We start from the raw sequence: 57,671 nt of genomic DNA, 5'->3' as shown, positions 1-57,671 counted from the left end.
TTTATTAAATAGCGGGGCTTTTTAATGAATGTTAGTTATTAATCAACACTCATTGTTTTAGTCATTGCAGAGCTTGCACGACCAGCAGGTTTGATTGAACCTGCACGTAAACCACTGTCTGGAACTAGTTCACGTTTATCGTGAGCCATTGCTACAGACGTATGTTTCACTTCGCTATCAGCTACAGGAGTCGGTTGTGCCATTGGCGCACTTGCTGACCCTTGAGTAACCGCTGTTTTAACATGCGGTGCTGATTTTTCAGTTTTCACTTTTGCTTCAACTTTAGCAGGCTCTTCAGTTACTACTGATGTTTCAGCTTTAGCAGACTCTTCAGTGGCTACTGGCGTTTCAACTTTAGCAGGCTCTTCAGTGGCTACTGGCGTTTCAACTTTAGCAGGCTCTTCAGTGGCTACTGGTGTTTCAGCTTTAGCAGGCTCTTCAGTTGCTACTGGTGTTTCAACTTTAGCAGGCTCTTCAGTTGCTACTGGCGTTTCAACTTTAGCAGGCTCTTCAGTTGCTACTGGTGTTTCAACTTTAGCTGGCTCTTCAGTGGCTGCTGGCGTTTCAACTTTAGCAGGCTCTTCAGTTGCTACTGGTGTTTCAACTTTAACTGGCTCTTCAGTGGCTACTGGCGTTTCAGCTTTAGCCGGTTCTTTAGCTTTTACTGGCTCTTCTACAGCTTCAACTTTTGCTAAGTCTTCAACCGCAACGGCTTGCTCAACTTGTTGCGACGCATCTACCGATGTTTCTTCTGATTTAGCTTTAAGTTCTGCTTCGTATTCTGCAGCAGCTTGATCAGCAACTGGAATAAATGCAGGGGCTTCATCAGATTTAACTTCTGCTTCACCTTCAGGGCGACGACGACGTTGACCAGATGCACGAAGATGACGAGGAGAACGACGTGAACGTGTACGTGTTTGCTCTTGTTCGTCTTCAGTAGTTGCTGTTTCATCGTTAGAATCAACAACATCAACTTTCTCTTCTTTAATGTGAGCTGTTTTTTCTGCCGGAGTTTGCTTTTGCTTTTCTACAGCAGGAGCTTGCTCTTGAACTTGTGGAGTTTCAGTTACAGCCGTTTGCTCAGGTGCTTGCTCTGTTGAGTTAGCTTGCTCAGCTTTTTCATCTTGCAGACGTACTTTTTTACGTATGTTACGACGTTGACGGCGAACTTTAGGCTTCTGTTCTTTAGGCTCTGCAGCTTGTGCTGGCTTACAATCAGTTTCTACTTCCGCCTTTGCAGGGGCTTCAGTTTTAACTTGATCTTTTTCTTGGTTTTTATGTTCTGGGCGCTTACGAGAGTTAGGATTACGACGGCGCTTGTTGCGGTTCTCGCTTCTCTCTTGAGTCTCGGTGCTTGCTGCTGAGTCAGTTTTAGCTTCCTCTTCAGCGGCTGGACGCTCATTGCGCGGTTTGTTAGTGCGTGGGTTATTATTACGACGGCGTTGATTGTTATTACGACGACGATTATCGTTACCACGACGCGCATTATTGCGCGTTTCTTGCTGCTCTTTTTCTACAGCTTCTTTTTTCTCTTCTTCAGATTCACTTGCAAATAACGACTTAAACCAATTACCAATAGCAGCTAGTAAGCCACCTTCAGTTTTAGTTTGTGCTACCGCAGCAGGCTCTACGGCTTTAGCTGGCGCTGCTTGTGGAGCAGGAGTAGAAGGCATTACCACGCCTTTTAGCATCGGCTCTTCACGGACTGGCGTACTTGGAGATTTTGACATCTCGAATACTTCAGGCTCCGGTGCAACAACTTGTCCGTAACTTACAGTTTCAAGTGTTTCGTCTTTACGTAAGCGCATAACTTCATAATGTGGTGTTTCCATATGTTGATTTGGAATGATCACTACGTCACATTTATGATGTTTTTCAATGCGATGAACACTACGACGTTGCTCATTTAATAAATAAGCGGCAACAGCAACAGGCACTTGTGCATTTACTTGTGCTGTATTGTCTTTAATTGCTTCTTCTTCAATTAAGCGAAGAATTGAAAGTGCTATTGATTCGTTTGAACGAATAGTACCTTGGCCACTACAACGTGGACATGGGCCTTGGCTTGCTTCACCTAATGAAGGACGCAAACGCTGGCGCGACATTTCAAGTAAACCAAAGCGTGAGATTTTACCAATTTGAACGCGAGCACGGTCTGGGCGCGCTGCATCTTTTAAACGATTCTCTACTTCACGTTGATGGCGTGGAGGAGTCATATCGATAAAGTCGATTACAATTAAACCACCTAGGTCACGAAGACGTAATTGACGTGCAATTTCATCGGCCGCTTCTAAGTTTGTATTAAGTGCTGTCTCTTCAATATCGCCGCCTTTAGTTGCCTTAGATGAGTTGATATCAATAGATGTCAGTGCTTCAGTAGGGTCAATTACAATTGAACCACCAGAAGGAAGACGTACTTCACGCTGGAATGCAGACTCAATTTGGCTTTCAATTTGGTAATGTGTAAATAAAGGCGTGTCACCTTGATAAAGCTTAACACGGCTCATAAAGTCAGGACGAAAACGCTCAATGTGCGCTTTAGCTTCTTCAAAAACACGTGGTTTATCAATTAAAATTTCGCCAATGTCGCGACGTAAATAGTCGCGTATTGCGCGGAAAATCACGTTGCTTTCTTGGTGAATCAAAAACGGTGCTTTAGCACTATCGGCTGCTTGTTTAATTGCATCCCAATGTACTAAGAGTGCTTTTAAATCGTAGTTAAGTTCTTCAAATGACTTGCCAACACCCGCTGTACGAACAATTAAGCCCATACCTTTAGGTAGTTCTAAACGGCCTAAAGCTTCTTTAAGTTCAGTACGCTCATCACCTTCAATACGACGAGAAATACCGCCAGCACGAGGGTTATTAGGCATAAGAACTAAATAGCTACCAGCAACGCTGATAAAAGTAGTTAACGCTGCGCCTTTTTGGCCGCGTTCTTCTTTATCAACTTGTACTATTACTTCTTGACCTTCTTTTATTACGTCGCGAATGTTAGGGCGACCATGAAAAGTGTAACCTGCAGGGAAGTAAGTACGTGCAATTTCTTTTAAAGGAAGGAAACCATGGCGGTCAGCACCGTAATCAACAAATGCTGCTTCAAGAGATGGTTCAATGCGAGTGATTTTGCCTTTATAAATATTGGCTTTTTTCTGTTCGTGACCTGGGCTTTCGATATCTAAATCATAAAGGCGCTGGCCATCAACCAGTGCTACGCGCATTTCTTCTTGCTGCGTTGCATTGATTAGCATACGTTTCATATTGTTACTCTACTTATTTATGTCGCTGACATGACGATGTTTTTCTCGCCTGTTCAGTTGTCCCTATTTTTAGAATGTGCAGCCTCACGACTGGGTCTTTAACGGAACGGCTCTGTATCTCGTATGCAGTATTTTAAATGCTGGCAAACAATAGCGATTATTACCGCTATTAAATTCTTAATGGTGCTAAAACTGTCGGCTTTTCAGCTACGTTTACAAGTTTTACCCAGAAGTCGGCCTGTCATATTAATCTTACTAAATATCATTCATATTAGGCGCGTAGGGCTCATTAAGTTGGTGAGCAATACATACTGATGTATCGCTAATATCCGTTTTAAGAGCAAAAATCGCTGCCGATGTTAATGAACGCTTATTTATTAGATTTTTTTAATTCTAAATAAGCTGCTGTACGGTACTACAATAATTGAGCTAGTGCTGAACGACGTTTTTTACGTCGTCACTATCAGACAAATTATCTGTTCATTGCTTTCTCTAGCACATTAAAAATCGCTTCATGTTCAAACTTAACCAGCAATATATTACGCGCATTGCCGTTAATTGATCGCACGTGTTAACTGAGGAGGCATAAAAGCTTTGGAAAACTTAACTCGGATCTGTATGATCGGCTACCCAGAATGTGCATCACGAATGTTTTAATGTGTTAAAAAGCACCGTTGTTATTTGCAAATACTAAATATTTGCGCTGCTGATTATCCCACTATTATTACAGTGTTAGCAACTAAATTATTTTACTTAAATTAGTGATTAGGCAATGTCAGAAAAAAACGACTTACAAGTAACTTATGTCACGATCAATGAAGACCATTTAGGTCAGCGTATTGATAACTTTCTTATTACCCATTTAAAAGGGGTGCCTAAAAGCGCTATTTATAAACTTTTGCGCAAAGGTGAGGTACGCGTTAATAAAAAGCGTATTAAGCCTGTATATAAACTACAGCTTGACGATGTACTGCGTATTGCACCTATCAGAGTTGCTGAGCGTGAAGAGTTTGTACCATCAAAGTTAGACAAAGTAACTCGCCTAGAAAACGATATTTTATTTGAAGATAAATACCTTATCGTCATAAATAAACCTTCAGGTATGGCTGTTCATGGTGGCAGTGGTTTAAGTTATGGTTTAATTGAAGCGCTGCGCGCGCTTCGCCCAGAAGAGCGCAATCTTGAGCTAGTTCACAGGCTTGACCGTGATACATCGGGCTGTTTACTTATTGCAAAGCGCCGTTCGGTGTTAACAGCATTGCATGAACAGCTTCGTGAAAAAACCATGGAAAAAAATTACTGGGCACTTGTAGAAGGGCAGTGGGACTCTAAAACTAAAAACGTTACCGAAGGGCTGCGTAAAAATACACTTAAATCGGGTGAACGCGTAGTACGTGTAGATAACACTGAGGGCAAGCCTTCGCATACGCGTTTTAAAGTACTTGAACGTTTTAACGATTGCTCACTTGTACAAGCATCACCTGTTACAGGTCGTACGCACCAAATTCGTGTACATACGCAATGTAAAGGTCATCCTATCGCGTGCGATGATAAATACGGTGACCAGGGGTTTGATGAATCTATGCGTAAAGTTGGGTTAAACCGTTTATTCTTACATGCACACGATTTAAGTTTTTATCATCCTAAAAACGAAACAACGATGCGTATTGAAGCGCCCCTTGATAAAACGCTTAAAAATACATTACTAAAATTACGAGACGCAAAACAGTGATTGCAGTGACGCCGATTAAAAAATATAAGCTCGTCATTTTTGATTGGGATGGCACCGTTATGGATTCAGTCACTAAAATAGTTAACTGTATTCGTAGTAGTGCTGAGTCACTTAATTTAGTGGCGCCAAGTGATTTGGCAATTAAAAATATCATTGGTATGTCGCTTGAAAAAGCAATTGATGTTTTATTTCCCGATAATGTCGCGCAGCATCAAGCGCTAATTAAAGGGTATAAACACCAATATAGTGTTGATACCACGCCAACTCCTGTATTTGATAATGTTGTCAGCGTTTTAACTGCTTTAAATAAGCAAGGCATTGTTTTAGCGGTTGCAACAGGTAAAGGTCGAGATGGATTAGAGCGTTTGCTTGATCAAAGCCAACTTAGATCTTTCTTTAGTGCAACACGTACAAGCGACGAAGCGCAATCAAAGCCCTCTCCAGATATGCTGTATCAATTACTTGAAGAACTTGGCATAAGCGCTCAAGACGCTGTAATGATTGGTGACACTCAAATAGACATGACAATGGCAAAAGCTGCAGGCATGGATAGAATTGGCGTAACAATGGGTGTACATAACGCACAGCAGCTAAATAAGCTTAGCCCTGTTGCAACAGTAGATAATTATCTGCAATTGCAACAGGTTTTGCTTGGCTAATTTATTTAACTAGAGCTTGTTTTGAGCGGTAAGCACATCAATACCAAACTCAGCCAGTAATTGGCTGAGTTTAATTAATGGTAATCCAATTAAGCTATTAGGATCGTCTCCGCTTAGTTTTTCAAATAAACAGATACCCAACCCTTCACTTTTAAAGCTGCCAGCACAGTTATAAGGCTGCTCTGCGTCGCAATAAGCACTAATTTGTGCATCACTTAGGGTTTTAAACGTCACATTAAAAGGTTCTACGCAGGTTTTTTTTGTTCCAGTTACAATATCGTAAACACAAAGCCCAGTTAAAAATGTTACAGTATTACCGCTAAATAAATTTAGTTGTTTTAGAGAATTTTGTTTATTGTGCGGTTTACCTAAAATTTGATTGTTAAACACAGCGACTTGGTCTGATCCAATTGCTAACCCTTTTTTAAAGTGTTTATTAGCTGCTGAGGCTTTTAACTCACTTAAACGCTTAACCAGTTCAGTAGGTGTTTCGCATTCAAGTGCTGATTCGTCAACGTCGGGTGAAAACGTATCAAAGGGTAAATTAAATTTTTGTAATAAAGACTGCCTAAAAGGCGAGCTTGACGCTAAAATGAGTGGAAGCTTCATGGACTGTTTTCCTACGATAATTCAGATTGAGTTAGGATAAATCAGATCCGAGAGTAAAACACGTTAAAAACCAAGTAAAAATGGTTTTTTACTTTGACTAACAAACTAACTATCTATATGATGCAGCCCCTATGCAAAAGGTGAAAATTCCCATCACTCTTCATCCAGGCAAAGCAGCGCAGCACCGTTTAAAGTATGACGGAATTGTACCGCTTGAAAAACTTACTCGTTTAGAGAAAGTTGTGCAGGAAGAAGTAGGTGAAATAGCGGTAAAAATACATTGCAAAAACGATGATCAAGGTTTCGCTGTGATTAGAGGCAATTTGTCCACACATGTTACTGTCATTTGTCAACGTTGTAATGGTGATTTAGGGTTGGATTTGGTTCAAGACTTTGCATATTCACCAGTAGGTGAAGATACAGAGTTAGATATTTTTCCTGAAGACTACGACGAAGTAGCACTTGATGAAAATGGTGAAGTTAACGTTTTTGATTTAATTGAAGACGAACTAATTTTAGCAATTCCATTAGTGGCTACCCACAACGAAGCTTCATGCAGTTATTCAGCAAAGCCTGCCAGCTTTGGTGTATTAAAGGCGGAAGATGATAAACCTAATCCATTTGATATTTTGAAACAACTTAAGAAAGATTCTTAGGAGAAGACTATGGCTGTACAAAAAAGCAAAAAGTCTCGTGCAAGACGCGGCATGCGCCGTTCACACGATGCGATCAGTGGTCCAACTTTAACTGTAGATCAAACATCTGGTGAGACTCATCGTCGTCACCATGTGACTGCAGATGGTTACTACAAAGGCGTTCAAGTAATTTCTAAATAAGAGATTACTTATATGCTGAAAGATCTAACCATAGCGTTAGATATGATGGGGGGCGATTACGGCCCCCGTTCATCTATTCCTGCTGCCGTTCATGCGGTAAACGCTCATGCCAATTTAAGTCTCATTTTATGTGGCAATGAAGACGTTATATCTAAAGAACTCGAATCCCTCGATTCTTTATCTCATCCAAGACTCATAATTCGTCACTGTAGTGAAATAGTCACTAACGCCTGCGAACCTGCAATTGCTGTACGTTCAAAAAAAGATTCATCTATGCGTGTTGCCCTTGATTTAGTTAAATCGGGCGAAGCTCAAGCGTGTGTTAGCTCAGGTAATACCGGCGCTTTATTTTTTATGGCTCACTACGTATTAAAAATGCTGCCAGGTGTTAAACGTGCCGCACTCATTTCATCTGTTCCTACAGAAAGCCAAAACCCAGTATATTTACTCGACTTAGGTGCTAATGTGCACTGCGATGCGCAAATGCTCTATCAGTTTGGCATTATGGGCTCTGTAGTTGCTGGTCAAGCACTTGGCTGCGATAACCCTCGCGTTAGCTTATTAAATATTGGCGCTGAGGACATTAAAGGCCACGACGACATTAAACAAGCTGCACAATTGATGCAGCAAAGCCCACATATTAATTACATTGGTTATAGCGAAGGAAGTGATATTTTTTCTGGCAAAGCTGATGTTATTGTATGCGAAGGGTTTGTGGGTAACGTGGCGCTCAAAACATGCGAAGGCATTGCCAAGCTTATTATGAATAAGTTTACAGCTGCGCTCGAAAAGCACCTTTTGTATAAATGTATGGCGTTTATATTGCGTCCAATAATAAAAAAACTCTATAAAAGGGTGAACCCCGACCAGTATAACGGTGCTTCTCTGGTAGGATTGCGCGGTATTGTCGTTAAAAGTCATGGAAATGCGTCAGCTAAAGCATTTCAAGCAGCAATTGATGAAGCGGTAAAAGAGGTTGAACGTCAACTTCCTGATAAAATAGCCGCTATTTTCGAAAAAACACATTCTAAAGACACGGCGGTTAATCAATAATTGATGTGCCGTGTATTTCATTATTTATTTGTTTAATTAAAAAGAGCAAAGTATGGCACAAAAAATTGCACTTCTATTCCCAGGTCAAGGCTCGCAAAGCGTTGGTATGTTACAAGAGCTACTAGAGAGTTCTGACATTGTTAAAGCAACATTTGCAGAAGCATCAGATGCACTGGGTTACGACTTAGCAGAGCTAGTTCTTAATGGCCCAGAAGAAAAATTAAATCAAACTCATCGTACACAACCTGCATTATTAACTGCAAGTGTTGCTATTTACCGTGATTGGCTTGCAGCAAACCCAGATGCAGACGTTGTTATGGCCGGTCACAGCTTAGGTGAATATTCAGCACTAGTATGTAGCGACGTACTAAGCTTGAGCGAAGCTGTTAAGCTTGTTGAAAACCGTGGTTTATACATGCAAGAAGCTGTACCTGCAGGCGTAGGTTCAATGGCTGCGATTATTGGCTTAGGCGATGAAGAAATAAAAGCGGCATGTGCTGCCTCAGCGCAAGGTGAGGTTGTATCTCCAGTTAACTACAATTCTCCTGGTCAAGTTGTTATTGCAGGGCATAAAGCGGCAGTAGATAGAGCATCACAATCATGTAAAGATGCTGGTGCTAAACGCGCATTACCACTTTCGGTTAGCGTACCTTCACATTGTGAACTAATGAAGCCAGCAGCTGATAAGCTAGCGGTAGACTTAGCCTCTTTAACATTTAATACACCTAAGTGTGATGTAATTAATAATGTTGATGTAAAAGCTGAATCGACCGCTGATGCAATTAAAGATGCACTAGTACGTCAACTATACAGCCCAGTTCGCTGGACAGAAACAGTACAAGCCTTGGTTGCACAAGATGTAACGCAAAGCTACGAATTTGGTCCTGGTAAAGTATTAACAGGGCTTGCGAAAAGAATTGATAAAGCAATGGTTTGTGGCTCAGTAAACGATGCCACTTCAATCGCTGCAGCTAAATAAGAGTATATAAAATGTCTAATTTATTTTCTTTAGAGGGCAAAATTGTCCTAATTACTGGCGCTAGCCGTGGTATTGGTAAAGCAATTGCAACAACATTAGTTGCGCAAGGTGCAAAAGTTGCAGGCACTGCTACAAGCGAGTCAGGCGCTGCTAAAATCAGCGAGTACTTAGGTGACAATGGTAAAGGTTATGCATTAAACGTAACGGATCCTGCATCTATTGAAGCGACACTTGCCGCAATAAAAGCTGATTTTGGCGATATTGACGTACTTGTTAATAACGCAGGTATCACACGTGATAACCTATTAATGCGTATGAAAGAGACTGAGTGGGACGATATAATCGACACTAACTTAAGCTCGATTTTCCGTTTATCTAAAGCGGTACTTCGTCCAATGATGAAGAAAAAGAAAGGTCGTATTATCAATATTGGCTCAGTAGTGGGCACTATGGGTAATGCAGGGCAAGCAAATTATGCAGCGGCTAAAGCAGGCGTCATTGGTTTTTCTAAGTCACTTGCACGCGAAGTGGCATCACGTGGTATTACAGTAAACGTAGTAGCACCTGGTTTTATTCAAACTGATATGACTGATGATTTAACTGACGAGCAAAAAGCAGCAACACTTGCAAATGTTCCAGCAGGGCGTTTAGGTCAACCAGACGAAATTGCAGCTGCGGTATGTTATTTAGCATCTGACGCGGCTGCGTACGTATCAGGTGAAACTTTGCATGTAAATGGCGCGATGTACATGGTTTAATAACCATTGTACCCACATTGTTACCTAATAAAGTTAAGTAAGTTACCTCAAAAACATTGAATTATTTGTGAACTTGCTTTAAACATACTTGAAATCGCTGCGAAAATAAGCGATAAAAGACAAAACACACACTCAGAGGTTTGACCAGACAATTATTTATGGTCAAATCATTGAATCAGAGAATTATGCCGCGTAAACTACGCGGCAATCTGAAAATAACGCATCGGCGTTTTTAATAAAGGAAAGAAGAATGAGCGATATCCAAGAACGCGTAAAGAAAATTATCATTGAACAACTAGGTGTTAAAGAAGAAGAAGTTAAAAATGAATCTTCTTTCGTAGATGACCTAGGTGCAGATTCTCTTGATACTGTTGAACTAGTAATGGCTCTTGAAGAAGAGTTTGATACTGAGATCCCAGATGAAGAAGCTGAGAAGATCACTACAGTACAAACTGCTATCGATTACGTAACAGCACACGCTGAGTAATTAATCGCACGTTAAAGGCAGCATCCGCTGCCTTTAATTTTTTATATCCAAACCACCTCAAAGTTCGTGATTCAAAACTTAAGCCTCAATGCTCAATTTTAGCTAAAAATTAATTTTGATTGTGTTATGCGTTTTTAATCTATTTTGGGACTAGCACTTTGAGGTAGCTTGGGTATGATCATCCCCTTGTAAATATCCCTTATTGGAGGCAAACCGTGGCTAAACGTCGAGTCGTCGTAACTGGCTTAGGAATGTTGACGCCGCTAGGTAATGATGTTCAATCAACCTGGCAAGGCTTATTAGATGGCAAAAGTGGCATTCAAACAATAACCCACTTTGATACATCAAAATTTGGTACTAAATTCGCTGGTTTAATAAATGACTTTGATGCAACTGCATACATGTCAGCGAAAGATACTAAAAAAATGGACTTGTTTATTCAGTACGGCATTGCAGCGGGTGTTCAAGCCTTTAAAGATTCAGGCCTTGAAATTACTGAGCAAAACGCAACACGTATAGGTGTAGCTGTGGGCTCTGGTATTGGTGGCTTAACGCTTATCGAAGAAAACCACATTAAGTTATTAAATAGTGGTCCGCGCAAGTTATCGCCATTTTATGTGCCGTCTACCATTATTAATATGATCTCAGGTCACTTATCAATGATGCATGGACTTCGTGGTCCAAATATTTCAATTGTAACTGCCTGTACTACTGGTTTGCATAATATTGGCCATGCCGCGCGCATGATTGCCTACGGTGATGCAGATGCAATGGTTGCTGGCGGTGCAGAAAAAGCCTGTACCCCAATTGGTATGGGTGGCTTTAATGCTGCACGTGCACTTTCAACCCGCAATGACGACCCACAAGCGGCTTCTCGCCCTTGGGATAAAGACCGCGATGGCTTTGTGCTTTCTGACGGTGCAGGTGTTGTTGTAGTTGAAGAGTACGAACATGCAAAAGCGCGTGGCGCTAAAATTTATGCTGAGCTTGTAGGCTTTGGTATGAGCGGCGATGCGTACCACATGACGTCACCACCAGAAGATGGAGCCGGTGCTGCCCTTGCAATGCAAAACGCACTAAATGATGCGCAAGTAAACGCAGAGCAAATTGGTTACATTAACGCACACGGTACATCTACAAATGCAGGAGATAAAGCAGAAACTGCCGCTGTTAAGTCTATTTTTGGTAATGCAGCCAAAGATGTAATGGTAGGCTCGTCTAAATCGATGATGGGTCACTTGTTAGGTGCTGCCGGTTCGGTTGAATCGATTATTTCGATTTTATCGCTGACTGATCAAAAAGTGTCGCCAACTATCAACCTTGATAATCCAGACGAAGGGTGTGACTTAGATTATATTGCTCACACTGCACGTGATGCAAAGTTAGACTTTGCACTGTGTAACTCGTTCGGTTTTGGTGGTACTAATGGCTCGTTGCTATTTAAAAAGGTATAATCTTTTTTAACAACGAATCAAATTATAAGAGCTCAGTTGTTTAACTGGGCTTTTTTTATATGCCAAATAAAATGCAAACAATAATAGCAGTAGATCAAAACAGTACTTTAAGCACTCGTGACAGAGGCTTAAATTACGGTGACGGCTTTTTTACAACGGCTAAAGTTGTTGATGGGCAAGTACAGCATTGGGCTCATCATAAAGCACGTTTGATTGAATGCGCACAGCGTTTGGGGTTTCCTGAGCTAGACTTTAATAGCCTTGAAAATCAAATTGCTTTGCATATAAAAACTGCACCACTAAACGTGCTTAAAATACTTGTAACGCGAGGCGAAGGCGGCCGTGGTTATGGGTTGCCAAGTGAGTGCAATGTTACTATTTTATTGAGTGTATTAGATTACCCTAGTAATTACGAAGCGCTTGCTAAAAAGGGTGTAACTCTCGAAATAAGCCCGATTAAATTAGCGGCGCAGCCATATTTAGCGGGTCTTAAAACATTAAACCGACTTGAACAAGTGCTAGTTAAAAAAGCGATGCAAACGCAAGTCTGCGACGATGTGTTAGTGCTTGATTACAATAACAATGTAATTGAAGCTTCAGCAGCTAATATTTTTGCGATTAAAAATAAGTGTGTGTTTACGCCATTGCTTGATGAGTGCGGAATAAAGGGCGTTTATCTACAATCGTTATGTGATAAATTGCCTGTTGAATTTAAACGCGTAAAAGTAGAAGATTTAACCCAAGCAGACGCCGTATTTGTGTGTAATAGCTTAATGGGAGCAGTACCTGTTAAAAGTATTGAGCAACAGGTATTTAATACAGATGACAGCCACGCATTATTAACTAAATTATTAGCCAAGGAGGCTGAGTGTTAAAAGTTATTTTATCGGTACTTTTTTTAGCTGTTATAACCACTGCTATTGGTTACCAGCAATTACAAGCAACAATAAATAGCCCGCTAAAAGTAGCTAAAAACACACAATTTGAAGTTAAGCATGGCACTGGCTTTAATAAGTTATGTCAGCAATGGCAAGCTAAAAACTGGGTAGAAAGTTGCTGGCGTTATCAAATCATTGCCAAATTAGATCCCACACTTACCGACTTAAAAGCGGGGCTTTACGAGCTAACAGCCGATAGCGTTATTAATAACGTAAAAAAAATTAACCAAGGCCAGCAAATTAGTTTTAGTTTTACCATTATTGAAGGGCAAAACTTACGTGAAGTACTAAGTGCTGTTAATAAAGCCGATAATTTACAAGACGATTTAAAAACTGATGAACTAAGTATACAAATACTGGGTAATAATACGCACCTAGAGGGCTGGTTATTCCCCGACACTTACCATTATCATAATAACGATACTGCGAGCAGTTTATTAAAACGTGCAGCGCAAAAAATGCAGCAAACGTTAGACGACGCTTGGCAGCAGCGCGCTGTTAATTTGCCCTACAAAACAGCATACGAAGCACTTATAATGGCTTCAATCATTGAAAAAGAAACAGGCCTTGCCAGCGAGCGTCCGTTAATTGCATCAGCATTTGTTAATCGATTAAACACCAATATGCGTCTGCAAACCGATCCAACCGTAATATACGGGCTAGGCGCTGATTTTGATGGTGATATTAAACGTAAAGATTTGCGCGATTATACGCCTTACAATACGTATCGTATTAATGGTTTACCGCCAACACCGATTGCAATGCCATCAAAAGCAGCTATTTTAGCTGCAGTTAATCCGCCGCAAAGTGAATATGTTTACTTTGTATCAAAAGGCGATGGTAGCCACCAATTTTCAACCACGTTAAAACAGCATAACGCAGCAGTTAAAACGTATATATTAAATAAAAAGAATTAATAGTTTATGAAACCAAAATTTATAGTAATAGAAGGGCTAGAAGGCGCGGGTAAATCAACCGCTATTTCGTTATGCCAAGATTTTTTAAACAAACAAAAAATAGACTTTATTAATGTCCGCGAACCTGGTGGCACGCCATTGGCTGAATCGCTTCGTACGCTTGTAAAAGCAGAGCATGAAGAAGAGATTGCCTTTGAAACCGAGTTGCTTATTATGTACGCAGCTCGCTCGCAGCTAATGCACAATGTTATTACCCCAGCGCTTGATAAAGGCCAATGGGTACTTGCCGATCGTCATGATTTATCGTCTCAGGCGTATCAAGGTGGCGGGCGTGGTATTAGCTCAAATACATTAGCTTCACTTTCGTCAATGGTGTTAAAAGGCTTAAAGCCTGATTTAACTATTTACCTTGATATTGACCCAGTGATAGGCCTTGAGCGCGCAAAAGGGCGTGGTGAGCTTGACCGTATTGAACAAGAAGCCATTGAGTTTTTTCAGCGTACACGTATGCGTTATGTTGAACTTGCTAATGACGACAACACAATTAAAACCGTTGATGCAAACCAAAGTATTGATAAAGTACATCGCGATATTACCAATGTACTGCATTCATTTTTTGAAGGCCTAAAATAATATGCCATTGCCTTGGCTACATGATACTCAAGCACGTTTAGCGAAAAGTTATCGCGCAGAGCGTTTTCATCATGCGCAATTATTTTGTGGGCCTGTTGGCGTAGGTAAGTTTGAGCTAAGTGATGAGCTTGGGAATGCTTTGTTATGCCAAAATATAGCTAAGCAGGTAGCTGTGCAAAACAGTATGCTAAAACCTTGCGGACAGTGTAAAAGCTGTTTACTTAACCTGGCTGGCACTCACCCCGACAAACGATTAACGCAAGTCGATGGGCAAAGTATTGGTGTAGATGATATTCGTGGTATTAGTGATTTTATGAATCACTCTGCAGCGCAAAATGGCAATAAAGTCGCGATAATCGAAAATTGCGAAAAAATGACCACAGCAGCAGCTAACGCATTATTAAAAACACTTGAAGAGCCAACTAATAGCCGCTTTTTAATATTAACCACAAGCCAACCAGAGCAGCTCCCTGCAACTATTTTAAGTCGATGCGCTAAAAGTGATGTAAAAATAACTAATACAGCACTTGCTCAGCAATGGCTAGAGACATTGGACATTCCTAACTATAGTTGGTTAGCACTTTTTTATAACCAACCGCTGCAAGTAAAGCATTGGCAACAGCAAGACCAGCTAAAAAATATTGATACACTGTATAAGTTTGCAACTGAGTTTAAACAAAGCCATAATTTCAAAGCGTTAGTCGATATAATAAATAAACAGCCTGAACTTGTTCGTATATTTACTTTGTTTTTAAGCGTGCAACTAAAGCAGCAATTACTGCAAGGCATGAGTTTTGACGCTTATCAAAGTGCGCAAAATGCATTAGGCGAGTTTTTACAAAATAACACACAAATACTTGGCCTTAATTTACCGCTTGCTGTATCACGGTTAGCATACACATTGCGAAATTCTTAAAAGGATTAATCATGCAAGAACTACTAGTAGACATAGACGATTTAGACGAGTTATACCGTTGTTATATGCCTTACTTAAAAAAAGGTGGCTTATTTGTACGTACTAATATGCGTTACGAAACAGGGCATTCATTAGCGCTTAGAGTTACTTTGCCTGATGCCTTAGAAGATGACGTAGTGACAGGTAAAGTGTCGTGGATCACGCCACAAGGTGCACAAAGCTCTAATCCTCCAGGTATTGGTATTAGCTTTTTAGACGATAAAACAAACCTAAACGCTAAAATCGAAAAGCTGCTTGGGACTATGTTAAACTCAGGCGATCAAACATATACCATGTAGTTATAGGGTTGGTTTTTCACTGAGATTAACGCCGCCCTATATTGGGTTCTTTTAATTACTAACATAATAAATTAAATGAACAAATTTAAACCCTGAACATAATACAGGCCTTATAGTGATTGTAGATTCTCATTGCCATTTAGACCGTCTTGATTTTGATAAATTAGACTTAAACCTTGATCAAGTTCTTGATAAAGCGCGTGCAAAGCAAATAGAGCACTTTTTATGTGTAAGCGTAACGCTTGATCAGTTTCCCAGCATGCTTGATAAAATTAAGCATTACGACGATGTTTCAGCCTCATGCGGTGTACATCCACTTGATCAAAAAGACGCCCTTAATAAACTGCAATTAATTGACTTAGCTTCACACGAAAAAGTCGTCGCTATTGGCGAAACGGGTCTTGATTACTACTATTCAAAAGATACCCACGCAGTGCAGCAAGCAAGCTTTGTTGGGCATATTGAAGTGGCTAACGAATTACAAAAGCCGTTAATTATTCATACTCGTGATGCCCGCGCCGACACGATTAACTTAATGCGTGAGCACAAAGCCGAAAACTGCGGTGGTGTATTACATTGCTTTACCGAAGACTGGGATATGGCTAAAAAAGCCATAGACATGGGCTTTTATATATCTATATCGGGCATTGTTACCTTTAAAAATGCTATTGAATTAAAAGAAGTAGTAAAACAAATACCGCTAGATAGATTACTAATAGAAACCGACTCGCCTTATTTAGCACCAGTACCGTATCGTGGGCAAACAAATCAGCCAGCGTACGTAGAAGATGTTGCTTATTACATTAGCGAACTTAAAGGCATTAGCTTTAATGAACTTGCTAAAGCGACTACCGAGAACTTTTATTCTTTATTTAAATTAGCAGCTAAAGGCTAAATACATGATTACTCACACGGCAAACCTTCCTATTTTACTAATGGGGCCAATGGTGCGCCGTGCAGAGCAAACTGGAGTATGCATTCAGTTTGCTACCTCCAAGCCTGCAAACTGCCAAATAAACTTATTAAATGTTGAGTGTTATAGCGATCAACACACTGTTTCTTTAGGGGAACATTTGTACCTGCATTTCGTAATTATAAAGCCAGTAGATAATAAACTTCCTGTAGATAGCTTATTAAGCTATGAACTCATAATTGACGATACAGCAATCGATTTATCGCCGTGGTGCTATAGCAATCAAACAACGCCTGCATTTGTAATACCCAGTAAACTGAGTGATATTTTGCATGGCTCGTGCCGTAATGCACATCATCCAGCAAAAGACAGCTTAGTGTCTGCAAGTCACTGGCAAAATAATCAGCGCGGTAATAATAACCAAGGCGCACAATTGCTATTACTGAGCGGTGATCAGGTTTATGCTGATGATGTAGCAGGGCCCATGTTATTAGCTATTCATCAGTTAATTAAAGCGTTAGGTATCTATAAAGAGCAACCACTTGCCATTGAGCTACCGGGCGATATAAATGAGCAACTTTATAATCGCCATTTGTTTTTACCAAAAACGCCTTGGCAAAAACGCTCAAAGTTAGGTGTTGGTTACTGGCTAAAAAAAGACGAACCTCATTTTTCAAGCGTAAAAGCCTACAATCACCTTATCCATTTTGAAGAATATATAGCACTTTATTTATTAAATTTTAGTGCTGCTGTTTGGCAATGCGTTGATATACAAAACACAACGTATTTAGGTCATAGCGAGCAAAAAAAAACTATTTTTGACGCTGAAAAAACAGCATTGATTGATTATGCAAAAGGCTTAAGTGAAGTAGAGCGGTTGTTTGCCAATGTATCGACATTAATGATGTTTGACGATCATGATGTAACCGACGATTGGAACCTCACCGCTGGGTGGGAGCAAGCTATAAATGAAAACCCAAGTAGTAAACGGATCATCAATAACGGCTTAATTAGTTATTGGCTTTTTCAGGGAATGGGGAACGATGCACTAAATAAAACAGGCGAGTTACTAACACCTTTTAAGCAAAGCCGTACTGCTAATAATTTATGGCAGTTTAAAGCATTTGATAAGCCACTAAACGATTTTAGTTTTTGGCATTACGAATTAACTACAACCCCAAAAGTAGTGGTGCTAGATACGCGTACGCACCGCTGGCGAAATGAGCAAAACTTTAATGAGCCTTCAGGCCTACTTGATTGGGAACGCCTAACAGAGCTTGAAGAAAGCCTATTAAGCCACGATCAGGTTATTATTGTATCGCCAGCCCCTGTATTTGGTGTTAAATCAATAGAAGCCATTCAAGCCATGTTTAATATATGTGGCCAACCACTCATGGTGGATGTAGAAAACTGGATGGCGCACGAAGGTTCAGCCAAAAAGCTACTCGATACTTTTAGACGAACCGACACCCCAAACGAAACGCTTATTTTATCGGGAGACGTGCATTACTCATTTTGCTTTTCGGTGCAAAAGCGTTTTGGCGATCACCCCAATCGAATTTGGCAACTTACCGCCAGCGGTATTAAAAACGAGTTCCCGCGTAAATTAATAAACATACTCGATAAACTAGATTCAATTCTATACGGCCCAAAAAGTCCCTTAAACTTTTTTACCAAACGCTGGCATATGGAAGTAGATAAGCACCAAACCATAGGCGAAGGGCAAAAATACTTAGTAAGCGACTCAGCTATTAGTTTAATAACACTAGAGCAAGGGAATTTAGCCCGATATCAACTTATACACGGTGAAGGGCATTTAACTGAGTTCGATTTAGAAGAACAGTAATTCTTAATCAATTGCTAAATTAAAGGCCTATTTGCACAAAGAGAAACAAAAGAGGAGTAAATGAGAAAACATAATGCTATTCAGGATATATTTTCGGTTTTATTACTTCCTCTAAAAGCGCAGCGCCTCTTAACCTCTTAGTGAAAAATCACTAATTACAGGCGCTGCTGTTACAGTAAAAACCAGCTAAAGATCTATTTGCACAAAGAGAAGCGAAAGAGGAGTAAATGAGAAAACATAATACTAATAAAAACTGCGTTTGGTGTTTATTTTCTTCTCTAAAAGCGCAGCGCCTCATATCACTCTTAGTGAAAAAATCACTAATTACAGGCGCTGCTGTTACAAAGCAATGCTTAAAATTATTCAATTTATTTATAAAAATCAGCTAAAGATCTATTTGCACAAAGAGAAGCGAAAGAGGAGTAAATGAGAAGACAAAATACTAATAAAAACTGCGTTTGGTGTTTATTTACTTCTCTAAAAGCGTAGCGCCGCATAACTTCTTTGTGAATAAATCGCTTAAAAATTTAATGTACAGTTACTTATAGCCCTTTGGATAACGACTTAAAACCTAAGTAAATAATTTTTATGAATTAAAGTGCTTTATGCCATCGACTAGCTTTAGAACATTGAAGTTTATTAGTAACCCAGTACTTATTTCTGCAAGTTTCATATAAGTTATCAATTGTGCAGAGTGAATTGGAAGAAGCTTATCAACCGCCTTCAGTTCAATTATTAATTTATTAGGTAATAAAATATCTAACCGGTAACCTGTATGTATATATTGATCTTTATAATATATCGGCAGCTCAACTTGGTTTTTAGCAGATAAGCCAATTTTACTTAATTCATATATTAAGCAAATTTCGTAACTTGATTCTAATAACCCTGGGCCTAAATTCCTGTGTACTTCTATAGCGCAACCTATTACTGTTTTTGTTAATGTATCAGTATCCATAGGTATCCTTTTGCTTAATTTACAAGCATTTAATCAACTAAGAAAGAGTTCTAAAATAAGACTTAAGTGTAGTACAAATAAAATAATAAAATTGAATACTTGTAGGCTATATGAAGCAATTTACTAAGTTGTCACTCGTTTGTTGAGCTATTTACTAATAAAATCAATTAAAGAACTATTTGCACAAAGAGAAGCGAAAGAAGAGTAAATGAGAAGACATAATACTAATAAAAACTGCGTTTGGTGTTTATTTTCTTCTCTAAAAGCGTAGCGCCTCTTAACCTCTTAGTGAAAAAGTCACTTATAACGGGTACGATTGTTACGAAAGCCACGCTTAAATTATTTAGTCTATTCACCAATAAATCAATTAAAGATCTATTTTCACAAAGAGAAGCGAAAGAGGAGTAAATGAGAAAACAGAATACCAATCAGAATACAGTATCGGTGTTTATTTCCTTCTTTAAAAGCGCAGCGCCTCTTAACCTCTTAGTGAAAAATCACTAATTACAGGCGCTGCTGTTACAAAGCAATGCTTAAAATTATTCAATTTATTTATAAAAACCAGCTAAAGATCTATTTGCACAAAGAGAAACGAAAGAGGAGTAAATGAGAAAACACAATACCAATCAGGGTATAGTTTCTGCTTTATTACTTCCTCTAAAAGCGTAGCGCCTCTTAACCTCTTAGTGAAAAAATCACTAATTACAGGCGCTGCTGTTACAAAGCAATGCTTAAAATTATTCAATTTATTTATAAAAAACAGCTAAAGATCTATTTTCACAAAGAGAAGCGAAAGAGGAGTAAATGAGAAAACAGAATGCCAATCAGGGTATAGTTTCTGCTTTATTACTTCCTCTAAAAGCGTAGCGCCTCTTAACCTCTTAGTGAAAAAATCTCTTATTAAAGGCTTTGCTTGTCACGCTAACAAGTTAACCGTAAATTTAACCTTGGCGGTAGACGCTGAACTTGCTCGCGTGAGAAGCGCAGCTTCCAATCACTCTATATTGGTAATTACTTGGCTTTGTATTTAACTATGCTCTTTTCGGCTTCGTTTAGACGCAGGTAATTTATTACTTAAAATAGCCAAACATAAAATAGTCATAAACAACATTGAATTTGCTCCAGCTTGCAAAGAGTAATCTACCAACGAATGCAGCAACATATCTATAATTGCAATGGCACAGCCAAAAGCAACGCCCTGAAACAGCGCTGTTTTACGCTTTCGCATAGTCGCTATACATAACCATAAACAATAAAGTATAAGTGAGCCTAGTGCGGCTGTAGTGGGTATACCCAGCTCTACTGCAAACTGTACGTAATCGTTATGGGCATTATCGTAATAACCAGAATAAGGCTCAGACTGATACGCCGGAAACGCAGTATAAAATGTACCACCACCAGAGCCCAATAAAGGCTTATCTAAAATGAGGGGTATTGAATCACGTACAACTTCGTCACGGGTTTCTGATGAAATACTGGTTTCGCTTATACGCTGTTTAACTTTTTCTACATCAAATATAGCGCCGATAATAATTAAATCGATTATAAAAAAACTAACTATAAGTAGTTTAAACGCTTTAGGTTTTTGCCTGTAAATAAAAAACGCGAGTAAGCTAACAACCATTAATGCAATAAAAAATGCAGAGTTACCCATACGGCTACGGGTTAAAATTAACGCAACAATAATAATAATTAACGAAATACGTAAAATTATTTTTGAGCTTAAAAGTATTTCAGTCCACGCCCGAAGCGTTTGTTTTAATGTTTGTTTATAATCGCTAGTAGAGCGTTTTAATTCGCTAACCAAAACACCAATGCCCAAACATAAACATAAAGCTAAAAAATTTGCTAAAAAGTTTGAGTAGGTAAAGGTACCAATAGCACGGTCGGTATGTTTATAACCAAATAGTGGGCTAATAATATCAGGCGACAAATTTAAATAAGTAGCGTATAAAGCCTGAAACACGCCGGCACCTATAATTGCATATATTAAATTTTTAATACGCTTTTCAGTATTACAATAAATAAATAATAGCCAACAAAATAAAATCATAAAACTTGTTTTAATAAGCATTTGTTTAGTTTGAAATGGGTCAACACTTACGGTAAATATTTGTACTGCGCATACGCCCGCAACTATACCGAGTACAGTAAATATGGGCCAAGAATATAAAGGAGGGTATAAATGGTGCTTGTTATCAATACTGCTGAAAACTAAATGGATGAAAAAGGTAGCACTAATTAATATCCCCATTGCTAAAATTGCCCAAGGGCGGTAACTACCTAATGGTAAGGGCAGCAAAAATAAAATTGCACAGAGTAAAAAAAATATAAAACGATTCACAGGGTTCTCTAAACTAAGAGCCTAAAAGAAGGGCTAAAAAAATAAGCCATATAAAGTAAAACGCAGCCAAAAGGCTGCGTTTTTATTATTTTATTATCGGTTAGTTACCGACTTCAGATATACCTGCATCGCCACCAGTGCCGCCGGCACCTTGCGGTACTGCAGTTGTTGGTAAAGTAACAATAACCGGAGCAGCAGGAGCTGGTGCGCCACCTGGGCCAGCTGCTGTTGCTTCAGAGGCAACAGTGGCATCAACGCCAGCTGTAATAGCAGCAAGTGTAACAGTATCGCTGTCAACGCCAGCAGCTACAAGTCCAGCTAAAAAATCAGCAATAAGTGGGCTATCGGCACCCACAGCATCAACAACTACATTCATCATAGAATCAACTTGAGCAGCAGTACAATTTGTACATACGCCATTAATAGCTGCTACTAAATCTGCCTTTAGCTGATCTGGAGCTGTTTCAGCAGTTGCGCTATTTAAAACGTTGACTAAGTTAGTCATGCCTTCAGTTTGTACTACTGCATCAGTATCCGTTTGTGCATAACTTGGTAAAACTGTAAGTGAAGATGCACCTGCTATTAAGCTGGCTAATATAAATGATTTCATCTCTTGTCCCTTGGTAGAGTATTAATTACAAAATTTTAGCGCATCGGTGCAAAAAGTAAACTCTTTATTTACGCCATTATCACTAGTTTTTATTATTTTGGTTGGCGGCATTATTAAATTACCCTGCACGCCATCGCAACCTAAACTTTCAAGTACCTTTAAAGTTTCAGGTTTTTCAATCAAACAAGCTAAAACTTTAATACCAAAGCCATGACAAATATTATTAACTGTTTGAATAAAAAATTGGCTTTGAGTGTTATCTAATAAGTCTTGAATATAGCTACCATCTATTTTTATATATTCAATGTCTAACCCTTGTAAGTATCTAAACGAGGTTAAACTAGTACCAAAGTGTTCAACACACACATTTATGCCAATATCTTTTATTGTATCTATATGTAAAGAGGCAACATGTACGTTGTAAAGTAAGCTAATTTCATGCAATTCAAAAATCAAGTTTGTTTTAATAATTGGTTTAGTGTGTGCATAAAGAGTAAGCCATTCAATAAAGTCAGTTGAATACAACGAAGCTTTACTAATATTTAACGCAAATGTATCGTCTGGGTGTTGCTCTTTAACGTTTACAAAGTTGCGAATTATTTTTTTGTCTAACTCTTCGGTTAAGTTAAGCTTTTCGGCCATAGCAAATAAATGGCCATTATTAACCTTTTTGCCTTCATGCGTAAAATGAGCAAACACTTCAAAGTAGCACTGCTTGTTTTGTGAGTTAGTGCGTTTAACTGGCTGCACCGAAAAACTAACTTCACCAGTAGCAATAATTGACTGAATAAGCGAACGCCACTCTTTAACACTAAACAAAGTATCTTTATCTACTTTATTTACAGCCGAATCGCCAATGGTGCAGCCGGTATCAAGGGCTGAAAGTACACCCCCGATAGATGAGCCTTTATCAACATTTACTAATGCTAAGTTAGCAAAACCATTCACGTGTAAGCTGTTTTTCATTTTACTAAAAGCATCATTTATATCGAGTCGCGTTCTATTTAAAAATTGTATATCGAATGGGACTAAAGCAATAAAAGTACTACCGTTAAGTCTAAATATTTTAGAATTAGTTAAAGCACCAAACACATTTTGCAAAGTAACGCTTACATCATGTACGTGCTCGTCACCATCTTGGTAACTTACAGTTTGGTTAATATTAGCAAGTGAGGGGAGAGTAACCATCATTGCAGTGATTGGAGTATCGCTAGTAATAGCGTCAACCACTGAGTTAAAGTGGTTCTCAAACGAACGGCGGTTACCCAGCCCTGTGAGTGAGTCTACATATACTTCATCGGTAAGTGCTTGTGTTTGCTTTGTTAAAGAGTCAAAGGTGCTTTGAAGGTTCATTACCATATTATTAATGGCTTTAGTTACAGTACGTAGCTCGCGTGCAACTGGTATTTCGTCGTTTAATGTAAAGCGTTTACGCGTAACCAAGTGTGCTTGGTTTTCTACTGCTTTTAAAGGTTTAAACACTGCACGTAGTATTAAATATGCCACTGCAAGCGACGCTACCAATAATAATAAAGAACCATAAAAGCTGCGTTTAGTATGTTCCCATAGCGTTAAATACGATTGCCCAACATGGCTTGTTACTTCAAGGGTTCCTGCCATAATCCAGCCATTGTTTAATTCTGATAGCATAGTAGGGGCTTCAAGCTTTACTGCTGTAATAAACCAATTAGGTACAGATTCAACGCGTTTTGGGCTTGTTAGGTCAAAAACTATTTTATTATCGGCGTTAGTAAATTTTATTTGTTTGTAATAACCGGAGTCGAAAATAGCGGTCGCCATGGTTTGGGCAATCATTAAGCTATCTTCTTCAAGGTAGGGCGATATTGAAAGCCCCAAGCTTGTTGCTGTATCTTGCGCGTGGCTACCCATTTGTGTTTGTAAGTAATCGCGGGTGGTTTCAACATCTGTAACTATCCTAACCACAAATGAAACAACCGAAATAACGATTATTAAACCGTAAACTTGGGTTTTAAGACTCAATCCGTTTTTAAAAAGTCGAGACATAACTGGTAGTTCCTTTAATGTTACTTTTAATGGGAGCAAGCTCACCTTGTTCAATTCGCTCTAGCATGGTGTTCCAGGCAGAAACACCACGGCTATTTTTTACTTTATTACCTAACCCTTTTGATTTGGCTAACCATAACCCTTGACCATTAAAACTATAGATAGGTGTTAAATCACCGCGTTTATTAGCGGGCAGCAGTTTAGTATTAAAATTACCTAAAACAAAGGGGATTTGATTAGGAGTTTCAATATATATAAGTACCATATGAGGTTGATTAACTGTTTTTTGGCGTACATACATTAAACGTACTTTATCTTCGGGTACGCCAAGTGCTATTAGTGTAAAGTATTTGGCAATTACGTAGTCTTCACAATCACCCATACCAACGCCTAAACTCTCAAGTGGAGTAGCCCAATAATCTTTTTGGTGCCAAAGCTCATCATCGGTTTTGTATTTAATGTGCTTATTAAAAAAGTCATTCACTAAATGGATTTTTTGCCATTCACTTTTATCAGCTGACTCATCTATAAAACTTAGCCAATTTTTAATACGTTTATGCCCTTCATCACCATACTGTTTTTGAGCGCGCGCAATTATATCGCTATTGCGTAAATACAAAAGCGTATTTTGTGCGCATACAAAAAAAGACACTAATAATAAAATGTAAAACCCTAAACGCACAAATGTTCCTTAAGTCTGTGTTCCCTAATAACTAAACAAGCCTAGTATAGTATTGGTAGCTTTGAAAGGATAGGTAATCAAAAAGTACCAGTCACTAAAGTGGTGCAATACAGCTTACTTTTGGTGCAACATAAAATTAACAAAAAAACAATCAAAAAGTACTCTTTAATTATTGAGTGCATTATTGTGTTGTGTATAATAGCAAGGTCACAGGGCATGTGAAACGATCGAAAAGGAATTTTAGCTTAGCAGTTCCTTTTTTTGTTGTTTAACAAAAATAATGAAAGGAATTAAAGTGAAAGTTTTAAAAGCAGTATTACCTGTAGCTGGCCTTGGTACGCGTATGCTACCAGCCACAAAAGCCATCCCTAAAGAAATGCTTCCTCTGGTAGATAAACCTTTAATTCAATACGTTGTTGACGAAGCTGTAGCAGCTGGCATTAAAGAAATCGTGCTTGTTACACATGCTTCAAAAAACTCAATTGAAAACCACTTTGATACAAGCTTTGAGCTAGAAGCCACACTAGAGGCACGCGTAAAACGTAGCCTGCTAGAAGAGGTTCGCTCAATAGTGCCAAAAGATGTAACCGTAATTTCGGTTCGCCAATCGGCACCACTAGGCTTAGGCCATGCTGTTTTAGCAGCGCGCCCAATTGTTGGTAATAACCCATTTGCAGTAATGTTACCTGACGTAATTATTGATAAATATAAATCAAATTCAAAAACTGACAATTTAAGCCAAATGATCGACCGATTCGACAAAACGGGCTACAACCAAGTTATGGTAGAGCCCGTACCGCAAGACCAAGTGCATCAGTATGGTGTAGTTGATATAGCCGGTAAAAAAATAAATGCCGGCGAAAATGCTGCAATTAAAAACATGGTCGAAAAACCAAATAACGATGAAGCACCGAGTAATTTAGCTATTACAGGGCGTTATGTTGTATCTACAGCAATTTGGGATTTACTAGAATACACCCCACCTGGGGCAGGCGGTGAAATACAACTCACTGATGCCTTATTACAATTGCGACATCTAGAAACGCTTGAAGCCTACCACCTAAAAGGGAAGTCGCATGATTGTGGTTCTAAATTAGGCTATATGCTTGCCAATGTTGAATATGCTATGCAGTCAAGTCATATGGGTGAAGAGTTTACAAAAAGAGTTAATCACTTACTCGCTCAACGCTAACCGGTTTAATAAGTATCTTATCTAGAGCAATAAAGTAGGAAGTATAATTTATGTTAGTTTCTGTTTGTATGTGTACTTATAAACGTATTCACCTTTACAAAACTTTAAAAAGTATTAATGATTTAGCACTACCAGAAAATATAACATTAGAAGTTATTGTTGTTGATAATGATGAAGAGCGCTCTGCAGAAAAGATTGTTGCCGATAGTAAAAAGAGTTTTAAGTATCCAATTAAATATATAAGCCAACCTTATAAAAATATTTCTGTAGCAAGAAATGAATATTTAAAAGCTGCAAATGGTGAATATATCGCTTCAATAGACGATGATGAGGTCGCAGATAAGTTTTGGCTAATGCATCTATTGGCAGCCGCTGAAAAGCATAATGCTAGCGTTGTTTTTGGGCGAATTAATTCTATTTATGTAAAAAGCTGCCCTGAATGGATTTCAGATGGGGGATATTTTGATAGAATTCAATATGAAACTGGTATTAAGGTAAGCAGTGGTGGTACCGGTTGTACGTTAACACAGCGAAGTGCATTAATTGAATCTGGGTTTACTTTCGATTTAGAGTATGGCTCCACGGGTGGAGAAGACGCTGATTTGTTTTATAGACTCTACAAACAAAACTATAAGCTCATTTTTTGTAATGAAGCTTTTGTTAGTGAAGAAGTAGAGATTGAACGATTGAATGAAAAATTTTTAATAAAAAAAGCAATAAGAATAGGTCAAACATTCTCACGATATAGATTTGGGAATAATATAAGCTTAAAAGATAAATCGATTTTTATAATAAAATCCATCCTTAAAATAGTAATTTTTTCTACAGTGTTTATTATTAAGCTACCTTTTGGTAAAAAAATCTATTTTAAACCACTATTAAAAATGCTTGATAATTTTGGAAAGGTTTCTTATTTCTTTGACCTTAAAAAGGTTGAACTATATGGAAAGAATTGTGAATAGTTGTCTTAATTTTATTCGTAAATACGGTTTTTTACTAGTTCTTATTTTTTGTTTTGGTGGCTTTTCTCCCGCGTTATACCCTAAAGTAGGGATGATGGATTTAGATTTAAGTAATCGCATAGATAGTAAATCAGGTAGCAATTTATTTAAGCAACTTTTTTGGGTTTCACTATTCTTTTTTTATCTTTTCTGTTTTTATTTTGACAAAAACAAAATAATTATAAAAAAGAATTTTAATAATGCTTTAATAGCATTTAGTTTAATTATATCAATTTCATTTATTTCAATGCTTTGGTCATCGTTTCCGAGTTACGTATTTAAACGCACTTTCTTTCAGTTGATATTTATAACTGTTTGTATACTTTCTTTTTATTTCAGTTATAAGAAAAATAACACAGCAAAATGTATAGAACTGTGTCTTTATTATATGTTTTTTCTTATTCTATTGACCTTAATAATGGGTTGGGGTTTAACATCTGATCTATCATTGGCTGGATACGAAAAAGGAAAAAATGTATTGGGTATAAATTTAGTTGTAATTTATATTTTATATAGTTTTTTTTGTAAAAGTAAATCTAAGAAAAATGACTTGATTGTTCTTTTTACTTTATTTTCTTTAATTATACTAACTCAAAGTAAAACTTGTTTTTTATTAGTAGTTATGTTTTTCATACTGACTAAATTTAAACAAAGCCATATAAAAATAATTAATACTTCACTGCTGCTTTTTCTTGTTGTTGGCTTTATAGTCATACCATGCATAACCTATTATTCAAATTCATACATGCATATAGGGCTTTATGTGGATCCTGAGTTTATTACTGGTAGAGGATATATATGGGATACTATTTACTATGATTTAAGTTTTTATAAAAATATTTTTTTAGGTTATGGGTACGCAAGCTACTTTGGCACTCCAGAGATCCCATATTTTTTTGATGATTCTCATAGTTTTCTTAGGTATATAACATCCTCACATAATGGCTACCTGAGCTTACTTATTCAGTTTGGAGTTTTATCCATTACAATAGTTTCATTATTTGCATATGTAACTAAAAATATTGAGGGACGAGTGGGGAATGCTGCGATAACAATAATTATTTTTCACAATATTACAGAGGCATCATTTTATAGAGACAATACGGTTATTTGGATGCTGTTTTTGATAGTAGTAGCCTTCTCTTTGGTTAAAAAGGTAAAAATAAGTGAATAGAATAACATGGTTAGATACATCCAGAGGTTTAGCAATTGTTTTGTTAATACTTGTTCATTACGTGGGTGCATTGGAAACCCGTGGTTTTATATCTTATGAAGCTATGAATCTAGTAAAAGCTTTTCTGAGAGTTGCAACGCCATACTTTATAATGATTTTTGGGTTTACTTTTGCAGTTGCATATAAAACAAAAATTAATAGCTTCAGAGATGTTTTAGTTATACTAAAGAGGTTAAGAAAAAACTTATTGTTGGTATTTATAGCAAGAGAAATTATTGCTGTAACTGCGGTTTTTAGATATGGAGACTATAAAACAGATCTAGTTGATGTGCTTTTATATAAAAGCTTTTCACAATCTGGAGAGATTTTAACCTTTTATTTTTTTGCTATATTACTTGCCCCGTTAGCAATACTCTTTATTAATAAAGTAAAAAGCTCTATATTTTTACTAAGTGCATTCTCTTTATATATAATTAGTTATGCCATAGGTTGTAATTTTAGTGGCTCTGAAAATAGTTTGTTGTTTAGATTTCTGTTTTTTGATGTATATGCATTTTTTCCTTTTTTCTCTTTAGTAATGCTCTCAATGTATTTCTATACTTTGTATTCTACTTTGAATAACGACTATAAACGTTTGAAAGTTTTTTTTCTAATTGGCTCTACATTATTTATCATTAGTGTAATGTTATTATTTGGTCTATATGAAAATGCAGTAATTGCATTAGCAACAGCAAAACTGAAGTCACCACCGCACATCTTGTATATGGTTTTATACTCTGCGGAAGCCATATTATTAACGATATTTGTTTCTCTCTTAAAGAATAATAACGTTCTACCTATTATAAGTTGCCGTTTATTGCCGTTGTTAGGCAGGAACTCACTTTTGGCTTACGTTGGGCATTATTTTTTGTTTTTAGCAGGGCCTATCGGCCTTATAGTTTTAGATAAGCGAACAGCTATAGGCGAACTAATGATTTTCTTATCTCTTGTTGCTTTACTTATAACCGTTATAACAACCAGAGATAAATTTAAATTTAAATCTAAAGGATTAAAATGAAAGTTGCAATAATACATGACTGGCTAGTCGTAAACGGTGGTGCAGAAAAGGTTCTAAAGGAGCTAATAGAGCTATACCCACAAGCAAATGTGTACACCTTAGTTGATTTTTTACCTAAAGAAGATAGAGCCTGGCTTGGTAATACCACAATCACAACGTCATTTATTCAGCGTTTACCATTTGCTAATAAAAGGTATAGGAATTACTTTCCTTTGTTTCCAATTGCTATTGAGCAGTTTGACTTATCGAGTTATGACTTAGTTATTTCCTCTAGTTACTCTGCTGCAAAAGGTGTGATTACCGGGCCTGAACAGTTACACGTTAGTTATTGCCACTCTCCAGCTCGCTATGCATGGGATATGCAGGAGCAATATTTAAGAGAAAGTGGCATGAGCAGTGGGGTTAAGTCTGTTATTGCGCGTTATTTTTTGCATAAATTTAGAATTTGGGATGTGAGAACAGCGAATGGCGTTGATAAATTTGTTGCCAATTCATCCTTTATAAAAAAGCGTATTAATAAATGCTACAGAAGAGAAGCTGATGTTATTTATCCACCTGTCGACATAAAAAAGTTTACGCTTGAAACAAATAAAGCGGATTTTTATTTAGCCGCTTCACGTTTAGTACCTTATAAGCGCTTGGATTTAATTGCAGAAGCTTTCGTTAAAATGCCATCAAAAAAATTAAGAATAATTGGCGATGGTCCACAAATGCAAAAAATTAAAGAAATTGTAGGCAATGCAGAAAATATCGAATTGTTGGGTTATCAATCTGATGAAGTCATGTTACACAACATGCAAAAAGCAAAGGCTTTTGTATTCGCTGCAGAAGAAGACTTTGGAATAATACCCGTGGAAGCACAAGCTTGTGGTACCCCTGTAATTGCTTTTGGGAAGGGCGGATGCTTAGAAACTGTTAAAAACAACGTGAGTGGTATCCACTTTAATCAGCAAACAGCGAGCTGTATCATTGAAGCTGTCACTCATTTTGAATCACAGATAGAGCAATTTTCAGCAGAAGAAGTAAGGTTAAACGCAGAAAAGTTTTCTTGTTCGGCTTTTAAAAAGAATGTAAAAGGCTTAATAGAAAAAGCAATGTTGGATATATAATGAAGATATTACATATCCATCAAGATTACCCAGATAACCGTAATTACCCATCAACTAATGCTGTAAAAAACTTAATTGATGGTGTGAAAAAGAAAGATAAAGAAATTGAACATTTCGTTATATCCATAAATAGAAGTTCAAACCCATTTAGAATTTCTTTTAAACAATTTGACGATGGCCTCTCAGTAGTATTTTGGTCGATACCCTTACCAATTATTTATACTTTAAGTATTAGATTTTGGTCTTTTATATTAAAAAAAACTATTAATTTAAAAGATTTTGATTGTATACACGCACATAAGTTAACTTCTGAAGGGGTGTTTGCTTATTACCTTTCTAAAAGTACCTCGATTCCTTATTACATATCTGTAAGGGGGGGGACAGACTTGCACAATATAAATCGCTTCTCTGGAATGAAAAAAACATTTTCAAAAATATATAAAAATGCCAAAGAAATTTTTTGGGTGAGCCCGTGGGCAACTGAGCTTACAGTTAGTAAATTAGGGGTTTCTGAAAAAGGTGTATTACTACCGAATATTTGCAAGTTAGTAGAGCCTGAAAGTGTTATTAGTTATAGTCAGTCTAGATACACCACTGTTTTAAGCTTTCATCAATATAAAAGAAAAGGCTTACTGAAATTATTTCAAGCTATACATGAATTAAATAAAAAAGGACTTGATGTCAAGTTAGATGTTATTGGAAGTGGTGGTGAAAAGGAGAAGAGGTTGATAAAAAATGAAGTTAATAGATTGGGTTTATCTAACCATGTGAAGTTTTTAGGGCAATTACCACATTCTGAGGTGCTCACTAAATTGCAGGCTTCAAAAGCTCTTCTTTTACCAGCTGAGAATGAAACTTTTGGTATGGTGTATGTAGAGGCGTTATCCTGTGGCTGTCCTATTTTATACATGGCAAATACTGGAGTAGATGGATATTTTTGTGACAAGAACGTTGGTGTTAAAGTATATTCACAAGAAATTAATGAGTTAAGTGATGCTATTATTACGCTAGAAGATAATAATAGTTTTTACAAGCAAGAAATACAAAACTTCCTTAATCGTGGTGAGCTTGAAGAGTTTAAAGAAGACAGTATAGTGAAATCTTATATTATGGAGTTAGCCAATGGTAAATAATATTAAAATAGCTTTTTATTATTTTTTTTTAAGTAAGTTGCCATCAGCTAGATTTATAAAAACATTTTCTAATATAAGGGTTTGGTATTTTAAACATGTATTAAAAGTATTGGAAGATAACGGGAATGAATCGATGCTCGCAAATAATATTTACATTGCTCGAGCTACTAATCTCTGGATTGGAAGTGGGTGTCGAATTAATGAAAATGTTTATATAGAACAAGCAGAGATAGGTAGAGATGTTTTAATAGCTCCTAATGTTACTATATTAAGCAGAATGCATGAATTCTCACGCATAGATATACCTATTTCAATGCAGGGTTATAAAAAGCAGATGAAAGTATATATTGAAGATGATGTTTGGTTGGGCCGGAATGTAATAGTTATGCCAGGTATCCGTATTGGTAAGGGGGCCATTGTAGCTGCTGGTAGTGTAGTTACAAAGGACGTGGGTGATTACACAATCGTTGGTGGAGTCCCTGCTAAGCTAATAAGAACTAGACAGTGATTTTTTATATGTTACTTATGTTTATCAATTCAGGATCAAAGATGAAGGAAAGAATAGAGTTTCTCGAACATCTAAGGTACTACGCTGTAATGCTAGTGTTAATAGAACATAAAGCATAACAATTCAACAATTTATTTCTCTGGTATAATGAACTTTGTAAATTCATTTTAACCAGGACGAGTTGGTGTAATTGTATTTTTTAATTACAGGGTTTGTTGTACCTTAAACAATTAATTTTTTACAATAAAGGCTCTACGTTTATATTTCCACATTTTTTGTTGTTGTGCTTTTTGCAGCCTTTATTTTCAATTATACTTTTAGTAACAGGCTTAATTTTACTTTTCTCATACCATGTTTTTGAGAGTAATGTAAATTCTGTTATGAAATTTTCAGTAAGCTTATGTACATCTTTAAAAAGGGATTTAATCTGATTATGAGATATGAATATATGCACAACCTGAGAGGTTTTGCGATATTATTAGTGATTTATGGACATGCTGTTGCGGCATTGAACTCTATAGATGGTATTTATTTGATAAGAGACTTGTTGGTTAATGGTACTGTTCTTTTTGTAGTAATTGCGGGTTATTTTTTTTCTGTTGTTGAAACTAGGTACACATATAAAAAGTATTTATTCAGTAAGCTCAAAAATGTAGTTTTTCCTTATATATTCTTATCTATCCCTGCTATCCTGATTTATATTTTAGGATACAAAAGCCATCACACATGGGTTGATATTGATGTGCTAAGACAGTCTTCTTTAATTGAACAAATAATATTTTACCTTACTACTGGGTCGCATTTAGGCCCACTGTGGTTTATTCCAATGATTATTGTCTTCTATATTTTATTTCCATTTTTCAAGTTAATAAAATACAATCCGCTGTTTAATTTTTTCATTATAATCAGTGTGGTAGTATCAGTATTTGTTGGGCGGCCAGAAAACAATGATAATGCTTTGCAGTCGTTTATTTATTTTATTCCAGCATACTTAATTGGTATTTATATACATGCTAACAAAGGTTTCATTTCAAGCGTCTCGGCTCGCTCTGATATCTATTTAGCTGCGTGTATAATAGCAAGTCTTTTTCTATATTCTTTTTTTGGCTATAACAGCTCAATAGATATGTGCATAAAGTTACTTATATCAATATTCTCATTTGGGTTTTTTTACAAATATCTAGATTTTAAGCTAAAATTTTTCGGGATGTTAGCATCAATAAGTTTTTATTTGTTCTTTGTGCACGGTTATTTAACTGGTGCTGCAAGAATCCTATTGAAAAAGACAAATTATATAGATAATAGCCTGTTACTATCTGTTGCTATTTTTATGTTAGTTACACTGTTTTCAGTATTAAGTTATTTTTTGTTAAAGCCTCTGTTCGGGGTGCGTAAGAAAGAGTTTTTGGGTGCTGATTACTAATATATAGTAAAGTTGAAGGATTATCATGAATAAAAAAGTTTTAGTTATAGCCTCTGCCGGTGGGCATTTAACACAAGCTATGTGTGCTACAAGCCAATGTGATGAAATTGTACTTGTTTCAAATAAAGTAAATATTAAAAAAAGTAATATTTCAAAAATATATAAAATTATAGACACGCAAAAAAATCCTTTTATACATATTTTTAATATTTTTTTTGCGCTGTATGTTTTATTGAAGGAAAGGCCTACTGCAGTTTTTAGTACAGGGGGCCCTATTGCTTTACCTTTTGCATTGATTTGTAAAGTTTCTTCTTTAAAGTTTATATACTTAGATACTTTATCTCGAGTTGTTGAACTTTCTAATACTGGCAAATTAATAAAAAAATATCATTTGTATGATGAGTTTTATAGTCAATGGCAGAGTGTTGCCTCTAAAAATAATACTAAGTATATCGGTAAGTGCTTTGATATATTATCTGAAAATAATTATATACCAGTGACAGAAGCGGTTGAAAGTAAACCTGTTATTTTGGTAACTGTAGGTACAAGCCAGTACGATTTTGATCGTTTGTTTGAAATGCTTTACAAGCAACCTTTGTATGACAATGCCGAGGTGCGTTGGGTTATACAAACCGGGCACAATAAATTAAAGCACTTGCCAGCTAATGGTAAAATTATTGACATGACCACTCGTTCTGAAATGGAGCAACTTGTAAAAAGTGCCAGTTTAGTGATTAGCCATTGTGGTATTGGTAGTATCAATCAAATGCTTGCGTATCAAAAAAAGGTGCTGTTTGTACCGAGGGTGAGTAAGTTTAATGAGTTTTCCGACGACCATCAATTGCAGATAGCGAATGAAATAAGTAGTAAAATTTTCACAGTACTGATGCCTGAGCAGGTTATGCCTACAATTACTTTGGGTGAATTACTTGATAGAAAAATAGTTACATCACCTGTCGATACAACAAATTATAAAATGGCTAATGAATTAAAGAACGTACTTTTTGAGCTTAAGACATAATTTATGAGTAATTTGAGCAATAAGTTAAATCAGGCGATACTTAAAAGTTTAGCAGGTAAATATAGTTTATATATTTTTCAGATAATATCTTTGGCGATACTATCAAGACTTTACACTCCTCAAATGTTTGGAGTTTTGGCTGCTGTAACAGTATTAATATTGTTTTTTCAGTTGATTGCTACATCAGGTCTAGGCCCTGCGGTGATATACGCTAAGACTATTTCAATTGACCAGCGTGATGGTATTTTTACCGCTAGCTTTATTATAGGCATTGTTGGAGCCCTACTTTTTTATATTTTAACGCCTCATATAATGGGATGGTTAGAAATTGAAAATTTATCTTATATCAATTTAGTCTTGGCATTTAATATTTTATTTTCTGCTTTATCAATGCTCCCATTAGCTAGTTTGCAAAAAGATACACAGTTTTTATTAATCGCAAGAGCTGAAATATTAGCTGAATTGCTCTCATTAGCTGTGGCTGTGGTTATGTATTACCAAGGCTTTGGTGTTTTAGGTTTAATAAGTAAGCTAATGGTTGTGCCTATTATAAGGTTTGCTTTTTATCATTTTTCTTCTACAAAATCGTCAATTGGAAAAGCTCATTTTGGGAAGGATATAAAAGCGATATGTACATTGTTTGCAGTTGCTAAGTACCAGTTAGCGTTTAATATACTTAACTTTTTTTCTCGTAATTTAGACACCATACTTATTACTAAATATTTTGGTGCGGTTGCTGTAGGCTTTTATGAAAAATCCTACCAGGTAATGCGTTACCCATTACAGTTATTTACCTTTGCTATTACACCCGCTTTACAGCCTATTTTAACTGAGCATAAGGATAATCCTTTTATTGTAATGAAGGAGTTTTACCGTATAGCTATTAAATTGGCTTGCCTTGGGCTTTTTACCTCTATGGTATTATATTGGTCTGCTGCAGATATAGTATTAATACTTTTTGGCCCACAGTGGGAGAGTACAGTTTATATCTTAAAAGTTTTATCTGTTACCATACCATTACAAATGGTATTAAGTTCTACCGGTGGTATATTTCAAGCTTTTGGCGCAACAAAAGAAATGTTTTATTGTGGTCTTTTTTCATCCACAGCAAATGTTTTCGCTATTGTACTAGGTGTTCTTTCTGGCGATTTACTTACCCTATGTACATTTTTAGCATCCTCTTTTGCTTTAAATTATTTACAATGCTTTTATGTGCTTCATAAATATTTATTTAAAAGTTACCCTATTAAACACTTTTTAATGCTCACTACTCTCATAATAACTGGCTACTTAAATTTGTTTCATAATACAACTTTAAATGATGCATTGAGTATAGGCTACACGGATGCTTTTATAAATGTGTTAATTACAAGCTTGTTAACTTTCACAGTTGTTATTTCACTTTTTTTAACTATTTCAAGATTAGGTCTGCTAGAAGTAAGACCGTTAGATAAGGACTAAAATGATTTTACCTATAGTTATGGCTGGAGGCTCAGGCACACGTTTATGGCCACTTTCTCGTGGGAATTACCCTAAACAATTTTTATCACTAAGTGGTGATAAAACTATGTTACAAGAAACTCTTGTGCGTTTAGATGGATTGAGTCATAGCCCTGCAATGCTTATTTGTAACGAAGAACACAGGTTTATTGCTGCAGAACAGGTACGTCAGTTAGGAGTGGATCATTCAGGTATTTTTTTAGAGCCAGTAGGGCGCAATACCGCTCCTGCAATTGCTTTGGCTGCTTTTAAAGCGATTGAAAACAATCAAGATCCATTGTTACTAGTACTAGCTGCAGATCATGTAATAGAAAATATTTCAGCTTTTCAGGCCAGTGTAGAGCAAGCATCAATACTTGCTGAGCAAGGTAAGCTCGTTACATTTGGTATTACTGGTAATAAACCTGAAACAGGATACGGTTATATTAAACGAGGAGAGCCTTACCAAACAGGTTTTGTTGTTGACAGTTTTGTTGAAAAACCGGATTTAGCTACTGCTGAAACTTACATAGAAAGTGGTGAGTATTACTGGAATAGCGGTATGTTTTTATTTAAAGCTAGTGAATATTTAAATGAATTAAAGACGTTTAGACCCGACATATATAAGGCATGTGAACTTGCTATGCAGGTGCAGAATGATGATATGGATTTCGTTCGTGTAGATAAAGTGGCATTTGAATCATGCCCTGATGAATCCATTGATTATGCAGTAATGGAGCATACTAAAGATGCAGTAGTTGTACCTATGGACGCTGGTTGGAGTGATGTTGGTGGATTTGCTGCTTTATGGGAAGTTTCAAACAAAGATGAAAATGGAAATGCATTTAACGGCGATGTAAAGGCCGTTGATACTAAAAATACTTTAGTGCTTGGTGATGATAAGTTAATAGCAACTGTAGGCGTTAAAGACCTAGTGATTGTAAGTACTAAGGATGCAGTATTGGTCGCTCACAAAAGTGAGTCGCAAAAAGTAAAAGCCATTGTTCAGCAGTTAAAGAATGCGCAGCGATCAGAGGTTACGTTTCATCGAGAGGTATACCGCCCTTGGGGGAAGTATGACTCGGTAGATAGTGGAGAGCGTTTCCAAGTTAAGCGTATTACTGTTAAGCCTGGTGCTAAGTTGTCAGTACAAATGCATCATCATCGAGCAGAGCATTGGATTGTGGTTTCTGGCACGGCTAAAGTACACTTGGACGGTACAGAACAGTACTTAACTGAAAATGAATCTGTGTATATACCAATTACAGCCGTACATGCCCTAGAAAACCCTGGCAAAGTAGACCTCGAGCTTATAGAGGTGCAGTCAGGTTCGTATTTAGGTGAAGACGACATAGTGCGTTTTGAAGACCGATACGGTCGTTCTTAAAAAATAAAAATTTAGTTAATTATAGAGGGTACTATGGATAGTTCGGTTGTTATTAAACAAAGCGGTATAGAGTTTGGCACATCAGGTGCTAGGGGACTTGTAAGTAATTTTACACACGAAGTGTGTTTTGCATTTACGTTAGCGTTTTTAAGTACCCAAACCGGTGTTAAACGTATTGCTATTGCTATTGATAACAGACCGAGCAGCCCAGCGATGGCGAAAGCCTGTATCAGTGCAGCCAAATCTGTAGACGTTGAAGTTGATTACTTCGGTGTTGTACCCACCCCAGCGTTAGCTTACGCTGCGCAAGCTGCCTGCCTCCCTGCAATTATGGTGACAGGTAGTCATATCCCCTTTGATAGAAACGGTCTAAAATTTTATACAAAAACTGGTGAAATAACTAAACAAGATGAGGTTGCAATAATTTCGTCTAGTACTCATTTTGATCAAATAGATTTATTGCCTTTACCTATCTCTGATATGCGCGCCTTTAACCTGTATTTAAAGCGTTATATAGATGTGTTTCCTGCTAACTTATTACATTCAAAAAGAATTGGAATATACCAACATTCAAGTGCAGGCAGAGATTTATATCCCGACTTGTTTAAAGCGCTAGGGGCAGAAGTTATATGTCTTGGCTTTAGTGACGAGTTTGTTCCAATTGATACAGAAGCCGTCGCAGATTCTGATCGAGAGCAAGCGAGAAAATGGTCTGAAGAATATAATCTAGATGCTATTTTTTCTACCGACGGTGATGGTGATAGGCCGCTACTTGCAGATGAAACAGGAGAATATTTTACAGGTGATATATTAGGTTTGTTAGCTTCAAAGAGTTTAGGTATTGATGCGCTTGCTGTACCTGTTAGCTGCATAACTAGTATAGAAAAAAGTGGTTATTTTAAAAAGGTTATACGTACTAAAATAGGGTCTCCTTATGTGATTGAGGAATTCGATAACTTAAAACAAAATTTTAATTCTGTGGCTGGTTTTGAGGCAAATGGGGGGTTTTTACTAGCGTCATCTATTATCATTGATAATAAAAAGCTATTACAGCTACCCACAAGGGATGCCATCTTACCCGTACTGGCAGTTTTAAATTTGGCCGGTAACTTTGCCCTTTCAGGCTTAGTAGAATCTCTCCCGCATAGATTCACTTTTAGCGACCGCTTAAAAGCCATCGAAAAATCTAAAAGTAAGAGCGTTATTGAACGAGGTATATATGAGGTTGATGAGCTCGTTGCAGATTTAGGTTTAAGTCACCTCAAATTAGAATCTAAAAATTCTACTGATGGGTTAAGGCTAAGCTTTAATAACGGTGATGTTGTCCATTTACGTCCCTCTGGTAATGCACCTGAATTACGTTGTTATACTGAGAGTGATAGCTTGAAGGGGGCAAGGGAACTATCAAGGACCACTTTAAATTCGTTTAAAACACTCATTAACGAGATACATTAATAAAAGAGTAATCTGAATGAGTTCTTCACTTAAAAAAGACCCTGCAATACAAAGCTTATTAAAACGGATGCCCGAAAATGTGCAGTCCAGCTTTTCTGACGATCAGTTAGCTCATTTAAAAGTTGCTATTGGTGCAAGGCAGTGGGGTAAACATACAATAGATTGTAGAGGGGTAATTAAATTTTTTAAATATAGGTATTATTTTGTTTTGTTAGCAGGTAGAAATAGGCGAGAGCTTAGCGAACAAGAACAGAAAATAGCGGCATTATCACAAGTTATCACAATATCTATATTTTGTTTGTTTGTAATTACAGTTTTACTATTAATTGTTTATTTGATCAAATCTGCGTTAGGTATTGATATATTTAGTGATTATTCTTTTGGAGTATGGTCTTGGTTTCGGGGGTTGTTTAAATAAAGGCACGATATTTATGTTTATGTTTACAAATGTTTGTGGAATTTACGTAAGTTTATATTTGTTTGTTTTATGCAACTTACTCACTAGTTATAAGTTTTTTGCTTATTATTGCTGTATATATACAATAAGCAATATTGAATACTTTAGTATGATGCTGTAACATTTGTGGCGTAGTTTTGTGGAGCTGATTCACTTTTTAAGATATCTATAGGGATACGATAGTATGACATCTTCAAGGACGTTTAAGCCAAATGGCTCGTCTGATGCAAATTTTTATCGTTTGTTCGATATTTTTGCGTTATTTTTAGCCTTTCAATGTTCTGCTTTATTTTATAGCTTCGAGCTTTCGCCCATTTATATGGTTTCAGTTTTAACCGTTGCTTTGAGTTTTTTATATTGCGCTGAAATATTCTCTGCTTACCGCTCTTGGCGAGCAGGTAAATTTAGAACCATGGTACTTTGTGCTTGGGGGGCTTTATTTGTAGCCTTTGCTGTACTGCTGTTTATATCGTTTAGTTTTAAGTTTACTGAATCGCTCTCTCGAATTGGTTTGGGTTTGTGGTTTTTGCTTAGTATTGTGTTTTTGTATGCTTGGCGTCTTGCTGTGCACTTATTTAAAAGAAGCCGAAGGAAGTTAGGCTTGAATTTACGAAATGTTGCAATTGTTGGGGCAACAGAATCAGCGGTCAATTTGTATAATGAAATAATAAAAAATGATGAACTTGGTTTTAACTTTTTAGGTTTTTTTGACGACAGACAACCCGAACGACTTTTTGAAAATTCTACTAAGCACGATGTGGCTGGACGAATACAAAACGCAGTAGAAGCTGCTCGTAATAGTGATATATCAGTGTTGTATATTGCTCTTCCGATGAAAGCTGATAAGCGTATAGCTGATATTTTACGTCAACTAGGCGACACTACAGTAGATGTACATATTATCCCTGACTTTTTAATATCTAACTTGATACATGCACGTATTGAACATGTTGGTGATGTTGATACTTTAAGTGTGTTTGAATCGCCATTTATAGGTGCACGCGAATTTATGAAACGTACTGAGGATATAATTGTAGCCTCTATTATATTAACGTTGATATCCCCTATTTTAATTGCCATTGCATTTGCTGTTAAATGTACTTCTAAAGGGCCTGTAATATTTAAACAAGACAGGTACGGGCTTGATGGACGTAGAATTAAGGTCTGGAAATTTCGCTCAATGAGTGTTACCGAAAACAGTACAGTGGTTACACAAGCTACTAAAAATGATGTGCGCATTACACCTTTAGGTGGTTTTTTACGACGTACAAGCCTTGATGAGTTGCCGCAATTTATAAATGTTTTAAAAGGTGATATGTCTATTGTAGGCCCACGACCGCATGCGGTTGCTCACAACGAAGAGTACCGAAAAAAAGTAGAGTTTTATATGCTACGGCATAAAGCGAAACCTGGTATTACAGGTTGGGCGCAAATTAATGGTTGGCGCGGCGAAACCGACACTCTTGATAAAATGGAAAAACGTGTTGAATTTGATTTACATTATATTAAGCACTGGTCGTTATGGTTTGATATAAAAATTATTTTTATGACAATTTTTAAAGGATTTAAGAATGCAAACGCATATTAAAACATTTACCCCTATTTTTGCTTTGTTAAGTGTAGGTTTTGCAGCTCCCGCAGCTGCAAATTTAAAGCCAGGTAGTTTCATAACTAAAGATGGCGCAGAACTTACACCAACGTTACAAACTGGGCTTAGTAGTAATGATAACTTTTTTAGCACACCTGATAATGAAGAGTCGCGATTAATCTGGACTATAACTCCTAATGTTAAAGCGGTTATTGATGATGGCCCAGATAGTTATAGCTTAGACTTAGGAACTAGCAGTTCTTTACACAATAAAGATACAGCTGATAACTTTACCCAAGTTAATATTGGTGCCGTTGTACATAAAGAATTTACTAGTCTACATCGTTTAGATATTAACGGTGACGCCGATTGGCTTTACGAGCCCCGTGGTAGTGGCTTGACCGAAGGCTTGGGTGATGCTGTTAATGAGTTAGTAAAATATCAGCAACAAAATGTTTTAGTGCACTACGAATACGGCGCTCAAAGTTCAAAAGCGCAAGTTGCTTTAAAAGCTGGTTTTTTTAGTAAAAAATATCAAAACTTTAGAGAAATATCGCAATACCGTGATTACGATAAATCGTTAATTGGTGTAACTGGTTACTATAATACTCAAGCTTCTACACGTACATTTTTAGAGGTTAAGCAAGAAAACTACCGTTACGATTTTTTACAAGCTAATGGTATTTCACGTGATAGTGATGATGTAAAAATACTACTTGGTATGGAGTGGGAAGCAACAGCGGTTACATCTGGCTCGTTTAAATTAGGTTATCAAAATAAAGACTTTAGCGCTAATGAGCGCCAGAACTTTAGCGGTTTAAGCTGGGAAGCGGGTGTAAACTGGCAGCCACTTAGCTATTCTACCGTGCAATTTACAACTAGCCGCGCGGCTAAAGATCCTTTAGTCCAGGGTGATTACATTAAAGAAAGTACATACGGTATTAATTGGACCCATAACTGGAGTGACTATTTAAGCTCGCTTGCAGGTGTTAATTATACTGACGAGCAATATACTGGCGATGTAGGCCGTAAAGATAAATCTAAAAGTGCTCGTTTAGGTTTAAACTACGTTGCTAGTAATTTTGGTATGGTTTCTACTTACGTCGATTTTATTGATAAAGATTCTACTCAAAGCGCAATAGAGTTTGACCGCGTTATTGTTGGTGTTAATTTTACATTTGCTTTAAAGGCTAATTAATGAAGTTTATTTTTAGTTTAACGCTGCTAGTTTTAAGCAGCGTTTGTTTTGCTCAAACTGCGCAAAGTTACGTAATCGGTGCTGGTGATAAGGTTGAAATAAAAGTATTTGGCCAACCTGATTTAGAGGTTACTGCACTCTTAGGTAATAGTGGTGAGGTTAATTACCCTTTTTTAGGTAAAGTAAAACTTGCCGGGCTCAATACCTCTGAGATTGAACAAGTTATAACGCAAGGGTTAAAGCCTGAATATTTAATAAACCCCAATGTATATGTTCAGGTTATTGAGTACCGTCCTTTTTATATTCATGGTGAAGTAAAAACCCCTGGTGCTTACCCTTATCAGCCTGCTATGACAGTTAATCAAGCTATTGCACTAGCCGGTGGATTAACTGAGCGTGCCTCGGTAGATAAAATTTATATTTTTAAAGAGCAAACTAAACAGCAGCAACAAAAAGGTAATTTAAATAGCCAAATTGCAGCGGGCGATACCATAAAAATAGAGCAACGCTTGTTTTAAAGTAGTTTACAAGGCAGTAATTAATGAATCAAATAAATGAAACTCAAGTCAATAATGAAGATATTATTGACTTTAGCGCTTATCTTAATGTTCTTAGGCGCGCAAAATGGCGTATTTTGAGTTTTGCGACCGTTGTTACTTTATTAACAATAATGGTAGCACTAACGTTAATACCCAAATATGTTGCTACTGCAACTTTACTTATTGAGGCAGAGCAAACTAAAGCAGTTAGTTTTGATGAAATATATGGACTAGATTCGACTAAAAAAGAATATTATCTGACGCAGTTTGAAGTAATTAAGTCCGACAGTATTGCCCGCGAAGTAATTACTAAACTTAATTTAAAAGATCATACAGATTTTATTGCAAAACCGTCAGTGTTAGGTGAACTTAAAACAGCTATAAAAGAGCAACTCCCTTTTTTAAATAAAAAAGAAGAAACGATATATTCTCCTGATGAACAAGCTGACCGTGAAATGTTAGGCTTGCTAACTGCATTTAAATCTCGCCTTTCTGTTTCACCTATTCGTAAAACGCAATTAGTGCAAGTAAGTTTTGAGTCAAGCGATCCTAAATTAGCAGCGCTTGTAGCGAACACTGTTGGTGAAGTTTATATAGATAGCCAAATGCGTGCAAAAATGGGGATTACTCAACAAGCTTCCAGTTGGTTAAATACACGCTTATCGCAATTGCGAATTCAGCTAGATGACTCAGAAGTTCGCTTGCAAGCTTACCGAGAGCAGCAAAAACTTGTTGATATTGAAGGTATAGCAGGGCTTGCTACGCAAGAGCTTGAACAGATATCGCAGCAGTTAATTGTTGCACGCAATGAAAAAAACAACCTTGAAAGTATTAACCGTGTAATAAGTGAGTACGGAAATAATAACTTAGAGCTTTTAGGCAGTATGCCGGAAATCACTTCGCATAAAGTAATACAGGATGTTAAGCGTGAGGTGATACTAGTTGAGCGTAAATTAAGTGACTTAGGTGAGGTTTATGGCCCTAAACACCCTCGCATGATCTCTGCTCAAGCTGAGCTTGCAACGGTAAAAAACAATTTAAATAAGCAAATTAAGGGCCTTATTACCGGCATTGAAAAAGAGCTAAACCGCATTACTCGTACTGTTAGTGCGCTTGAGCGTGACTTAGTTAAAATACGTGCAGAATATCAAGATATTACCCGAAAAGAAACCCAATATAACCAACTAAAACGCGAAGTTGAGACTAATCGAAATATATTTAATACGTTTTTATCTCGCTCTAAAGAAACTGAAGTAACAAGTGATTTTAGCTCTGCTGCCGCACGTTTTACTGATCGTGCCTATGCCCCAAACAAACCAGCAAAACCAAATAAAAAGCTTATTATTATTTTAGCTTTTATAGCTAGTTTTGGTTTTGCAGTAATTATGAGCTTTATATTTGACGCCCTTAACGATACTGTTAAAACCAAAAATGATGTTGAAAGTAAGTTAGCACAGCGCATGCTGGGTTTATTACCGCATGTAAAAATACCTAAAAATAGTGTTTTTCCGATTCACGCATATCTTGATGACAATTACAGGCGTTTTGCTGAATCAGTTCGTACGTTCAGAACTAGCTTGTTATTAACTCAGTTAGAGCGTGATCATAAAGTAATTGCAGTTACATCAAGCTCACCGGGTGAGGGTAAAACAACGACCTCAGCTAATTTAGCTATGTCGCTTGCACAAATGGGTAAAGTATTATTAATTGATGCAGATTTACGTAAACCAAGTATTGCAAAGCGCTTTGATATACCAGTATTTCACCCAGGGTTAAGTAATTTAATTGTAGGCACAGAGCAGTTAAGTGAGTGTATACATGTTGATGTGCAGTCAGGCGTAACTATTATGCCAAGTGGTCAGATTCCTAGTAACCCGTTAGAGCTTTTATCTAACGCGCGCTTTAATGAAGTAATTGATGGCTTGAAAGCTCAATATGACCATATAATTATAGATACACCACCAACACAAGCCGTGAGTGATGCGTTAGTTGTTGCGCAAAGTACAGACTCGGTAATTTATGTTGTTAAGTCTGATATTACGCGAATTAAGCCTATTAAGGCGGGTATTGAGCGCTTGTTTGAATCTAAAGCTCATGTTGCAGGTATTGTGCTTAACCAAGTAGATATGAGTAAAAGTAAAGACGAGCATAGCCATGGTTATTACGATTATTACGATTACTCGCAAAAACCTGAACAACCTAATGCATAGTTAAATGCAAATCTATGATTGATATTCATTCCCATATTTTGCCAGGAATTGATGATGGTGCTAAAGATTTAAATGAATCTTTAGCACTATTAACTATTGCGCAAAATGATGGAATAACTCATATGGTTGCCACGCCACATATACATATTGGGCGATTTAATAATTCGGCTTCGCAATTGTATAGCGAGCTTGCTAATTTAAAAGCACAGGCATTTGTAAATAATATTGGTATTAAACTAGCTGTGGCCGCTGAAGTTAGGCTTGATGTAGAGCTAATGAGTTTAGTGCTTAGTAATAAACTCCCGTTTATTGGTACGCTTAATTCAGTAAATTATTTATTATTAGAACTCCCGCATTCGCATGTTCCCCAAGGCTACGATAAGTTTATAAATTGGCTAGCTAAACAAAATATAAAAGTAGTTATTCCTCACCCTGAGCGTAATCGCGATATTCAAGCTAATCCTTTTTATATTGAGCGTTTAAAGCAATTAGGTTGTGAGTTTCAATTAACCGCTTCAAGCATTGAAGGTGCATGGGGTGAAACTGCTAAAAATATTAGTATAGATATGCTAAAAAAGGGTTTAGTAACCTATGTTGCATCTGATGCTCATTCAGTTAAGCGTAGGCCGCCTATTTTGAGTAAAGCTAAGCATATAGTGAACGAGTTGATAGGCAAAAATGATGCACATAACTTGTTTTTCACTAACCCAAAGCGTTTAACTGAGTCGTTGTTTAATGATTAATATAAATACAAACCGCCTCACACAAATTGTCATACTTGCAGTTATTACATTAGTAATAGGTTATCAAAGCTTACAAAGTATGCGTGCAAATACATGGTATTTTAATGCACTTAATATTTTAAAGCAGCCCAAAGGTTTAATTACTCCTTTAGAGCTCAAACTTGCTAATGATGCTATTATCCTTGCTGTAGAATTAGAACCAACTCAATCTCATTATTGGCAGTTAAGTGCATATGTAAAAATGCTCAATTTAGCTGTAACTATCGACCAAAATAATAATAAGCTTTTGGTTTACCAGCAAGCAGAAAAAGATCTATTAAAGTCATTAGAGTTAAGGCAAACATGGTCAGAAACGTGGATTGCACTGGCACAAGTAGTTAGTTATCAAGAAGGGCCTACAGAACGAGTATATGAGTATATTCAGCAGGCTAAAAAATTTGGGCCGTACAAGTTTGATGTGCAGCTTGGTATTATTCAAATAGCGCTAATGAACTGGCAGAAACTATCTCCAAAGTATAAAGCATTGTATGTTGCTGAATTAAATTTAGCCGTTAAATATGGTTATAAATTTTATCAAGTTTTTGAAGTGGCTAAGCAAGCTGATGCTTTGCCTATTTTATGTTTATCGCTTAAATTTGGCGCCAACTTTGAAGCTGTTAGAACCAGGTGGATCTTTAAAAAACATTGTAATTAGGTTGGTTTTGAAAGTGTTTAGCTTGTTTACGTTAAAGTGAAATGTTAAAAACCAATTGCACAAAGAGAAGAGAATGAGGAGTAAATGAGAAGACACCAAGTAAGCTATTCACGAATTGATTTATCACTTCTCTAAAAGCGCAGTGACTCATAACCTCTTTGTGAATATTTTTTCGGTAAACTCGTTGTTTTTAAACGCCTGCAAGCAGGACGTCTTGTATCTCTACAAGAGAATTGTGCTTACTTATAATCGTGAAGTGGGTTCACGTTAAAGTTAAATCTGAAAAACCAATTGCTCAAAGAGAAGAGAATGAGGAGTAAATGAGTAGACAATAAGTAAGCTATTCACGAATTGATTTATCACTTCTCTAAAAGCGCAGCGTCTCAAAACCTCTTTGTGAATACTTGTTTTATTGGTAAAAGCGTTGCTTTAAACGGCAGCAAGCAGCACGTCTTGTATCTCTAGAAGAGAATTGTGCTTACTTATAATCGTGAAGCGGGTTCACGTTAAAGTTAAATCTGAAAAACCAATTGCACAAAGAGAAGTGAATGAGGAGCAAATGAGAAGACACCAAGTGATCTATTCAACTAACTTATTTATCACTTTTCTAAAAGCGCAGCGTCTCAAAACCTCTTTGTGAATACTTGTTTTATTGGTAAAAGCGTTGCTTTAAACGGCAGCAAGCAGCTCGTATTGTATCCCTACAAGAGTTTTGTGCTTACTTGTAATCGTTTAGCTTAATTACGTTAAAGTTAAATGTGATAAACCAATTGCACAAAGAGAAGTGAATGAGGAGTAAATGAGAAGACAACAAATAAGCTATTCACGAATCGATAGATAACTTCTCTAAAAGCGCAGCGTCTCATAACCTCTTTGTGAATACTTGTTTTATTGGTAAAAGCTGAACTGTTATTATACGGCGTAAAAAATTGCCCAGAGGTTAAAAACCTCTGGGCTATAAATTGACTCTAAATTGAGTCTAGCGTTAACTAAAAACTTTCTGGTTCGTTAGGGAGAAGAAGAAAGTACTTAAAACTATAGTAAAGCTGTTCAATAAAGCATAACTAATTTTGCCATCTGGTTACATTTGGTAACAAAGGATTAGATTAATTATGCGTAATTTGTACTTTAGTTTAACCCCAGCTTATTAACTGCGTGTTTTGTACTAGATCGCGTGGTAGTGAGTTTTTGATCTTATTTTTTTGCCATTTACCCAGCCCAATAGGGCAACCACACAGCGTTAAAACTACTTCACCTATTGTTTGAGTTGCTTCAGTTAAGCGTATATCTTTACCTTGAAAATAATCATTGGCTTGCTCGTTATTTAACGCGTAAATATTCGTTTTGCACTCGTTGCCAAACACAGTAGCAAATTCGTGCGTTAGTCTTACGCCATTTTTATGAATAATGCCAATTTGAATACCTAAGCGTGCGTACTTAATTTTATTTTGCAGGGCTTCAAACCCCTGCGGGAATAACCAAAGTTCTTTATCGCGCTGCATTAAGTTGCCAGGTAGGTTAGTTAACCCAAAATGCTTTTTAAGCGATTGCATAAACGCGGCACTTTGTTTTTTATCAAACTCGTTAAATGGGAATGCACCTTTTTTAACAGTTTGATTTGGATTATTACAGCTGGTGTGCTTTTTAAATTTAGCAATAAAGAAGCCTTCGCTATCGAATGTTTGCGGCCAAACATGTAAATAGCCCTCATTAGTTGTGGCTTTACTTGCACCTTCAAATAAATCACTTAGTGACTCAGGCGTTATATAGTCGCCAAATTCACTGAGTAAATAATCGCACACTTGCTGGTTTTCGAGTGGAGTAAGTGTGCAGGTTGAATACACTAATGTGCCACCTGGCTTTAATGCGTAAAATGCGCTTTTAATTAAGTCTTTTTGTACTTGGGCTATTTGTATGTTTGATTCTATTGACCAATTTTTTAGTGCGTCGGCGTCTTTACGTACCGTGCCTTCGCCAGAGCAGGGCGCGTCTAGCAATATGCTATCAAAGCATTCAAACATGTAGTTGCCAAATATAACGCCATCAAAATGCGAGAGCGCACAGTTGCCTACTCCCATGCGTTTTAATGTAGCGCTAAGTACTTTTAGGCGCGACGACGAAAGCTCATTTGCAACAAGCACACCTTGGTTATCCATAAGTGCTGCAAGTTGCGATGTTTTAGAACCTGGTGCTGATGCCATATCAAGCACGGTGTTATTTTGAGAGTCTGCGAGTTCAATACTTTGTTTTAAGGCAATAGGGGGCAGCATTGAACTTGCTTCTTGCACGTACATAGCACCGCTTAGATGTAAGTCGGTATTACCAAGGGCTAGGTTTTGCTCTTCATCGCATGGGCGCTCTAACCAAAAGCCTTCACTGCACCAAGGGATGGGGGTTAGCAGCCAATTTTTTTCAGTTGCACGTTCTACAAATTCTTCAATGCTAATTTTTAATGTATTAACGCGGATAGATTTTCTGAGCGGCCTGCGACACGCATTTAAAAAGTCATCTAAGTTTAGATGCGCTGGTAAATAAGTTTTTACGTCATCAATAAAGTGCTCAGGAATAAAAGTGTTGGCGTTCACGCGTTAGCTCATACTATAAAAATAAAGCGCGATAATAGCATTTATATTAGGTGTTTTCAGCGCTAAAAAACGTAATATCAGTCTTATTGTAGTGTCGACACTTTGTTGTTTCGCTCTATTTTAAAGGTGATTTTATACGACTTTAGATTAATAGTGTCGACAATGAGCGTGTTTTTTAGCCATTTTGATAGGTTTAAGGGTTGACATGATTTTTTAATAAGCTCATAGTAACCACACTAATTGTCGACAATCTAAAAAATAACTTATGACACACACATTTTTAAACGAAGCGCCTATAACTACCGCATCAGATCAAGTATTTGTAGATATGCGCCGTGAGATTGTTGAAGGCAGTATAGTTCAAGGCAGTAAAATATCAGAGCCTGAGCTTGCCAAGCGTTATGGTGTAAGCCGTGCAACGCTTAGAGAGGCATTAAATCGCCTAGAAAGTTGCTACCTTGTTGAGCGTAAAGCTAACGTAGGTTGCCGCGTAGTTGCCCTTACCGCTGAGCGTTTGATTGAAGTTTATCAAGTTCGCAGTTCACTTGAAGGTTTGGCATGTAGGCTTGCTGCCGACAATATGGAACCCGAAGAAGTAAAAGGCTTAAAGCAATTACTTAATCAGCACCTACAAACACAACGTGTTAAAGAGGGCGAATCTTATTATCAAGAAGCCGGCGATTTAGATTTTCATTATCGTATTATTCAGGGCAGTAAAAACGCACATTTAATTCATTTACTGTGTAATGAGCTCTATCAATTAATACGCATGTACCGTGTACAAATGGGCATGGTGGGGCCGCGTGTATCAAAAGCATTTGATGAGCATTTAGCGATTATTAACGCCATTGAAAACCACGACGGCGAACTGGCCGAAATGCTTATGAAGCGCCATATAAGCGCATCGCAAGCAAATATCCAAACCAAATTTGATGTATACCAATCAATATGAGTATTCGAACAATTTAACGGATTAAATCGCTCCGTAACGTCGTTAAAAATTTTTTATTTACGACTGCATGGATGCAGGAGGTAGAGCAATGCAGGGAGCAATTGCCGAGAACCACTAAACATAAAAATTATTGCCTAGTTACAGAACGATTTTCTTATCGTTAAATAGACCTCATACGCATACAGATTGATATTAGTCGCAAAAAACAGAAGCTGCTAAAAGCTAAAAGCTAAAAGCTAAAAGCTAAGCAGAGCAGTTAAAGAGTCACAATTACATATTAAAACTATAAGTTACTCCACGTAGCAACCGTTCAAAGTGAGGAGAAAGTAATGTCAGCAGGATTAAAATTTAAACACGCTATTGCCAATAACAGCCCGTTACAAGTGGTAGGTACTATTAACGCCTACACAGCGATGATGGCAGAAAAAATGGGTCACCAAGCTATTTACCTCTCAGGTGCCGGTGTTGCAAACGCCTCGTTTGGTATGCCTGACTTAGGTATGACGAGCCTTGATAACGTGCTTGAAGATATTCGCCGTATTACAGGTGCTAGCGACTTACCATTACTTGTTGATGCCGATACCGGTTGGGGTGGGGCATTTAATATTGCACGCACAGTAAAAGAAATGACTAAAGCGGGTGCGGCGGGTTTTCATATAGAAGACCAAGTAGCGCAAAAACGCTGTGGTCATCGCCCTAATAAAGAAATTGTAAGCCAAGGTGAAATGGTTGACCGCATTAAAGCGGCGGTGGATGCAAAAACCGATAGCGATTTTTATATTATGGCTCGTACCGATGCATTTCAAAAAGAAGGTTTAAACGCCGCGATAGACCGTGCAGCTGCCTGTGTAGAAGCAGGTGCTGACGCTATTTTTGCAGAAGCCGTACACGACCTTGCTGATTACCAAGCATTTGCAAAAGCGATTAACGTTCCAATTTTGGCAAACATTACTGAGTTTGGCCAAACACCTATTTACACAAAAGAGCAGTTAAGCGATGTAGGCGTTGAAATGGTGCTTTACCCACTCAGTGCATTTAGAGCCATGAATAAAGCAGCGCTAAACGTGTATTCAGCAATTTTAAATGAAGGCTCGCAACAAAGCCAAATTGAAAATATGCAAACGCGTTCTGAGCTTTACGACTTTTTAGATTACCACACGTACGAGAACACACTCGACACACTTTTTTCATCAAAATCTGACAAATAATAATTATTAAAAAATAAAATCACACACAAATTTAAGATAGGAGAAGATCATGGTAGATAAAGCATTAGGCGGCGCAGGTTTACGCGGACAAGTAGCTGGTCAAACAGCATTGTGTACTGTTGGACAAAGTGGTTCTGGTTTAACGTATTGCGGTTACGATATTAGCGAACTTGCCGAAAAAGCGCAGTTTGAAGAAGTGTCTTTTTTACTTTCACGCGGTGAGTTACCAACCACAACCGAATTAGCAGAATATAAAGCTAAACTTAAAAGTTTACGCGGCTTACCAGATGCACTTAAAACCGTGCTTGAAAATATTCCTAAAGACGCGCATCCAATGGATGTAATGCGCACGGGCTGCTCAATGTTGGGTAACCTTGAAATGGAAAATGACTTTAGCGAAGCCAATGATGCAATCGACCGTATGGTTGCTGTGTTCCCAAGTATTATTTGTTACTGGTACCGCTTTACACACGATGGCGTACGCATTGAAACACAAACTGATGACGACTCAGTTGGCGCACATTTTTTAAATTTATTACACGACAAAGCACCTAGTGAATTGTTTGCACAGGTAATGAATGTATCACTAATTTTATACGCAGAGCACGAGTTTAACGCCTCTACCTTTACAGGCCGTGTGTGTGCATCAACGCTTTCTGATATTCACTCTTGTGTAACTGGTTCGATTGGTACGCTACGTGGTCCACTACATGGTGGTGCTAACGAAGCGGCAATGGATATGATTCAAGGTTTTACAAGCGCTGAACATGCTGAGCAAGAAATTATGGGCATGCTTGAACGTAAAGACAAAATAATGGGTTTTGGTCATGCTATTTATCGCGAGTCTGATCCGCGTAATGTAATTATTAAAAAGTGGTCTGAAAAACTAGCGGCAGAGGTGGGCGATACCGTGCTTTACCCTGTGTCTGTTCGTTGTGAAGAAATTATGTGGCGCGAGAAAAAACTGTTTTGTAATGCCGATTTTTTCCATGCATCTGCTTATCACTTTATGGATATTCCAACTAAATTATTTACGCCAATATTTGTAATGAGCCGTGTTACGGGCTGGACTGCCCATGTAAAAGAGCAGCGCGCTAACAACCGTATTATTCGCCCAAGTGCCGATTACACAGGCCCTGATGCACGTAGTTACACACCAATAGAGTCACGTTAAAAAATGAGTGAGCACGCATGTGCTCACTTTTTTATTGCACATAGCCACTAGCGAGCAGTTTTTCTCAAACTTTTTATTAAACACGCTAGCTGTGAGCAAACACCGTCACCAAATTAGCGAACCCTTACCATGACCATAATTAATAATATCCAATACCGTAAACCTTTACCTGGCTCAAACGTAGACTATTACGATACGCAAGAAGCCGTAGATGCAATTAAGCCAGGTGCATATGCCACACTACCTTATACATCGCGTGTATTTGCCGAAAACTTAGTACGCCGATGCGACCCTGCCATGTTAACCGATGCACTTAATCAGCTAATTGAGCGCAAACAAGATTTAGATTTTCCGTGGTATCCGGCGCGGGTAGTGTGCCACGATATTTTAGGGCAAACAGCGCTTGTTGATTTAGCAGGTTTGCGTGATGCAATTGCAGCCAAAGGCGGCGATCCGGCAAAAGTGAACCCTGTGGTACCCACGCAGTTAATAGTGGATCATTCACTAGCGGTAGAGCATGCCGGTTTTGATCCTGACGCATTTGAAAAAAACCGCGCCATTGAAGATAGACGAAATGACGACCGTTTTCACTTTATAAACTGGACAAAAACTGCGTTTAAAAATATTGATGTTATTCCACCGGGTAACGGCATTATGCATCAAATTAACCTTGAAAAAATGTCGCCGGTTATTCAAAACCGAGATGGCATTGCATTCCCAGATACCTTAGTTGGTACCGACAGCCACACGCCACATGTTGATGCGCTGGGCGTTATTGCTGTGGGCGTAGGTGGGCTTGAAGCTGAAAGCGTAATGCTGGGCCGCGCTTCTTATATTCGCTTACCCGATATTGTAGGTGTTGAGCTAACAGGCAAGCGCCAACCAGGTATTACAGCTACCGATATTGTGCTAGCTATTACTGAATTTTTACGCGAACAACGTGTTGTATCTACTTATTTAGAGTTTTACGGTGAAGGTGCCGATGCGCTTACTCTTGGCGACAGAGCAACCATTTCAAACATGACGCCTGAATTTGGCGCAACTGCCGCCATGTTTTATATTGATGATAAAACAATAGATTACTTGCGTTTAACAGGGCGTGAAGAAGAACAAATTGCCCTTGTAGAAAACTACGCAAAAACAGCAGGCCTTTGGAGCGATAGCTTAAAAACCGCAAAATATGAGCGTGTGCTTAAGTTTGATTTATCAAGCGTGGGGCGCAATATTGCGGGTCCATCTAATCCACACCGCCGTGTATCGACAAGCGATTTAGCTAAAGAAGGTATTTCGGGTGTTGTTGAAAATGAAGAAGGCTTAATGCCAGACGGCGCATGTATTATTGCGGCTATTACTAGCTGTACTAATACGAGTAATCCACGCAATGTAATTGCCGCTGCACTACTTGCCCGTAACGCAAATGCTAAGGGTTTAATGCGCAAACCTTGGGTTAAAACCTCATTAGCACCAGGCTCAAAAGCAGTGCAATCATACCTTGAAGATGCAAACCTACTAACAGAGCTTGAGCAACTTGGCTTTGGCATTGTTGGTTTTGCGTGTACTACCTGTAATGGTATGAGCGGTGCGCTTGACCCTGTTATTCAAAAAGAAGTAATTGATCGCGATTTATACACTACAGCGGTGCTTTCGGGCAATCGTAACTTTGATGGGCGCATTCATCCTTATGCTAAGCAAGCATTTTTAGCGTCACCTCCTTTAGTTGTTGCGTACGCTATTGCAGGTACTATTCGCTTTGATATTGAAAAAGGGATACTAGGGCAAGATCAACAAGGCAACGATATTACGCTTAAAGATTTATGGCCATCAGATGAAGAGATTGACGCAGTAATTAAGCAAAGCGTTAAGCCTGAGCAATTTAGAAAAGTATACGAGCCGATGTTTAATTTAACCGTAGATTACGGTGAAGATAACGATCCTCTTTACGATTGGCGCCCAGAAAGCACCTACATTCGTCGCCCTCCTTATTGGGAAGGTGCACTTGCGGGTGAGCGCACTATGACCGGTATGCGCGCGCTTGCAGTACTTGGCGATAACATTACAACGGATCATTTATCGCCATCAAACGCAATTATGGCAAGTAGTGCTGCTGGCGAATACCTGACCAAAATGAACGTCCCAGAGGAAGACTATAACTCGTACGCAACGCATCGGGGCGATCATTTAACAGCGCAGCGTGCAACCTTTGCCAATCCAAAGCTGCTAAACGAAATGGTACTTGACGAAAACGGCGACGTTAAGCAAGGTTCGTACGCACGATTAGAGCCACAAGGTACTAATACCCGTATGTGGGAAGCAATCGAAGCTTACATGGAGCGTAAACAACCGCTTATTATTGTAGCCGGTGCAGATTACGGGCAAGGTTCGTCGCGCGATTGGGCTGCAAAAGGCGTAAGACTTGCAGGCGTTGAAGTAATAGCAGCAGAGGGCTTTGAGCGTATTCACCGTACTAACTTAATTGGTATGGGGGTTTTACCGCTTGAGTTTAAAGCAGGCACAACGCGTAAAACTCTAAAGCTGGATGGCAGTGAAACGTACGATGTAACGGGTGATTTAAAACCAGGCGCCACAGTTAATTTAAGCATTACCCGTAAAGACGGTGAAGTGCTTACTGTGCCTATGAAGTGCCGTATCGATACCCAAGAAGAGCTTTCTATTTACGCGGCTGGTGGTGTGTTACAACGCTTTGCTCAAGACTTTTTAGAAGCAACGCAATCTGCATAAGGGCAAACACTATGTTTAAACCGCAAATTAAAGTGCCTGCAACCTATATGCGTGGCGGCACCAGTAAAGGTGTGTTTTTTAATTTAACTGATTTGCCAAAGCCTGCTCAAGTAGCAGGCGAGGCGCGCGATAATTTATTACTGCGTGTTATTGGCAGCCCCGATCCGTATGCTAAGCAAACGGATGGCATGGGCGGCGCTACATCAAGTACCAGTAAAACCGTAATCTTAAGTAAAAGTGAGCAAACTGACCACGATGTTGATTACTTGTTTGGTCAAGTGGCGATAGATAAACCTTTTGTGGATTGGAGCGGTAACTGTGGCAACTTAACGTCAGCAGTGGGTGCTTTTGCCATTAGTAATGGTTTGGTCGATAAAAGCAGATTACCTAATAACGGTGTTGCTATTGTGCGTGTGTGGCAGGCTAATATTAAAAAAAGCATATTAGTGCATGTCCCTATGACCAATGGCGAAGTACAAGAAACCGGCGACTTTGAGCTCGATGGTGTTACTTTTGCTGCAGCTGAAGTAAAACTTGAATTTATGGCCCCCGCTGATGGCGATGGCGCGTTATTTCCAACAGGTAACGTAGTTGATGACTTAGAGGTTCCAGGTGTTGGTACTCTAAAAGCAACCATGATAAATGCAGGTATTCCTACTGTATTTATTAACGCCACTGATATTGGTTATACCGGCACAGAGCTGCAAGACGATATAAATAACGATGTTGCAGCGCTTGAAAAGCTTGAAACCATTCGTGCTTATGGCGCCGTTAAAATGGGCTTAATCACTGATATTAATGAAGCACAGGCTCGTCAACATACGCCAAAGGTTGCGTTTGTTGCAGCGCCTTTAGATTACACTGCATCTAGCGGTAAAGTTATTGAGGCTGCCAACATTAACTTACTCGTGCGCGCAATGTCGATGGGTAAACTGCATCATGCCATGATGGGCACAGCCGCTGTAGCTATTGGCACGGCTGCGGCTATTGAGGGCACACTTGTTAATATAGCCGCTGGTGGCGGCGCATTGAGTGAAGTTAACTTTGGTCATCCGTCGGGCACGCTAAAAGTAGGTGCTGAGGCTAAAAATAATGCTGGCAACTGGCTAGTTACCAAAGCAAGTATGAGCCGAAGTGCACGTGTATTAATGGAAGGGGTTGTAAGAGTCCCTTACTAATCACTGGTGAAGTTAAGCGCAACTAAACATTTATTTTAGTTAAGCAAACAAATTTTATAAACGTTTGCTTAGCTAAAGTAAAACCTACTCACACTCGTCATAAATAATCCTTTTTCATTAATTTTTCGAATTATCGTCTTTTTTAGCTCTCATCCACCGCATTTACTTGAAGAATATAATTAACAAACTAGATTATATGTAATATTCATTTAATAAAGTGAATATATTGTATCAATATGTGCTGGTTCTTTATGAGTGTCTATAGGTTATTGAATAATAGAGATGCTGATAAAGAAGTAGCTCATAGAATAAAGATAAATACTTATATAAAACGTATAAATATGTAGCATAACTATATAGCTTAATGGTATTTTTAATGTTCTAGTAACAAAAGTTATGATTGTGTACTTTTTTGATGCTTTTTGAATATAAAAGCTTACATAAATCACTATCAACTAAACTAATTTCTGATACTCATTCCAGGCTATCAAGGAGAAATAAATGGTAAAGCGTACGATCAAATTTACACCTATTGCAGCTTCAGTTGCACTTACATTAGGCTTAACAGCATGCGGTTCTGATAACGACAGAAATATTCCTGTTACACCTGTAGAATCTTTCACTGCAACGGGCGATGCACAATTTAACATTGAAGTAACAGGTAAAGCAGTTAAAGGTTCAATGAAAAGTGCAGTAGTAACTGTAATGACTTTAGATGCATCTGGTCAAAGCGTTCCTGTTGCATTTCGCTCAGCTGCTTCAGCAGAGGCTGAGTCTTTTTCTGAAGAAGCACTATCACAAGATGCTGCAGATGCAGCGGTAGAAGCAAGTAAAATTGCCGCTAACCCTGAAGTGCTAACTGATGAAAACGGTCGTTACAGCATCTACCTAGATGATGATTTTACTGGACCTGTTTACATTACTGTTAAAACGTCTGAAGAAGGCGATGATAGCTTTTTACGTTGTGATGCTTACGTAGGTTGTGGCACTTACGATGTAGCGCCAGAAGTTGACGACGAAAATGATGGCGATACTGATATTGAGTTTGGCGAATGGTACAAAACTGACCTAGAGCTTTCTGTTGTTAAGTTTATTCCAGCTGTTGAAGCAGATACATCTGGAGCGAGCGGTGCAGCTGGCGACGATAATGTTATAGGTTCTTATAAAGCTAATGTTACTTTTTTAACATCGTTAGTGGCAGGTCTTCTTCTTGACTCAGGTTCAAGTGTAGATGAAGACGCTATTGCTACAGCGAGCTTAAACACTGTTGTACAAGTAATGGGTCAAGACGCAGCACTTTTACTTTCTGCTATTATTGGCGATTTATCTAACGGCGGCGCTGTAGATTTAAGCAATGTTGATGGCGAAGAAGAACTTACTGACGGTATTTTAGCAATTGCACAGCTTTCATCTTCAATTCAAGGTTTACCTTCAATTGGTGATGTAATGAGCAGCATTAAAGCTGGTATTAAATCAGGCCAGTTTAAAGGTAATACTGACGCTGGCATTGCTGCAATAGC

The 57,671-nt window shown here is 37.8% G+C and carries 48 protein-coding genes and 2 pseudogenes (1 of these 50 cut by a window edge); 42 read left to right on the top strand and 8 right to left on the bottom strand.

Going from position 1 to position 57,671, the window contains the following annotated elements; all coding sequences use genetic code 11:
* Positions 1-38: 38 nt before the first annotated feature.
* Complete coding sequence (gene rne / locus H5159_RS05390) at positions 39-3,260, bottom strand: ribonuclease E (RefSeq protein WP_182779888.1); 3,222 nt, start codon at positions 3,258-3,260, stop codon at positions 39-41.
* A 772-nt stretch (positions 3,261-4,032) separates the two neighbouring features.
* On the opposite strand from rne, the gene rluC reads away from it, so the two are divergent.
* Entirely contained in the window at positions 4,033-4,992 is a 960-nt protein-coding gene (gene rluC, locus H5159_RS05385; RefSeq protein WP_024596136.1) for a 23S rRNA pseudouridine(955/2504/2580) synthase RluC, read from the top strand.
* Positions 4,989-5,651, top strand: a complete 663-nt coding sequence (locus H5159_RS05380) for an HAD-IA family hydrolase (RefSeq protein WP_182779886.1) — start codon at positions 4,989-4,991, stop codon at positions 5,649-5,651. The genes rluC and H5159_RS05380 overlap by 4 nt, the downstream gene beginning before the upstream one ends.
* A 9-nt stretch (positions 5,652-5,660) precedes the next feature.
* On the opposite strand, the gene H5159_RS05375 is transcribed toward H5159_RS05380, so the two are convergent.
* On the bottom strand, positions 5,661-6,260 hold the full coding sequence (locus H5159_RS05375) for a nucleoside triphosphate pyrophosphatase (RefSeq protein ID WP_182779884.1): 600 nt from the start codon (positions 6,258-6,260) through the stop codon (positions 5,661-5,663).
* A 131-nt stretch (positions 6,261-6,391) separates the two neighbouring features.
* On the opposite strand from H5159_RS05375, the gene yceD reads away from it, so the two are divergent.
* The 14 genes from yceD (at position 6,392) to H5159_RS05305 (ending at position 18,328) form a co-directional block, all read left to right on the top strand.
* Complete coding sequence (gene yceD / locus H5159_RS05370) at positions 6,392-6,916, top strand: 23S rRNA accumulation protein YceD (RefSeq protein ID WP_007375269.1); 525 nt, start codon at positions 6,392-6,394, stop codon at positions 6,914-6,916.
* A 9-nt stretch (positions 6,917-6,925) separates the two neighbouring features.
* A complete protein-coding gene (gene rpmF / locus H5159_RS05365) occupies positions 6,926-7,096 on the top strand; it encodes a 50S ribosomal protein L32 (RefSeq protein ID WP_002962381.1) in 171 nt (56 codons plus the stop codon).
* Positions 7,097-7,108: 12 nt separating this feature from the next.
* The gene (gene plsX / locus H5159_RS05360) at positions 7,109-8,149 is read left to right on the top strand and encodes a phosphate acyltransferase PlsX (protein WP_002962380.1); all 1,041 of its coding nucleotides are present in this window, start codon (positions 7,109-7,111) and stop codon (positions 8,147-8,149) included.
* 52 nt (positions 8,150-8,201) lie between these two features.
* Entirely contained in the window at positions 8,202-9,128 is a 927-nt protein-coding gene (gene fabD, locus H5159_RS05355) for an ACP S-malonyltransferase (protein WP_182779882.1), read from the top strand.
* Positions 9,129-9,139: 11 nt separating this feature from the next.
* Complete coding sequence (gene fabG / locus H5159_RS05350; RefSeq protein WP_002962378.1) at positions 9,140-9,886, top strand: 3-oxoacyl-ACP reductase FabG; 747 nt, start codon at positions 9,140-9,142, stop codon at positions 9,884-9,886.
* Positions 9,887-10,136: 250 nt separating this feature from the next.
* Positions 10,137-10,373 (top strand): acyl carrier protein, encoded by a 237-nt coding sequence (acpP, locus tag H5159_RS05345; RefSeq protein ID WP_002962377.1) that lies wholly within the window; start codon positions 10,137-10,139, stop codon positions 10,371-10,373.
* A gap of 215 nt (positions 10,374-10,588) precedes the next feature.
* Positions 10,589-11,827: a beta-ketoacyl-ACP synthase II gene (gene fabF / locus H5159_RS05340; protein ID WP_002962376.1), complete on the top strand. Its 1,239-nt coding sequence runs from the start codon at positions 10,589-10,591 to the stop codon at positions 11,825-11,827.
* A gap of 59 nt (positions 11,828-11,886) precedes the next feature.
* Positions 11,887-12,702, top strand: a complete 816-nt coding sequence (gene pabC / locus H5159_RS05335) for an aminodeoxychorismate lyase (protein WP_182779880.1) — start codon at positions 11,887-11,889, stop codon at positions 12,700-12,702.
* Positions 12,696-13,682, top strand: a complete 987-nt coding sequence (mltG, locus tag H5159_RS05330; RefSeq protein ID WP_182779878.1) for an endolytic transglycosylase MltG — start codon at positions 12,696-12,698, stop codon at positions 13,680-13,682. Before pabC ends, mltG begins: the two co-directional genes overlap by 7 nt.
* 6 nt (positions 13,683-13,688) lie before the next feature.
* Positions 13,689-14,315 (top strand): dTMP kinase, encoded by a 627-nt coding sequence (gene tmk / locus H5159_RS05325; protein ID WP_002962371.1) that lies wholly within the window; start codon positions 13,689-13,691, stop codon positions 14,313-14,315.
* A 1-nt stretch (position 14,316) separates the two neighbouring features.
* Positions 14,317-15,231, top strand: coding sequence for a DNA polymerase III subunit delta' (locus H5159_RS05320; protein WP_182779877.1), 915 nt, complete (start codon positions 14,317-14,319; stop codon positions 15,229-15,231).
* Positions 15,232-15,242: 11 nt separating this feature from the next.
* On the top strand, positions 15,243-15,569 hold the full coding sequence (locus tag H5159_RS05315) for a PilZ domain-containing protein (protein WP_182779875.1): 327 nt from the start codon (positions 15,243-15,245) through the stop codon (positions 15,567-15,569).
* Between the two features lie 115 nt (positions 15,570-15,684).
* Complete coding sequence (locus H5159_RS05310; protein WP_182779873.1) at positions 15,685-16,464, top strand: TatD family hydrolase; 780 nt, start codon at positions 15,685-15,687, stop codon at positions 16,462-16,464.
* A 4-nt stretch (positions 16,465-16,468) separates the two neighbouring features.
* A complete protein-coding gene (locus tag H5159_RS05305; protein WP_182779871.1) occupies positions 16,469-18,328 on the top strand; it encodes an alkaline phosphatase D family protein in 1,860 nt (619 codons plus the stop codon).
* 586 nt (positions 18,329-18,914) lie between these two features.
* On the opposite strand, the gene H5159_RS05300 is transcribed toward H5159_RS05305, so the two are convergent.
* From H5159_RS05300 to H5159_RS05280, 5 genes are all read right to left on the bottom strand, one after another.
* Positions 18,915-19,286: a GxxExxY protein gene (locus H5159_RS05300; protein ID WP_182779869.1), complete on the bottom strand. Its 372-nt coding sequence runs from the start codon at positions 19,284-19,286 to the stop codon at positions 18,915-18,917.
* Positions 19,287-20,313: 1,027 nt separating this feature from the next.
* Positions 20,314-21,630 carry an O-antigen ligase gene (locus H5159_RS05295; RefSeq protein WP_182779867.1) on the bottom strand — a complete coding sequence of 439 codons (1,317 nt, stop codon included), beginning with the start codon at positions 21,628-21,630 and terminating at the stop codon, positions 20,314-20,316.
* A 100-nt stretch (positions 21,631-21,730) separates the two neighbouring features.
* Complete coding sequence (locus H5159_RS05290; RefSeq protein ID WP_182779866.1) at positions 21,731-22,240, bottom strand: hypothetical protein; 510 nt, start codon at positions 22,238-22,240, stop codon at positions 21,731-21,733.
* A 21-nt stretch (positions 22,241-22,261) separates the two neighbouring features.
* Positions 22,262-24,265 (bottom strand): EAL domain-containing protein, encoded by a 2,004-nt coding sequence (locus tag H5159_RS05285; RefSeq protein WP_182779865.1) that lies wholly within the window; start codon positions 24,263-24,265, stop codon positions 22,262-22,264.
* Complete coding sequence (locus H5159_RS05280) at positions 24,249-24,947, bottom strand: transglutaminase-like cysteine peptidase (RefSeq protein ID WP_182779864.1); 699 nt, start codon at positions 24,945-24,947, stop codon at positions 24,249-24,251. The genes H5159_RS05285 and H5159_RS05280 overlap by 17 nt, the downstream gene beginning before the upstream one ends.
* Before the next feature lie 295 nt (positions 24,948-25,242).
* On the opposite strand from H5159_RS05280, the gene galU reads away from it, so the two are divergent.
* From galU to H5159_RS05185, 20 genes and pseudogenes are all read left to right on the top strand, one after another.
* Positions 25,243-26,139 (top strand): UTP--glucose-1-phosphate uridylyltransferase GalU, encoded by an 897-nt coding sequence (galU, locus tag H5159_RS05275; protein ID WP_182779862.1) that lies wholly within the window; start codon positions 25,243-25,245, stop codon positions 26,137-26,139.
* Positions 26,140-26,189: 50 nt separating this feature from the next.
* A complete protein-coding gene (locus tag H5159_RS05270) occupies positions 26,190-27,101 on the top strand; it encodes a glycosyltransferase family 2 protein (protein WP_182779861.1) in 912 nt (303 codons plus the stop codon).
* Entirely contained in the window at positions 27,082-28,314 is a 1,233-nt protein-coding gene (locus H5159_RS05265; protein WP_182779860.1) for an O-antigen ligase, read from the top strand. The genes H5159_RS05270 and H5159_RS05265 overlap by 20 nt, the downstream gene beginning before the upstream one ends.
* Positions 28,307-29,371 carry an acyltransferase family protein gene (locus H5159_RS05260; RefSeq protein ID WP_182672273.1) on the top strand — a complete coding sequence of 355 codons (1,065 nt, stop codon included), beginning with the start codon at positions 28,307-28,309 and terminating at the stop codon, positions 29,369-29,371. Before H5159_RS05265 ends, H5159_RS05260 begins: the two co-directional genes overlap by 8 nt.
* Entirely contained in the window at positions 29,368-30,480 is a 1,113-nt protein-coding gene (locus tag H5159_RS05255; protein ID WP_182779859.1) for a glycosyltransferase family 4 protein, read from the top strand. The genes H5159_RS05260 and H5159_RS05255 overlap by 4 nt, the downstream gene beginning before the upstream one ends.
* On the top strand, positions 30,480-31,613 hold the full coding sequence (locus H5159_RS05250; RefSeq protein ID WP_182779858.1) for a glycosyltransferase: 1,134 nt from the start codon (positions 30,480-30,482) through the stop codon (positions 31,611-31,613). Before H5159_RS05255 ends, H5159_RS05250 begins: the two co-directional genes overlap by 1 nt.
* Positions 31,603-31,869, top strand: a pseudogene (locus tag H5159_RS21250) (hypothetical protein); the annotation flags it as partial. The gene H5159_RS05250 and the pseudogene H5159_RS21250, both read left to right, overlap by 11 nt.
* A gap of 90 nt (positions 31,870-31,959) precedes the next feature.
* A pseudogene (locus H5159_RS21245) lies at positions 31,960-32,115 on the top strand (DapH/DapD/GlmU-related protein); the annotation flags it as partial.
* A gap of 439 nt (positions 32,116-32,554) precedes the next feature.
* Positions 32,555-33,544, top strand: a complete 990-nt coding sequence (locus H5159_RS05240) for an acyltransferase (RefSeq protein ID WP_182779857.1) — start codon at positions 32,555-32,557, stop codon at positions 33,542-33,544.
* A 25-nt stretch (positions 33,545-33,569) separates the two neighbouring features.
* Complete coding sequence (locus tag H5159_RS05235) at positions 33,570-34,565, top strand: glycosyltransferase (protein WP_182779856.1); 996 nt, start codon at positions 33,570-33,572, stop codon at positions 34,563-34,565.
* A 3-nt stretch (positions 34,566-34,568) separates the two neighbouring features.
* Positions 34,569-36,026 (top strand): oligosaccharide flippase family protein, encoded by a 1,458-nt coding sequence (locus tag H5159_RS05230; protein WP_182672267.1) that lies wholly within the window; start codon positions 34,569-34,571, stop codon positions 36,024-36,026.
* A gap of 1 nt (position 36,027) precedes the next feature.
* Positions 36,028-37,431, top strand: coding sequence for a mannose-1-phosphate guanylyltransferase/mannose-6-phosphate isomerase (locus H5159_RS05225; RefSeq protein ID WP_182779855.1), 1,404 nt, complete (start codon positions 36,028-36,030; stop codon positions 37,429-37,431).
* Between the two features lie 33 nt (positions 37,432-37,464).
* The gene (locus H5159_RS05220; RefSeq protein ID WP_182779854.1) at positions 37,465-38,886 is read left to right on the top strand and encodes a phosphomannomutase; all 1,422 of its coding nucleotides are present in this window, start codon (positions 37,465-37,467) and stop codon (positions 38,884-38,886) included.
* 16 nt (positions 38,887-38,902) lie between these two features.
* The gene (locus tag H5159_RS05215; RefSeq protein ID WP_182672264.1) at positions 38,903-39,304 is read left to right on the top strand and encodes a 3-phosphoshikimate 1-carboxyvinyltransferase; all 402 of its coding nucleotides are present in this window, start codon (positions 38,903-38,905) and stop codon (positions 39,302-39,304) included.
* A gap of 223 nt (positions 39,305-39,527) precedes the next feature.
* A complete protein-coding gene (locus tag H5159_RS05210; RefSeq protein WP_182779853.1) occupies positions 39,528-40,931 on the top strand; it encodes an undecaprenyl-phosphate glucose phosphotransferase in 1,404 nt (467 codons plus the stop codon).
* The gene (locus H5159_RS05205) at positions 40,915-42,129 is read left to right on the top strand and encodes an outer membrane beta-barrel protein (protein ID WP_182779851.1); all 1,215 of its coding nucleotides are present in this window, start codon (positions 40,915-40,917) and stop codon (positions 42,127-42,129) included. Before H5159_RS05210 ends, H5159_RS05205 begins: the two co-directional genes overlap by 17 nt.
* A complete protein-coding gene (locus tag H5159_RS05200) occupies positions 42,129-42,647 on the top strand; it encodes a polysaccharide biosynthesis/export family protein (RefSeq protein ID WP_182779850.1) in 519 nt (172 codons plus the stop codon). Before H5159_RS05205 ends, H5159_RS05200 begins: the two co-directional genes overlap by 1 nt.
* 23 nt (positions 42,648-42,670) lie before the next feature.
* Positions 42,671-44,878, top strand: a complete 2,208-nt coding sequence (locus tag H5159_RS05195) for a polysaccharide biosynthesis tyrosine autokinase (RefSeq protein WP_182672260.1) — start codon at positions 42,671-42,673, stop codon at positions 44,876-44,878.
* A gap of 14 nt (positions 44,879-44,892) precedes the next feature.
* Positions 44,893-45,621 (top strand): tyrosine-protein phosphatase, encoded by a 729-nt coding sequence (locus H5159_RS05190; protein ID WP_182672259.1) that lies wholly within the window; start codon positions 44,893-44,895, stop codon positions 45,619-45,621.
* Positions 45,614-46,315 carry a VpsP family polysaccharide biosynthesis protein gene (locus H5159_RS05185; RefSeq protein WP_182779849.1) on the top strand — a complete coding sequence of 234 codons (702 nt, stop codon included), beginning with the start codon at positions 45,614-45,616 and terminating at the stop codon, positions 46,313-46,315. Before H5159_RS05190 ends, H5159_RS05185 begins: the two co-directional genes overlap by 8 nt.
* Positions 46,316-47,448: 1,133 nt before the next feature.
* On the opposite strand, the gene rsmF is transcribed toward H5159_RS05185, so the two are convergent.
* Complete coding sequence (rsmF, locus tag H5159_RS05180) at positions 47,449-48,900, bottom strand: 16S rRNA (cytosine(1407)-C(5))-methyltransferase RsmF (RefSeq protein WP_182779848.1); 1,452 nt, start codon at positions 48,898-48,900, stop codon at positions 47,449-47,451.
* Positions 48,901-49,165: 265 nt separating this feature from the next.
* On the opposite strand from rsmF, the gene H5159_RS05175 reads away from it, so the two are divergent.
* From H5159_RS05175 to H5159_RS05150, 6 genes are all read left to right on the top strand, one after another.
* Positions 49,166-49,852 carry a GntR family transcriptional regulator gene (locus tag H5159_RS05175; RefSeq protein ID WP_007582477.1) on the top strand — a complete coding sequence of 229 codons (687 nt, stop codon included), beginning with the start codon at positions 49,166-49,168 and terminating at the stop codon, positions 49,850-49,852.
* 329 nt (positions 49,853-50,181) lie between these two features.
* Positions 50,182-51,060, top strand: coding sequence for a methylisocitrate lyase (prpB, locus tag H5159_RS05170; RefSeq protein ID WP_182779847.1), 879 nt, complete (start codon positions 50,182-50,184; stop codon positions 51,058-51,060).
* A 49-nt stretch (positions 51,061-51,109) separates the two neighbouring features.
* Complete coding sequence (gene prpC, locus H5159_RS05165) at positions 51,110-52,234, top strand: 2-methylcitrate synthase (protein ID WP_182779846.1); 1,125 nt, start codon at positions 51,110-51,112, stop codon at positions 52,232-52,234.
* Between the two features lie 129 nt (positions 52,235-52,363).
* Positions 52,364-54,973: a Fe/S-dependent 2-methylisocitrate dehydratase AcnD gene (acnD, locus tag H5159_RS05160; protein WP_182779845.1), complete on the top strand. Its 2,610-nt coding sequence runs from the start codon at positions 52,364-52,366 to the stop codon at positions 54,971-54,973.
* Between the two features lie 11 nt (positions 54,974-54,984).
* Positions 54,985-56,151, top strand: coding sequence for a 2-methylaconitate cis-trans isomerase PrpF (prpF, locus tag H5159_RS05155; protein ID WP_182779844.1), 1,167 nt, complete (start codon positions 54,985-54,987; stop codon positions 56,149-56,151).
* Positions 56,152-56,652: 501 nt separating this feature from the next.
* Positions 56,653-57,671: the 5' end (the start) of a hypothetical protein gene (locus tag H5159_RS05150; protein WP_182779843.1), read on the top strand. The gene runs 2,020 nt beyond the window's last position; the window shows 1,019 of its 3,039 coding nt (coding positions 1-1,019); its start codon is at positions 56,653-56,655; its stop codon lies beyond the right edge, outside the window.

The organism is Pseudoalteromonas sp. SG43-1, assembly GCF_014164415.1.
GTDB classification, from domain to species: domain Bacteria; phylum Pseudomonadota; class Gammaproteobacteria; order Enterobacterales; family Alteromonadaceae; genus Pseudoalteromonas; species Pseudoalteromonas distincta.
The sequence above is the reverse complement of the archived record's forward strand: the minus strand, read 5'-3'. Positions and strand labels throughout refer to the sequence as shown.

Coding starts and splice junctions, on each gene's coding strand:
- rne (WP_182779888.1), bottom strand. CDS start 3,260: ATGAAACGTATGCTAATCAATGCAACGCAGCAAGAAGAAATGCGCGTA.
- rluC (WP_024596136.1), top strand. CDS start 4,033: ATGTCAGAAAAAAACGACTTACAAGTAACTTATGTCACGATCAATGAA.
- H5159_RS05375 (WP_182779884.1), bottom strand. CDS start 6,260: ATGAAGCTTCCACTCATTTTAGCGTCAAGCTCGCCTTTTAGGCAGTCT.
- yceD (WP_007375269.1), top strand. CDS start 6,392: ATGCAAAAGGTGAAAATTCCCATCACTCTTCATCCAGGCAAAGCAGCG.
- rpmF (WP_002962381.1), top strand. CDS start 6,926: ATGGCTGTACAAAAAAGCAAAAAGTCTCGTGCAAGACGCGGCATGCGC.
- plsX (WP_002962380.1), top strand. CDS start 7,109: ATGCTGAAAGATCTAACCATAGCGTTAGATATGATGGGGGGCGATTAC.
- fabD (WP_182779882.1), top strand. CDS start 8,202: ATGGCACAAAAAATTGCACTTCTATTCCCAGGTCAAGGCTCGCAAAGC.
- fabG (WP_002962378.1), top strand. CDS start 9,140: ATGTCTAATTTATTTTCTTTAGAGGGCAAAATTGTCCTAATTACTGGC.
- acpP (WP_002962377.1), top strand. CDS start 10,137: ATGAGCGATATCCAAGAACGCGTAAAGAAAATTATCATTGAACAACTA.
- pabC (WP_182779880.1), top strand. CDS start 11,887: ATGCCAAATAAAATGCAAACAATAATAGCAGTAGATCAAAACAGTACT.
- tmk (WP_002962371.1), top strand. CDS start 13,689: ATGAAACCAAAATTTATAGTAATAGAAGGGCTAGAAGGCGCGGGTAAA.
- H5159_RS05320 (WP_182779877.1), top strand. CDS start 14,317: ATGCCATTGCCTTGGCTACATGATACTCAAGCACGTTTAGCGAAAAGT.
- H5159_RS05315 (WP_182779875.1), top strand. CDS start 15,243: ATGCAAGAACTACTAGTAGACATAGACGATTTAGACGAGTTATACCGT.
- H5159_RS05305 (WP_182779871.1), top strand. CDS start 16,469: ATGATTACTCACACGGCAAACCTTCCTATTTTACTAATGGGGCCAATG.
- H5159_RS05300 (WP_182779869.1), bottom strand. CDS start 19,286: ATGGATACTGATACATTAACAAAAACAGTAATAGGTTGCGCTATAGAA.
- H5159_RS05290 (WP_182779866.1), bottom strand. CDS start 22,240: ATGAAATCATTTATATTAGCCAGCTTAATAGCAGGTGCATCTTCACTT.
- H5159_RS05285 (WP_182779865.1), bottom strand. CDS start 24,265: ATGTCTCGACTTTTTAAAAACGGATTGAGTCTTAAAACCCAAGTTTAC.
- H5159_RS05270 (WP_182779861.1), top strand. CDS start 26,190: ATGTTAGTTTCTGTTTGTATGTGTACTTATAAACGTATTCACCTTTAC.
- H5159_RS05265 (WP_182779860.1), top strand. CDS start 27,082: ATGGAAAGAATTGTGAATAGTTGTCTTAATTTTATTCGTAAATACGGT.
- H5159_RS05255 (WP_182779859.1), top strand. CDS start 29,368: ATGAAAGTTGCAATAATACATGACTGGCTAGTCGTAAACGGTGGTGCA.
- H5159_RS05250 (WP_182779858.1), top strand. CDS start 30,480: ATGAAGATATTACATATCCATCAAGATTACCCAGATAACCGTAATTAC.
- H5159_RS05240 (WP_182779857.1), top strand. CDS start 32,555: ATGAGATATGAATATATGCACAACCTGAGAGGTTTTGCGATATTATTA.
- H5159_RS05235 (WP_182779856.1), top strand. CDS start 33,570: ATGAATAAAAAAGTTTTAGTTATAGCCTCTGCCGGTGGGCATTTAACA.
- H5159_RS05230 (WP_182672267.1), top strand. CDS start 34,569: ATGAGTAATTTGAGCAATAAGTTAAATCAGGCGATACTTAAAAGTTTA.
- H5159_RS05225 (WP_182779855.1), top strand. CDS start 36,028: ATGATTTTACCTATAGTTATGGCTGGAGGCTCAGGCACACGTTTATGG.
- H5159_RS05220 (WP_182779854.1), top strand. CDS start 37,465: ATGGATAGTTCGGTTGTTATTAAACAAAGCGGTATAGAGTTTGGCACA.
- H5159_RS05215 (WP_182672264.1), top strand. CDS start 38,903: ATGAGTTCTTCACTTAAAAAAGACCCTGCAATACAAAGCTTATTAAAA.
- H5159_RS05210 (WP_182779853.1), top strand. CDS start 39,528: ATGACATCTTCAAGGACGTTTAAGCCAAATGGCTCGTCTGATGCAAAT.
- H5159_RS05205 (WP_182779851.1), top strand. CDS start 40,915: ATGCAAACGCATATTAAAACATTTACCCCTATTTTTGCTTTGTTAAGT.
- H5159_RS05200 (WP_182779850.1), top strand. CDS start 42,129: ATGAAGTTTATTTTTAGTTTAACGCTGCTAGTTTTAAGCAGCGTTTGT.
- H5159_RS05195 (WP_182672260.1), top strand. CDS start 42,671: ATGAATCAAATAAATGAAACTCAAGTCAATAATGAAGATATTATTGAC.
- H5159_RS05190 (WP_182672259.1), top strand. CDS start 44,893: ATGATTGATATTCATTCCCATATTTTGCCAGGAATTGATGATGGTGCT.
- H5159_RS05185 (WP_182779849.1), top strand. CDS start 45,614: ATGATTAATATAAATACAAACCGCCTCACACAAATTGTCATACTTGCA.
- H5159_RS05175 (WP_007582477.1), top strand. CDS start 49,166: ATGACACACACATTTTTAAACGAAGCGCCTATAACTACCGCATCAGAT.
- prpB (WP_182779847.1), top strand. CDS start 50,182: ATGTCAGCAGGATTAAAATTTAAACACGCTATTGCCAATAACAGCCCG.
- prpC (WP_182779846.1), top strand. CDS start 51,110: ATGGTAGATAAAGCATTAGGCGGCGCAGGTTTACGCGGACAAGTAGCT.
- acnD (WP_182779845.1), top strand. CDS start 52,364: ATGACCATAATTAATAATATCCAATACCGTAAACCTTTACCTGGCTCA.
- prpF (WP_182779844.1), top strand. CDS start 54,985: ATGTTTAAACCGCAAATTAAAGTGCCTGCAACCTATATGCGTGGCGGC.